Here is a 49,720-nt window from a genome sequence, read left to right on the forward strand (position 1 = left end):
CCGCTTTTCCCGGCGCTGATCCAGCTTGCGCATGGGCAGGCCGACAGCGAGGCGGTCGCGGAACTTCTGGCAGAGCCCGACGACGATCCCACCGACCTCGAGGCGCTCGATGCCGTCTGGGAAGAGGCCGAGGTCACCTTCGGCCCCGATCCGAATGCGGGCTGCCCGCAGGTGCGCGACATGCTCGCGCAGATGGACCCCAAACCCGCGACGCCCGGCACGAAGCGTGCCTCGCATGCCGCTGAATAGGAGCAGATGACATGTTCGGAAATTTCGATATCAACTACCTGATCTTCGGCATCCTGCCCTATGCGGTTCTGGCCGTCGCGCTGATCGGGACCATCGCGCGCTACGAGCGTGATCCCTTCACCTGGAAATCCTCCTCCAGCCAGCTTTTGCGGCGCAAGCAGCTGATGTGGGGCTCGATCCTGTTTCACGTGGGCATCATCGTGCTGTTCTTCGGTCACCTGATCGGGCTCTTCACGCCGATCTGGGTGCTCGATGCCCTCGGCATCAGCTACGGGTTCAAGCAGTGGGTGGCGGTGATCCTCGGCGGGACGGCCGGGCTCGCGGCCTTCGTGGGCGCCAGCATGCTGCTGCACCGGCGGCTGTTCGATCCCCGCATCCGCGTTAATTCCAGCTATGCCGATATCGGCATCCTCGCGATCCTGTGGCTGCAGATCGTCATCGGCATGGGCACGATCGTCCTGACGCTGGAGCATATGGATGGCGGCAAGATGGTGCTGTTCATGACATGGTCGCAAAGCGTGATGACCCTTCAGCTCAACGCATGGGCCGAGGTCGTGAACGTGCACTGGCTCTACAAGGTGCATATCGTGCTGGGCATGGTGATCGTGGCGCTGTTCCCGTTCACACGGCTGGTGCATATGCTGTCGATCCCGATCCGCTACGTCACCCTGCGCCCCGGCTACCAGATCGTGCGCTCGCGGCGCAACCGCCCGCTGGAGGACCGCCGCCGCGCCCATGACGCCGCCGAGGCGGCGAAGGGCCCCTCGATCACGACGACCCCGGCGGAGTGAGCCTGATGAACGCCCTTTTTCCCGACGTCGTCGTCAATGGTGAAACCATCGCCCCGGCCGCCATCGCGGCCGAGGCCCAGAACCATCCCGGCCCCGCGGGCAAGCCCGGCATCGCCTGGCGCAAGGCCGCCCAGGCGCTGACCATCCGCGCCCTGCTGCTGCAGGAAGCGGCCCGTCGGGGCCTGCAGGCCGAGGTGCAGGAACTGGCCCCCGGCCGGTTCGAGACCGAGGACGAGGCGACGATCCGGACATTGCTCGAAGAGGCGGTCGAGCCAGCGGAAGTGACCGAGGCGCAGATCCACGCGGAATGGGCGCGCGATCCCGAGCGCTTCCGCACGGCGCCGCTGTGGGACGTGTCGCATATCCTGTGTGCCTGCGATCCGCGCGACGAGGAGGGCAGCGCCGCCGCCCGGTCCCGCGCCGAGGCGCTGCTCGCGCGGCTCGACGGGGACGCCAAGGGGTTCGCGGCACTGGCCGCGCGCGAAAGCGAATGCGGGTCGAAATCCGCGGGTGGCGCGCTCGGCCAGCTTGGCCCCGGCGACACAGTGCCGGAATTCGAGGCCGCACTGCGCGGGTTGACGGCGGAAACCGTCACGCCGGAACCCGTCCAGACGCGCCACGGCTGGCACATCATCCGGCTGAACGCGGTCGCCCCCGGGGCGGTGCTGCCCTCCGAGACGGTCGCGCCGAAAATTGCGCAGGCGTTGGAAAAGGCCGCCTGGACCGCCGCCTCGCGCGCCTTCATCGCCGCCCTCGCCGACCAAAGCGACATCCAGGGCGCGACCCTCGACCCGATCTGAACCCCGCGAAAGGGCCGGTCATGGCAGCCACGACCCGAGATCCAAGTTCGCCTGGAAAACCTCTGGGCCCGACCGGCCCCGCCCACTGGGCCTGCCCGCTCGCAGTCATCTCCCGGGACCAGGCCCGCATGCGCGAGATCTGCGACGCTCTCGACAGCGTCGCGAGGGCCCGAACGCCGGACCCCGACCGGGCAGGGCAGGAGCTGCGCTTTCTCGACGCCGATCTCGCCGCGCATCTGCGCGACGAGACCGACGACCTCTTTCCGCTGCTGCGCCGCCGCTGCCCGCCCGAGGATGACATCGCGCGGGCATTGGACCGGATCGGGACCGACCTCGATGCGGTGCGCGACTGTTTGCCGAAGGTGCGCGAGATCCTCGGCGCATGCCTCGAGGCCGGGCGCGTGCCGACCGCGCCCGAGGCTGACTGCCTGGCCCGCTTCACGCGTCACACCCGCCGGCACGTGATCGCGGTCAAGGCCATTCTTCTGCCGCTGGCCCGCGCCCGGCTCACCCCCCGCGATCTGCAAAGCCTGTCCCTGCGCATGCAGGCGCGGCGCGGGATCACCCCGGAACCGGAGGATCCGTATGCTTTCTGACCTTCTGTCGCGCAACCGCGACTGGTCCGCGCAGCAAACATCGCAGGACCCCGCATATTTCATCCGCCTTGCCGCCCAGCAGGCCCCAGAATTCTTCTGGATCGGCTGTTCGGACAGCCGGGTGCCGGCGAACGTGGTCGCCGGGCTCGATCCCGGTGAGGTCTTCGTCCACCGCAACGTGGCCAACGTGGTGCATTCGTCGGATATGAACCTGCTTTCGGCGCTGGAATTCGCCGTCGAGGCGCTGGCCGTGCGCGAAATCATCGTCTGCGGCCATTACGGATGCGGTGGCGTCAAGGCCGCGACAGAGACCCTGCCGCACGGGTTGGCCGATCACTGGCTGGAACCGATCCGGCGGCTGGCGCGCGCCTATGCCGTCGACCTCGGCAGGGAAGCCGATATGGAGCATCGGCGCGACCGGCTGGCCGAATTCAACGTCGTCGAAGGCGTGCGCCGCGTGGCAGAGACCCCGATCCTGCAAAAGGCATGGGCCGGCGGTGCGGATCTCCGCGTGCATGGTTTGATCTACGGGTTGAAGGACGGCCGTCTTCGCGACCTCGATTGCAGTCTGGGGCCGGGGCATTTCGAAGGGAAGACATCACAATGACGATCCATCATGCCATCGCACCTTCGGGATGCGGCTGCGACGCCCGGGATGTGGCGAAGACGTTGATCACAATCGATCAGGCGCTGGCCGTCATCGCGGCCCATGTGCCTCCGGCTGACGGCACACAGGCGGTCGCCCTGGCCGAGGCGTCGGATCGTATCCTCGCCCAAACGGTGTATTCGCAATGCATGGCGCCGCCTTTCGACAACGCGGCGATGGATGGCTACGCGGTCATGACGTCTGCCCTGACGGGACGCGGTCCGTGGCTGCTGCCGGTCGTGCAGCGCATCCAGGCGGGTCAGGGCGCGCCGGACCCTCTCTGCGGCGTCGCGGCGGCCCGCATCCTCACCGGTGCCCCGATCCCCGACGGTGCCGATGCCGTGGTGATGCAGGAAGCCGTCACCCGCGACGGGGATCACATCCGCCTCGACGCGCGCCCCGCGGCAGGGTCGAATATCAGACGCGCCGGCAGCGACATGGGGGCCGGCACCCGCGTACTCGACGCCGGATGCCGCCTTGGCCCGCCAGAGATCGCCGCCTGCGCCGCCGCAGGTGCCGGGGTCGTGCGCGTTCGCCCGCGCCCGCGCGTCGCACTGCTGGTCACCGGCGACGAGGTCCGCAACGTGGGGGCGGCTCGGTCGGATGCGCAGATCTGGGACGTCAACACGCCGATGCTGGCCGCCGCCCTGACCCGGGCGGGGCTCGATCTGGTCGCGACAGGTCAGGGCGCCGACAATCCCGAGGGCCTCACCCGCCAACTGGCCGACATGGCCGCCCATGCCGATCTGGTCGTCACCACCGGCGGGATCTCGGTCGGCGACGCGGATCATGTGAAACCGGCGCTGGCGCGCCTCGGGGCGGAGCTCCTTTTCAGCGGTGTCGCGATCAAGCCCGGCAAGCCGGTGTCGTTCGGGCGCCTCGGGAATGCGGTATGGCTTGGCCTGCCGGGCAATCCGCTATCGGCCTTCGTCACCTGGCAGGTTTTCGGCACAGCTCTGGCCAGGGCACTGACAGGCGAAACGGCGGGCGGACCGGCCCGCCGCCATGCGGTCACCGCGCGGCGCCTCGGCCGCAAGCCGGGGCGGTGTGAGCTGCGTCTTGCGACACGCGTCGGGTTCGACGCCGCGGGCCGCGAGATCGTCACCTTCGACGATGCCATCCATTCGGGCCGCGTCGGTGGGCTGCCGCGCGCCGACGGCCTGATCTTCCTGCCCGCCGAGGTCGAGGATCTGCCAGCCGGCGCGCTCGTCGATTTCCAGCCCTTGCGGCAAATGTAAGGACCCTTGATATGACGCTTGCCTATACCATTGCACCGGGGCGCGGTAACACGGACCTGATCCTCGAAGGGCTCGCCGCGAACCTCTCCAACCGGGGTTTGCGGTGCTGCGGCACCGTCCAGATCAACACCGAGCCTGCGGATGAAGGCCCGTGCGACATGGATGTCCGCGTTCTGCCCGATGGCCCTGTCCTGCGCATCAGCCAGAGCCTCGGCCCGTCCGCACGCGGCTGCCGGCTCGATCCAGCGGCTCTCGAGGTCGCGGTCGGGCTGGTCGAGTCTCGTCTTGCCGCCGGTGCCGATCTGCTCATCATCAACAAGTTCGGAAAGCATGAAGCAGAGGGGCGGGGGTTCCGGGCCGTGATCGCCCAGGCCGTTGACATGGACCTGCCCGTTCTTGTCGGTGTCAATGCGCTGAACCGGAAGGCGTTCGAGGACTTCGCCGAGGGGCTCGCCATTCACCTGCCACCCAAGCGCGGCGCGCTTGCCGACTGGGTTTTGGACATGGTGCGCGCACGGCTCGCGGATGCCTGAGCATGTCCTCATGAATCGTGCGGTGTGAATCGGCATGCATGTTTTGGATGCCCCTTCGGCTCCCGGATTTTCTGAGCATGTGAGCGGGTGCGGTCATGTTGCAGGCATCTCGGGAGCGCTTGTAATGGACGGGCGCAGTCATTCATCATCCGGTCATTACTTTCGCGACGGTGCTCGGAACACCGTCTTCTGGTCGCGGGGCGTCGCGAAATTCGCAAGACAAGGCTCTTCAAGGGGTTCGGCATGCCGCTGCGCCGAACCGGCAACCGGACCGGATCGATGCAAGGATCAGGAACAAGGACGCGCCACATGACAAAATGTACCAGAAAGAGGACGTTCCGTCACATCATTCTCGCCTGTTTGGCGGTGGTCGCCGGTTCCCTGACCGGGCCGTTGGCGGAGGCACAGGAGACGCAACCGGTTTCTCCGAACCTCACGCCGAAACTTCAGGATCTGCTGCGCACGGAAATGCGCGCCGTCGAAGACGCCAGCCGGGAGATCTTGTCGGCACTGATTGCCGGCAATGACGCGCGTGTCGCAGAGCTTGCACAGAATATCCATGACAGTTTTATCCTTAAGCAGGAAATGACGCCACAGGACAAGCAGGCTCTGATGGCTGCGGTGCCGGACGATTTCGTGGCGCAAGATCGGGCCTTTCATAACCTTGCAGCAGGGCTTGCCAAAGCGGCACGCGATGGTGACAGCGATTTGCAGCTTGCGGAATTCGGTCGAATGATCGAGGCCTGCACCGCCTGTCATGCGCGCTATGCGACGGATCGCTTTCCCATGCTCGCGGAATAGAGACTTTGCGCTTGCGCAATGCATAGCCGATTCTCTACCTTTTGCAGATGAACTGCGGGCTACCTGCGGATCTGCCTCGGCATCTGCGTTGCTGATCTTGTTCTCCGGCGCACTCTAATACTGCCGACACCAGCGGGTCATTTTTCGTGGGCCAGATGGACGCAAATTTCCGCGACCAGTTTGATCTGCAACAAAGTCGTGTTGTCGTTCCGGCCGCAAGATAAAGTTATGGAACATATTCAGACCCTCAGAGAGCTTGGCCTCTTCGACGCGCGCGTGCCGCGCTACACGTCATATCCGACGGCGGCGGTCTTCACACCGCAGACCGGGGCAGAGTTTCAGCAGGAGGCACTCCACGGTCTCGATCCGGATGTGCCTGTGTCGGTCTACATCCACATCCCGTTTTGCGAACGCCTGTGCTGGTTCTGCGCCTGCCACACCCAGGGGACCCGGACGCTCGGCCCGGTCGAGGCCTATATCGCCACACTTGAGGCGGAGCTTGATCTGATGCGGCGCACGGTGCCTGCCGGGCTTCGCATGGGGCGGCTGCATTGGGGCGGCGGCACGCCGACGATCCTGCCGCCGCCGCTGATCCATCGCCTGGCGCGCGCGATCCGCGCGGTGTTTCCGCCGGAGGACGGGTTCGAATTCTCTGTCGAGATCGACCCGACGATGGTCGATCGCGCCAAGATCGAGGCGCTTGCCGCCGAGGGCATGACCCGCGCCTCCATCGGCATTCAGGATTTCGACCCCGAGGTGCAGGCCGCGATCGGCCGGATTCAACCGTTCGACGTCACGCAAGCCTGCGTCGATGACTTGCGCGCGGCCGGGATCACGTCGCTGAACACCGATCTCGTCTACGGGCTGCCGCATCAGACACCGGAGCGGATCACCGATACAATCGCCAAGGTGCGCAGCTTTGCACCGGATCGGGTGGCCCTCTTCGGCTATGCGCATGTGCCCTGGGTGTCCAGGCGACAAAAGCTGATCGACGAGGCTGCGCTGCCCGATGACATGGCGCGCTACCGGCTTGCGACCCTCGCCGCGGCGCAATTCGCCGAAGCCGGGCTGACGGCGATCGGCATAGATCACTTCGCCCGCCCGGGCGACGCGCTCGACACGGCCCTCAGAACCGGGCGGCTACGGCGCAATTTCCAAGGCTACACAGCGGATACCTGTCAGACACTGATCGGTCTCGGGGCCTCATCGATCTCGCGCTTTCCGGCGGGCTATGTGCAGAATGCCCCTGCGACGGCGGCCTATATCCAGCGGATCGAGGCGGGTGGGTTCGCCGGATCGCGGGGCTATGCCCTGACCGACGAGGACCGGCTGCGCGCACGCGCCATTGAACTCCTGATGTGTGACTTCATGATCGATCTTGACGCTCTTCAGGCGGAATGCGGACCGCGCGCCAAGACCCTTTCGGACACCCTCACCCGCATCGCCGCCAAGTATGACGGGGTCGTGCGACTGCAGAAGCATCAGCTCGAAATCACGCAGAAGGGCCGACCACTGACGCGCATGATCGCCGCCGAATTCGACCAACACGTTCCGGATCGTATGACGTATTCCCGTGCATCCTGAATCTTGACCGGGACTGAGATCGGTCCGCATGACCTTCAGGACAGTTTCGTTCATCGAAAATGTCAGGCGGCGTGGTTGCGGAAGTCACGCGTGATGCGTGACTGCCCTTATACCAACCTGCACGGATCAGAACTCTTGTGCCTATTGGCGGCATCCGATGGAGGCGATGCGGTCGGGCTGGCTGGTCAGTTTGTTCCACGCGGCACAGCAATGATCGAGGATCTCATCATAGGACTCGAAGATGCGGTTGGAGCGCCAATTATCGCGCATGAATTGCCAGATGTTTTCGACGGCGTCGAGTTCCGGAACATTTGGCCGTCAGCGGGAGGACGCAGATATTTTCGGGCATGACGAGCGCGCCGGTCATATGCCAACCGGCCCGATCCATGAGCACGACGGCATGGGCACCCGGCGCCACGGTTCGGGCGATTTCGGCAAGATGCAGGGTCATCGCGTCGGTATTGCAGACCGCCAGGACAAGCCCTTCGCCCTTGCCCAGGGCCGGGCAGATAGCCCCGAAGACATGGCTTGAGATGGTGCGCTGATCATGCGGCGCCGAGGGGCGTGTTCCGCGTGTCGCCCACCGGCGCGTGATCTTGCATTCCCGACCTACGCGCGCCTCGTCGTGGAACCAGACCTCTATTGCAGTGCCTTGCGGAAGGCCTGAGCCACCTTTTCCAGCCCGGTTGAAATCGGGCACTAAGCGCGCTGTCTCGCTATCGCTGTTGCATAGGTAGGGATCGATCGGGCTCTCTCCCCCGGAAAGCCCCTACCGCGTTTCTGGCGGATCCTCGAAAGCATGAGAAAATCGTCGGAGACGTTCTTGATCGGCCAGTACGTGCCGCGCCCACGCGTTCTGGTTTCATGTCTCCTGCGATCGGCGGCTTGGCCGGAGATCATCGAGGATGGCGTAGAAGGCGGGCAGGACCAGCAGGACCAGCACGGTTGCACTGAACAGACCGAAGACCACCGAGATCACCAACGGTTTTACCGTCTGCGCCTGCGTGCTGGTTTCCAGCAGCAAGGGCGCGAGGCCCATGAGCGTGGTCGAGACCGAGACCACGATGGGCCGAAAGCGATCGCGGCTGGCCAGTCCGGCGGCCTCGGTTGCAAGGGTTCCCTCGCCGATGCGGCGCTTGATCACCTGCACCAGAAGAATGGCGTTGTTGACCACGATCCCGGCCAGCGATGCCGCCCCCATGATCGACGGCATCGAGATGTTGTAGCCCATCAGCAGATGCCCCAGAACCACACCCACCAGAGCCAGCGGAATTGTCAGCATGACGATGACCGGCTCGACATAACTGCGGAACTGGAAGGACAGGACGACATAGATCCCCACCAGCCCGATCAGGAACCCGCGAAGGATGGACCCCATGGTTTCGGCGGAATTCGCGTTCTGGCCTTCGATGGCGACGGAGACATCCGGGAATTCGCGGGCAAGATCCGGCAAAAACCCGGTGGTCACATCGCTGACGATGGCATCGGCATTGCTGATGCGCCCGTCCACATCGGCGGCGATCGTCACGGTGCGCCTGCCATCGACATGGGCGATGCTGCCCCAGCCCCGGCCCTCGTCGATCCGCGCGATCGTGGCGAGCGGTGTGCGCGTGCCGTCGGGCAGGCGTATCTCGAAGGTGGTCAGATCTTCCAGCGTGCTGCGATCCGTCAGGGCCTGTTCGATCTCGATCTCATGGGCGATGTCGCCGTCCTGCACCGTCATGACGATCCGGCCGAGGAAGGCGGCCCCCACCTGGTCGGCAAGATCGCGCCCCGTCAGCCCCAGACCGGTGGCGCCATCGGCCAGTGTCAGGCGCAATTCGGGGCGCCCCGGGCGCAGATCGTGCATGGCATTGTAGACACCGTCATAGGTCTCGAGCTCGGCCACCAACCGGTTTCCGGCCTGTTCGAGAGCGCGCAGGTCCGATCCGGAAAGACGGATCTCGACGGCCCTGCCCTGCGGGCCGATGCCCGGCTCGGTCAGGGTGATTGCGATCGCGCCGGGTACCTTGCCGATTTCCGCGCGCCACGCGGCGATCAGTTCGTCGAGGGTGGTCGCGCGCCGCTCTGCGCCCAGCAGATCAGCCGATATCGTCGCGACATGCGGGCCGGCCTCTCCGGCGCTGGCGTTCCTGTTGAAGATGGTCTGAACCGTTTGGACCAGTGCCGCGCCTTCGGGCTGCATCGGCGACAGCCTCTGGTCGACCACGTCCAGGGCCGCCGTGACGCGGGCCGCGACCTCTTCGGTTCGTTGCAACGGCGTGCCCTGCGGCATGAGGATGCGCGCCTCCAGCACGTCCCCGTCGATATCGGGCAAGGCCTCGCGCTGCACGTGCCCGCCGCGCAGCAGGCCGACGGTCACGATCATCGCGGCCAGCGTCAGGCCGGTCACCAGATACCGCCATGTCACGGCCGCGTCGACGAGGCGGCCAAGCCCGCGGTCGCGTATCCGGTCGAAGCCCCGCTCGAACCCGGCGCGAAACCTCGATTGCGGGCGCTCTGCCGATTTCAGCCCGTGCGACAGATGATGCGGCAAGACCCAGAAAGCCTCGATCAGGCTCGCGGCGAGGGCAGCGATCAGGACCACGGGCAGCACCTCGAGCACCGCGCCCAGATCTCCCGACAGGAACGACAGCGGCGCGAAGATCGCCACGGTGGTCGCAAAAGAGGACAGCACCCCCGGCAAGACACGTCTCGTTCCCGCGATCGCGGCCTCGATCCGCGAAGCGCCGTTTCGGGCCTCATCCGCGATGGCATCCGAGATCACGATGGAATCGTCCATGACGATCCCGATGGCCATGAGCAGCGCGACCAGCGTGATCATGTTGAGCGACAGCCCGGTCACGGCCATCACGACGAAAGCCCCCAGGAAGGCGACCGGCAGCCCGAGCGCGGCCCAGATCGCATAGCCGGGACGAAAGAACAGGCTCATCACACCGACCACGAGGATCAGCCCGATCACCCCGTTCTGGACCAGCATCGTCAGACGGTCGCGCACGATGCTGGTCATGTCCTGGACAACCTCGATGCGGATTGCCGGCGGCAGGCGGTCGCGTTCCGCGGTGACCAGCGCCTGCACCGCGTCGAAGACCCGCAAGGCGTCCGACCCAAGGGACTTATCGACCTGCAGGAACGCGGCCCGCTGCCCGTCGAGATAGGCGCGCTCCTCCTCGGGGGTGTAGGTCTCCTCGATCGAGGCGATCTGCCCGAGGGTCAGTTCCGCCCCGTTGGGCCGCGACAGGACGACGATGCGGGCCAGTGCCTCGGGGCTGCGGCGCTCCTCGGCGAGGCGCAGGGATATGTCCCGGGCGCCGGTCTCGAGGCTGCCGAGGGGGCGGTCAAGGCTTTGCGCGCTGATCCGGGTGGCGAGATCCGAGACGGTCAGCCCGTGCTGCAGCAGCACGGCGCGGACCACCGTGATCCGGTATTGACGTTCGCCAAACCCGGTCATGCCGACCTCTGCAACATCCGGCAGCGCGGCGAGCCTGTCCTGCAGGTCCGCGGCATAGAGTTCGAGCTGCGCGGGCGGCATGTCACCGGCCACGGCCACCGAGGCCACGGCATCCGAGCGGTGCAATTGCCGCACGATGGCCGGGTCGGCCTCTTCGGGGAAATCGTCGACGGCCGAAATCTCGGTGCGCAGATCGGTGACAAAGCGGCCCGCATCCCCGCCCGGCGCCATGGTCGCCACGGCGCGGGCAACGTTTTCCTGTGCGGTGCAGGTCAGTTCCTGCAGGTGTTCGACGGCGTCCACCGCGTCCCAGATGCGGCGACAGATCGCGTCCTCCACCTCGGTGGCCGTGGCGCCGCGATAGATCACGGAAATCTCGGCCTCGGTGTCGCGGAAATCAGGAAAGGTCTCGCGCTTGAGGGTCGGGGCGGCCATGATGCCCGCCGCCACGATGAGAACCAGCAGAAGGTTGGCCGCGGTCGGGTGACGAACGAACCAGGCGATCATTCGGGTGGCTCCGCCACGACCACGCGCAACCCGGGCAATGCGGGCACGATGTCGTCGAGGATCACCTCGTCGCCAGCGGTGATGCCCGCGGCGATCACGCTCTCGCCCGACTGTGTCCAGGCCACGGTCACCTCGCGAAGTTCGAGGCGCCCGTCGGCGTTGCGCAGATAGACGGTATCACCGCCATGCACCGCCGCTGCGGGCAGCACGATGACCGGCTCGCCAGCCGGCCCCGTCAAGGTGACCTCGACATACATGTTCGGCACCAGCGGCAGGCGGGTTGGCGGGTTCGCCCCCTCGTAGGGCGCGTCCACCGCGATCACGGCCGGAACCGACCGGGCCTGCGGATCGAGACCGTTCTCGACACGGATGATCCGTCCGCGCCAGACCTGATCGGGATCCGACACCAGCCGCACTTCGGCGGTGATCCGGTCGAGTATCGCGTCGCGTCTGCTCGCGTCGAACCGCATGCCGTCGGGTGCGGCGGCGCCCATCAGACGCGGAAAGCTGTCGAGGGACATCTGCGCCACGATTTCCGCCCGCGCGATGCCATCGGCCTGGATCAGGGGCTGACCGCCGGTCACGTATTGATGCTGCTCCACATGCACATCCCCCACCCGCAAATCAAAAGGCGTATCGATCCGGGTCATGCGCAGATCCCGTTCGGCACGGGCCTTGGCCGCGTCGGCGCGCGCGATCTGCGCATCGAGACGCGCGCGGCGCACCGGGATCAGGGCCAGCGTGTTCTCAAGCTCCTGCACCGTACGGCGCAACGACAGGGTGGCGCGTGTCTGCTCGTCCAGCCGCGCCTGCGGGACCGTGCCCTGTTCGGCGAGCGTCCGCACACGGACCAGATCGGATTCGGCAAGGGCCAGCCGGTCCCGTTCTATTTCCAGGATCAGGCGGGTGTTCTCGGCCTCCTGTGCGATCTGCCGGCCTTCGGTCCGCAGGGCGGTCAGATCCGCCTCGGCCTCCTTGAGGGTCGTCTCGTAGCGGCCTCTATCGATTTCGAGCACATGTGTGCCCGCGGAAATCATGTTGCCGGTCTCAAGCTCGGGATGGCGAAAGGTCACCGCGCCTGCGACCTCGGCCACCGCCTGCCAGCTCTGCGCCGCCCGCACGGTACCGTAGCCGCGCAACACGGGGGCAATCGGTCGTGCCTCGGCTATGATGGTGCGCGCCGAGACCTCGCGCTCCTGTCGGTCGGTCTGCGCAGGCGGCGCGGCGGTCGAGACAAGCCAGATCGCACCGCCGATGCCAAGGACGACAGGTGGCAGAAGTCGCAACATGCGCCAGAGCTTCATGATCCATCACCTTTTCGTCGCGTGGCCACCGGCAAAAGGATAGATCCCACTCTTTGGACGAAAGCACAACACACCCTCAGCCGCTGTGCGCATGCATCCCGGGTCACGGGTGCGGTCCGGGCCGAGGCTGCAGGCGGCCGTCATGCGTCGGAGAATGCTCGGCTAAGCGGGTTATGGGAATCGCCGTCAGTCGTTTCGCTGCTGCCGTATCCTCTTCCAGGCCTTCGGGAACGTTGCGGACAAGCTGACCGAAAGCATGGGCGTCCAGCCAGAATCGAGCGCATCGCGGTGAGTTGCCACGAACTTTTCGAACCGTTCGGGATGGCGATGTTCGTGCACCGGCGCGGCGAGGATCAAGGTATCGATTCCATCGAGGCTGATTTCGATGGTTTCGTCCATACATCCACGACACGCGTATCGTGCCCGGCATTGCACAGTTCGACCTCGACAAAGCGCGCGATCCTGGCTGTCTGGCCTTCTTGGGTCGCATAGACGATTAGGACGGTCATTGTTGATCTCTTTGTCCGGGGCACATGTGTATAGAAAAGCCGATATCCAATCTGGAGGTCTCGAGACATGTCAAATCCGGATCCGGGCCGAGGATCGCCGCGATGCAAGCCCGGCGCAAAGGTTCGCTATCTTGGCAGTATCACAGGACAAACGCGTCGAGCCGCAAGCGCCCCACCCCACCGTAATGGCGTGGGACACTATCCTCGCCTGTGACATACGGCTTGGTAACCGGTGCGGGGCCAGATCTGCGCAACTGTGAGACCACGATTTTCGGTGGAGGTCACGGTTCCTGCTGCCACTTTTATACGGAAGCGTGGCCCGCGTGCTCACACCACGAGCATCCAGACAATAATCAGGCTGATCACCAGATAGACCAGCGTATTGACCATCCAGCGGATAAGACCTGCCTCTCCCTCGGGGTCTACACCCAGACGTTCGCACGCTTTCGTTCCGGGCCACAGAAATGCTTCGGACAGCTTAGTCATCGCGTTCACTCCTTGCTAATTGAATCTTCGATCAAGAGCATAGCCCTTTTATTAGGTATTGCAAATACCCATTAAGGTTGAATATCGTCGATGATGCCCAGATTTGATAAAGAGTAGGGTGTCAACCATGTGTTGATGCGCCCAATCTTGACCCAAGTAGACAAGAGCCCAAAAACTTGAAATAGAACCGAAATTTTTACCTTGGACGGGGTTGTGATCGACGCCGATCATGACCCCGAGGGCAGGCAAGCAGCACCATCGCCAGCGCAGCCCAGCCAGACCCGAACAGGAAGAAGGGCCGGACCCCGTAGCTGAAGAGCGCGGGTCCCTGCCAGGTGCGCATTTACTCTGCCGATGTCCGTGTGGTGGTCAGTCTCCGGCGGGATCGGTTCCCGCGTCAGCCGTATCCATGAGCGCCCGGATGTGCCGGGCGAAATACCATGTCGCCGGTGCCCCGATCAGGCAGCCAAGCCCGATCGACCATTCGGTCGAGGCGACTGGCCCGCCAACCCAGCTGAAGATCAGCGAGGCGAAGAACACGTTGACCGCCGCCGCCCCGGCCCCGAACGGGTAGAGCGCAAGGGCGATCTTTCGCGTGGACCAGCCCTGCCGGATCATCGGCGGGAGACCAGCCGCTGCACAGCGATCATGGCGACGACAAGGGCGAGGCAGGCCACGGCGTACCAGATTTCGGCGGTGGCGGATTGCGCCTGCGGAATCGGCCGGTCGAACTCTTCAGCCAGGACGGGCGATGCAAGCAGTGCGGGCAAGGGAAGCACAAGTCGGCGCATGTCAGGTCTCCTGTGTCAGGGTGCGATAGATATCGGGCAGCGCCCGGGTCAGGCGCTCCGGATCGGGCAGCAAGGTGAACCCGCCGCGCCCGAAGATCCGGGCGAACCAGTCCTGCCCGTCCTCGTCGATGACGATGCCGTGCAGGCTGTGGCCGGCGTTGCGGGCCTCGCGCACGGCCATGTGGCTGTCCTCGATACCGTGCTGACCCTCATAATGGTCAAGGTCGTTGGGCTTGCCGTCGGTCAGCACGACCAGCAGCTTGCGCGTGCTCGGCTCGTCGGCCAACCGGGAACTGACGTGGCGGATAGCGGCCCCGAGACGGGTGTAGTGGCCGGGTTTCAACGCGCCGACATTGGCGATGGTATCGGGCGACATGGGCTCCCTGAATGCCTTGCAGCGGGTCAGGAAAACCCGGTCGCGGCGCAGCGAGGAAAAGCCCCAGATGCCCAGCCGGTCGCCTGCCGTGTCGATGCCGCCCGCCAGCGCCGCCATCGCTTCGCGCGCCACCTCGATCACCGAGGTATCGCCGATGGCCGCCTCGGTCGACCGGGACGTGTCGATCAGGAACGCCACCGACAGGTCGCGCTCGGTCTGCCGCGCCGATTGCCAGATCCGGTCGGAGCCGCGACCGGTGGCCATGAGGTCGGCCCGCGCGGTCAGCAGCGCATCGAGGTCAAGCTCGGTGCCGTCGACCTGGCGCGGTTGCAGGATGCGGCGCGGTCGTAGCGCTTCGAACTGGCGGCGCACCTCGCGCATCCGGCGCTCATCCGGCACGAAGGGCGGGCCCTCGGGGCGAGCGGGCGCCTCCAGAACGCGGCAATGATCCGGCATGTAGCTGCGCGCGCGGTGGTTCCATTCCGGGTATGTATGTTCCCCGGCCAGCGCTTCATGGTCGGCGTCCGCGGGCGACAGGTCCAGATGCAGGCGCAGGCGCGTGGCCGCCTTGCGGTCCTGTTTTGACAGGGTGATCTCGTCCTGGTCCTCGGCGGCCTTCTGGGCGTTCTCGTCATCATCATCGTCGATACTGCGGTTGATATTCATCGACTCCACCCAGGACAGGATCGATTCGAAGCGGTGGAGGATGAAGCTGTCCTTGCGGGTATGCTGGTCCTGATCCTTGCGATTTCCCAACTTGCGCGTGGTGCGGGCGGCGCCGGGCGGCGGTGCGGCGAGATCGATCTGATCCTCGTCCGCGGACTGTCCCGAGGAGCTGTCGGCAAACCGCAGCCAGATCGGCACCGGCGCGAACGGCATGTGGTCGCGACCGGAGGGCACGGTGTCGAGCACGGAATCGCTGCCGCAGAGCTGATCGCGGATGGCCTGCTCGATGCGCGCCTCGGGCGACGGGCGCACGACAACGGGGCGGGCCGCGAGACAGTGCCGGGCCATCAGCGTGTAGGCCTCGCGCAATCCCGGGCAGGCCGCGCGGACCGCCTCGCAGGCCGCCATGTTGGCGCGGATCTGGGCCGCGTCCTGCGCCGGGCCTTCGGGCGGCAGCTCCATCGCACCGGGCGCGGATGTTGCGGCCATCGCGGCCAGCCAGAAATAGGCGGCGCGGTTGAGCGCGGGGTCGGGAAACGCGGCTATGAACGGCGGCAGGGCGAGCCGCTCGCCATCAAAACTTGCCACCCATTCGCGGTCCCGCTCCGCCCCCAGCTTGCGGCGCAGGGGGCGGCGGTGGCGAGCGAGCGTCGGCGCGACCTCGGCCAATTCGACACCCGGCGCGCCGCCCAGGGCGCGGAACAGGATGGCGAGGCTGGGCCGCACGGAGGCGAGCGCGATGGCGGCGTCCGGATAGCTCACCTCAGCGCCGATCCGGCTGGCCATGTCGTGCCAGATATTGCCGACGGTTTCCTCGGGCTCCATCAGGTCGAGCAGGTGCATCGCCGTCACCCGTAGATCGTCGACACCAGATCGTGCAGCGCCCGCCGCACGTCCGGCTCGTCACTGAGCGGTTCGATGATGGCGGCATCAAGCGCCTGTTCAACGCCCATGCCCCCCGCCATAAGCGTGGCCCCATAGATCAGCAGCCGGGTCGAGACGCCCTCTTCGAGGTCCATGCCCGACAGGTTGCGGATATGCCCGGCCAGCCGCACCAGCGGGGCGACGCGCCCGCGCTCGAGGCCACTTTCGCTGGCGACCACGGCGATCTCGGTCTCAGGGTTGGGAAAGTCGAAGGAAATCGACAGGAACCGCTGGCGCGTCGAAGGTTTGAGCCGTTTCAGTACGTTCTGGTAGCCGGGGTTGTAGCTGGCCACCAGCATGAAGCCCCCGGGCGCCACGAGTTCCTCGCCCGTGCGGTCGATCATCAGGGTCCGGCGGGTGTCGGTCAGCGGGTGAAGCACCACGGTGACATCCTTGCGCGCCTCCACCACCTCGTCGAGATAGCATATGCCGCCTTCGCGCACCGCGCGTGTCAGCGGCCCGTCGACCCAGACGGTCTCTCCGCCCTTGAGCAGGTAGCGCCCGATCAGGTCCGCCGCCGACAGGTCGTCATGGCAGGCCACGGTATAAAGCGGCTTGCCCATCTTCGCGGCCATGTGCTCGACAAAGCGCGTTTTCCCGCAACCGGTCGGCCCCTTCAGAAGAAGGGGTAAACCGTTTTTTTGGGCCGTCTCGAACAGGGCGCATTCGCGCCCCGTGGCCTCGTAGAACGGCAGGGTGGGTGTCGTTTGCATGTTCATGGCTCATTCTCCGGGAACGGGGTTTGCGGGGCCGGGGGCGATCACCTCGCGCTTGCGCACCACGAGGATCGAATAGATGAACAGCAGCGCGCCGATCACCACCACAAGGCCGGACCCCCAGCGCATTATGTAGAATATCGTGAGGCTGTCCTGCACCTCCATGTAGTAGTCACCCACCACGCGCTGCATGTGCGTCTGGATGGTGCCCGCGAAGGTCAGCACGAATGTCATGAACGCCATGCCACCCGTCATCAGCCAGAAGGACCCCATGTTGATCACCTGGTTGTAGGGCTCACGCTGGCGCAGCATCGGCATCGCGTAAGTGATGATCGCAAGGTTCAGCGCCACGTAGGCACCGTAGAAGGCAAGGTGGCCGTGGGCTGCGGTGATCTGCGTGCCGTGGCTGTAGAAGTTCACGCCGTGCAGGGTGTGCAGGAACCCCCAGACGCCGGCGCCAAAGAAGGCGACCGTGCTGGACCCCAGCGACCACAGCAGCGCGGCCTTGTTGGGGTGGTTCCTGCGGCCCTTCCAGACCATCACGAAGGCAAAGGTCATCATCAGGAAGAACGGGATCACCTCGAAGGTCGAGAAGATCGAGCCGACCCACTGCCAGTAGCCGGGCAGACCGATCCAGTAGAAATGGTGCCCGGTTCCGAGGATGCCCGAAAAGAGTGCCGTGGCGACGATGACGTAGAGCCATTTCTCGACCACTTCGCGGTCCACCCCGGTCAGCTTGAGCAGCAGGAAGGCCAGGATCGCGGCCATCACCAGCTCCCAAGTCGCCTCCACCCAGAGGTGCACGACGAACCACCAGTACATCTTGTCCAAGGAGAGGTTGTCGGGGTTGATGAAGGCAAACACCCAGAGCAGCGACAGCAGCCACAGCCCCATCAGAAGAACGCTCGTGATCGCCGTCTTCTTGCCCGCCAGAACGGTCATCGAAATGTTTAGCAGGAAGATCAGCGCGCCGACGAGGATGCCGAACTTGACCCAGAGCGGCTGTTCGAGGAATTCGCGCCCGCCGTGGATGCCGACCAGGTAACTGCCAACCGCACCCAGCGTGCCGACCACGAAGATGATCAATTGCAGGTAGGCCAGCTTCGGCGACCAGATCTCCCGCTCGGCCTCCTCGGGGACAAGGAAATAGGCGGCGCCGAAAAAGCCCAGCAACAGCCACACGATGAGGGCGTTGGTGTGGATCATGCGGATCACATTGAACGGCAGGATCTCTGACAGGAAATTGGGCGAGACATAGATCCAACCCGCCAGCAGCCCGCCCAGAACCTGAATACCGAACAACGCCATCGCGGCGAGGAAGTACCAGTAGGCGACACTTTGAGTTTCGTATTTCATGGGTGGAACCTCCTTATCCGGCGTCGTTGGGCGGCCAGCCTTGGGTGTCTGTCTGATCGGCCCAGCGCAGGAATTCCGCGAGGCCGCGCACGTCCTCGTCGGTCATGTCGTAGGCGGGCATCTGGCGGCGGCCCTCGACGCCGCTGGGCTGGGCATCGATCCAGCCCCGGAGGGCGCCGAACGCGGCCTCTGGGCTGTCGAGCACGCCCCAGCGCGTCATCACGTTGCCGAGCTCGGGCGCGAAATACGCCCCTTCGCCGTGCAGGGTGTGGCAGTTGATGCAGGAGTGTTGCTCCCACACGTGCTTGCCGTGGATGACATCCTCGCTGAGCGGCATGCCGGCGGTGGAGGCCGTCACGACGTAGTGATGCGAGTGCCAGGTCATCAGCACGAACACGACTACGAAGAACAGCGAGCCTCCGTAGAAGATGTTGCGCGCCCGGGATTTCGTGAGGAATTCAGCCATGTGCGGGCCTCCTTGAGTGCGGGGTGCCCGTTTTCTAGCGGCGCGTCCGGATGCGGAGTTTGTGCCAGCGCAACGTTTGGCGTCATTTCCCCGTTAGGTTGGTCGGTGAGAGGAGGCCGGCATGACGAAGCCGCCAATCGACGACCCCAAGCTGCCCCTAGCCGATCTCATGACGGCATGGCCTGAGACCATCCCGGTCTTCGTGCGGCACAGGATGCTCTGCGTCGGCTGTTTCGTCAGCTCGATCCACACGGTGACCGATGCCTGCATCGCCTATGAGCTCGACAAGGACCTGTTCCTGCGTGAGCTCATGCGCGCCGCCGGGATGGCCTGAGAGCGGTCAGCCCTGCGCGAGCACCACGAGGGCGTGGGGCTCGCGCACCGTGATGCGCTTGCGCTTGCTCTCGATCAGGCCCCGCCTCTCCCATGCGCTGAGCAGCCGGCTCACCGTGTGCAGCGTCGTCGCGGTCAGTTCCGCGAGGTCCTGGCGCGTGATCGGAAAGTCGATCTCGATCCCCGTCTCGACCTTGCGCCCGGTCTGGCTGATCAGGCGGAGCAGCGCGTTGGCGACCCGTTGCTCAACCTGTTGGGTGGCCATCTCGGTTACCCTTTCGTGCAACTCGTCAACCCGGCGACCCACGGTCTTGTGTGTTTCGGTAGCAAAGCCGTCATAGCCCCGAACGAACGCATCCCACAGGGCCATCGGCCAGCTCAGGGCGAGCGACTCCGAAGCGGCCACCGCAGTCGCGGGATAGCTGTCGCGCCCGATCGCCCTCGCGATACCCAGCAGTTCACCCGAGGGGATGTAAAGCGCCGTGACCTGCTCGCCGTTGGCCGTGATGCGGATGACTCGGACATAGCCGTCCAAGAGCATGTAGAAGCGGTCTGCAGGATGTCCCTCCTCGAAAATGGCCGTTCCCGCATCATAGCGCCGCGAAGATGCCAGATCGAGGATTGTTCTGATCTGACGCCCCTCGAGCCGCGAAAACGGCGTCAGATGCGTCAGCAGGCTCTCGTCGAGCCGCGGCAGGGTCTTGCGTACGGGACCGTCAGCCATCCAGACTTCCTGCCACAGTTTTCTTTTCGAGCCAACGCTGGTTTCGTTCCCGATCATGCAAAAGTTGGTAGTGCCCCGGGAAGTGGTGTAGGAACTGGTGTCCACCTGCTTCTTCATAGCCGGTGTCGCTCGTTCACTGTGCGGCAATCATCGGCGCCGCATCGGGATCGTCGCACATTGCGGTCAGCTTTTCCACCGGCATGTAGCGGCGCGAGACGGCCCACTCGTCATTCTGTTCCAGCATCAGCGCACCGACGAGGCGGATGACGGCCTCGCGGTTGGGGAAGATCCCAACGACGTTGGTGCGGCGCTTGATCTCCTTGTTGACGCGTTCCAGCGGGTTGGTGCTGTGCAACTTCGAGCGCAGGCTCGCGTCAAACGCCATGTAGGCCAGCACATCGTGCTCCGCCTCATCCATCAGCTCGGCGACGTCGCGGAACCGCTCGCGCAGGCTGTCGGCGACCTCGCGCCAGCGGACGTGGGCCTGGTCGCGGTCCTTCTCGGCGAAGACGGTCTTCACCACGGCGCTGACCACCGGCTTGTTGGTCTTGCCCACGCGGGCCAGCAGATTGCGCTGGAAATGCACGCGACAGCGCTGCCACCCTGCGCCGAGAACCTTGCGTGCGGCGGCCTTCAACCCCTCATGGGCGTCGCTGATCACCAGCTGCACGCCCCGCAGGCCGCGGCGGGTGAGAGACCGAAGGAAGTCGGCCCAGAACGTCTCAGCCTCGGACGGCATGACGGTGATGCCCAGGATCTCGCGCCGCCCGTCGGTGTTGACCGCCACGGCCACTATCACCGCCATCGAGACGATCCGCCCGCCTTCGCGCAGCTTCACGTAGGTGGCGTCGAGCCAGAGAAAGGGCCAGTCGCCCTCAAGGGGCCGGTTCAGGAACGCCTGCACCCGCTCGTCGATCTCCTCGCAGAGCCGCGAGACCTGGCTCTTCGAGGTGCCCGTCAGCCCCATCGCGCGCACCAGATCATCAACGGCGCGGGTGGAGACGCCGTGGATGTAAGCCTCCTGGACGACCGCCATCAGCGCTTTCTCGGCTGTCCGGCGCGGTTCCAGGAAGGTCGGAAAATAGCTGCCCTTGCGCAGCTTCGGGATGTTCAGCCCGATCGTGCCGGCCCGGGTATCCCACTGCCGCGGCCGGTAGCCGTTGCGCTGGTTCTCGCGGTCCGGGCTGCGTTCGCCGTGGCCCGCGCCGCACACGGCAGCCACCTCGATATCCATCAGCCTCTGTGCGGCATCCTGGATCAGCTCGCGCAGGAAATCCGCGTCGTCGCTCTTGGCGATCACCCCCGGAAGGTCGATCATGGTGTCGGTCATCGTGCTCTCCTTCGTTGTCTTCGGTCTTCAAGCAACCTCAAACTACGAAGAAGCGCGGTGGCCACCACCCCGGCTGCGCGCTGCGCTACGCCAGGGGCTCCGCGCGCGGCCTCCTACACCACCCGGTGGGGCACTACCCAAAAGTTTGTGCCAGCGCAAAATTCGCAATCCATTGGACCGGTAATATTCCCCTCAATCGCAACGACGATCTGAAAGGAAGAAACCGATGATCCGCACACTCGCAACCAGCCTCGCCCTCTCCGCCCTGATGGGCGGGAGCGCTTTTGCCGAAACCTTCGACGTCAAGATGCTAAACAAGGGCGGGGACGGAGAGCGCATGGTCTTCGAGCCTGCGTTCATCCAGGCGGCGCCCGGCGACACGATCAGGTTTCTCGCCACCGACAAGGGCCACAATGCCGAAACCAATGACGGGATGCTCCCCGAAGGTGCCGAAGGATTCACAGGCCGCATCAACGAGGAAATCGAGGTCACGCTGACCGAAGAAGGCGTCTACGGCATCATCTGCAAACCGCATTTCGCTTTGGGTATGGTAATGACCATCGCCGTTGGCGATGCGGAAATCCCCGCGGACTTCTTTGAAGGCCGCGTGCCGCCTAAAGCCAAGCAACGCTTCGAGGCGCAACTCGAGAACTTCTGATCCGCCCCTGGCGCGCGGACCGATCGGCCAACCGCCACAGCCAACCCCAAGGAGGGAACCATGACCAATTTCACCAAATCAGGCCCGATGACGACCACCCGCCGCAACGTGTTGCGCGGATCGGCGCTTGCCGGTGCCGCCGCGATGACCGGCGCCGGTGTTGCGGCCACGCCGCGGACGCCGACATACGACAAGGTCAACGAGACCTCTGCACGGCTCCACAAGGCCGCCGCCGAACAGAGCGCCGACAGCACGGCGAAACCCGCGGACCTTTCGGGCTATACCCGCGTCAGGCAGGAGCTTGTAAAGCCGCCCTTCGCGCCCGAGCACGAGCAGGTCGCGACGGGCGGACCCAGGATCGTCGAGATCACCATGGAAACCCCCGAGCGGCTGATGACGGTCGACGAGGATACCGGCGCCGAGGTTTGGGCGCTGACCTATAACGGCTCGGTCCCCGGCCCGCTGATCATCGTGCACGAGGGCGACATGGTCGAGCTGACCCTGCGCAACCCGGCCGACAGCATGATGGAGCACAATATCGACTTTCACGCCTCGACCGGTGCGCTGGGCGGCGGCGGGCTGACCCATGTCTATCCGGGCGAGGAATGCGTGCTGCGCTGGAAGGCTACCAAGGCCGGCTGCTTTACCTATCACTGCGCGCCGGGCGGCGCGATGATCCCCTATCACGTCTGCCACGGCATGAACGGCGCCGTCATGGTGCTGCCGCGCGACGGGCTCAAGGACAAGGACGGCAATCCGCTGCGCTATGACAGCATCGCCTATATCGGCGAGCAGGACTACTACCTGCCGATGGACGAGACCGGTGACTACAAGACCTATGCCGCCGCCGGCGACGACTACGAGGACAGCCTCGCGGCGATGCGCACGCTGGTGCCGACGCACCAGGTGTTCAACGGTGCCGTCGGGGCCCTGACGGGCGACGGCGCGCTCAAGGCCAAGGTGGGCGAGACGGTTCTGATGGTGCACAATTCATGCAACGTGGACAGCCGCCCGCACCTGATAGGGGGGCATGGCGATTACGTGTGGGAAAGCTCCTTCACCGACCCGCCGCTCACGGGCATGGAGACGTGGTTCGTCCGCGGCGGCAGCGCGGCGGCGGCGATGTATACCTTCGAGCAGCCGGGCGTCTACGCCTATGTGAACCACAACCTGATCATCGGGGCGATGCTCGGCGGCACGGCGCATTTCGTTGTCGAGGGCGACTGGAACAACGACCTGATGGAACAGGTCGTCGCGCCGCGCCCGATCTCGATCTGAGCTGACGGGAGCCCGCGCATGACCACCACCGGTAAATCGACCCGCACTGTCACGCGGCGCCGTCTGCCGGTGGTGGTCGCCTCGGTGGCGCTTCTTCTCGGAGCCGCGCTGGTCTGGCGCGGCGCCGGTGACGACCCCTCGCTGGTGCCGCAGATGGCGCCCGAACCCGTCACCCTCTCGACCGGCGCGCGTCTCCACGTCCAGAAATACGAGGTGACCGTGGCCGAGTGGAACACCTGCCACGACCGGGGCGGTTGCGCCCTGCGCCTCCAGGTGCGGCCCGGGCAGGATGCACGCCTCACGCCGGCCACGGGGCTGAGCCATGCCGACGCGATGGAATTCGTCCGCTGGATCAACGACGAGACCGGCGCACTTTTTCGACTGCCAACGGCCAGCGAGTGGCGCGAGATCGCGCAACCGGTCCTGCCGGAAAAGGCCGACCCGACCTTCACGAATCCGTCCCTCGGCTGGGCCTCCGCCTACCTGACGGAGGGCAACGCGCCGCGCGGCCTGAAGCCTCAGGGCAGCTTCTCGACCTCTCCCGAAGGCATCTCCGACCTCGACGGCAGCGTCTGGGAATGGACGCGGGACTGCTATGCCGGCACGGCGGACCCCGGCCCCGCCGGGCGCTGCCCGGCCTACTTCCTCGGCGGCGAACACGTCGCGGCGATGTCGTTCCTCATCCGCGACCCGGCCCGCGGCGGCTGCGCCGTCGGAACACCTCCTGCGCACCTGGGGCTGCGTCTCGTGAGCGACCAGACGGTCCAGCGGCCCTGAGTGGCATTGGGATAGGCCACCTTTCCGGCTAGGGAAGCGTTCCTGTTAATTCTCCCCGCCCTGCTTGCCCAGTGTCGAGAGGTCGAGACGTCGATCGTATTCGTTCAGGACGATTTCCTGATCAGCGGTATGCGCCGGAACTCGTTTGACATCACCTACAGGATCGACAGCGCACCGGCCCAGTCGACCCGGTGGAATGAGCTGACCACGAACAAGGGCGCTGGCCTTTTCGGGTCGGGCTCAGAGGCGTTCCTTCGCGATCTCTACGACGCGGACGACTTTTTCATCCGCCTGACCGATGGAGACGGCCAGCGCCATGATGCCGAATTCGACCTCGCTGGGGTTCAGACCGCTGTTGAGGCTGTTGCCGGGGCTTGCGGTTGGTCAACGATTGACATGTCGCGAGACGACTACCGCGCCATACAGACCCTGCTGAACGCAGGCGGGTTCGATGCTGGCACACCAGACGGCGTCTGGGGCTCGGGATCGCGCAGCGCCATGCGCGCTTTTCAGGAGGACAACGACCTGCCCCCTACGGGCGCCCCTGATCGCGCGACACTCGAGGCGCTGGGCGTCCAACCCGGCAACTGACAGCCATTCTCGCGAAAGGACGCAAGCACGCACGGGGGCAATTCCCCGTGTCACCATTCGAGAGGGACCCGGTATGGAATTCATCATTGCAGGCGCAATCGTCTTCGGCATCATCGGATTTTTCATCGATGGCGGCAAAGGGGCGCTCTGGGGGGCTATCCTCGGTCCGTTCGGGTTGATCATCGCCGCCATCCTGAAGGGGAAATAGCTATCGACTTCGCTCGAGCATACAACGGAGACGCGCGCGGACGCCGCGAGGCAAGGCAATCGCGGTCAAAGGTCCAGTGCGCCGCGCTCGTTTACGAAGGTGGCGATTGCACTCAGCTCATGTGGTTGGCCTGCACCGTTGGCGCGCAGCTCGTCGAGTGCCGCATGCGCCTTGGTGAGGGTCATCCATTCCGTCTCCGCGACATCCGGCGCTGACCAGCGCTCTCGCAGCCAGGCTTGATACTGCGCGCGTTCGTCAGCCGAGAGCAGTTCGGGCGAATGAAACGCCACCAAGCGTCGGCCGAGTTGACGTAATCGCGGGTCTGAAATGCTGGCAACGATCTCCTGGCGCCGGGGCCAGTCCGCGCGCTGGAACTCTTTGAGCAGCGCCTTTTCGGCGTGACTGTAAAAGCCGCCATAGATCTGTTTTTCGACGGGAGGGGTGGGTGCCGCCGGATCCTCGGGGAAGCGCGCGGCCAGAGCCTGCGCAACCCGCGCCCGGAACGCGGGCGCATTGGCTATCACATCCGCCCGCTGCGCCTGGAGCGCGCTGGGCGCCGGCATGGAAAGCAGGGCGGGCGACTTGTTGATCGAGAATGACCGGATGAGTTTGGGGGTGGCGTCGACGGCGGTGCAGAGGGTTGCGTCATCGACAGCAAGAAGCTCAGCCGGATCGGCGGCATCCAGATCGAAGAACGCCGCCTGGTTCGGGTTGCTGGCCGAGGTGCCGCAGAAGCAGCCGACCGTTGCGCGCGGCAGGCCTCCACCGTAGCGCTCGACAAGCGCCATGGGCTGAAAGGTCTCGAGGCTGGCTCGGACATGGGTCTTGTCGCGGTTGGCCAGCAACTCTGTCCAGATTGCCGGGGCGCGCTGGGCGATCTGGCGGGCGATGTGGATGGTCGCCTCGACATCGCCAAGCGCGTCATGCGCATTGTGCGCGGCAAAGCCATTCAGCGGCGCGATGCGGTCCAGCTTGAAACGCACCCGGCCATCAGCGTCGACCGGCCAGTCGAACAGATCGGGCTGGCGATACCAGACGGCATAGAGCGCCGTCAGCATATCGAAGCGCGTGTTGCCGTTGAACTGCGTGGCAAAGACGTCGGGTTGCAGGTTCTGGTAGAAAGCCTGGCGCAGCATTTCCTCATCGAAGCGGATGCTGTTGAACCCGGTCCAGATTGCTGGCGACCATCGCTCAATCAGCGCGCCGACCTCCTGCGTGAACTCGAAGAGCGTGGGCAGAGTCGGATCCAGCAATTGCGCTGGGCGTACACCGGTGACGACCAGCGCCCAGGGCGATGGAATAATGTGCGGCGCGATGCGGCAGCGCAGATTGACCCGCTCGATCTCCCTGAAATCATCATCCGTCAGAATGGCGGCGAATTGCAGAGGCTGATCAAACGCGGGCGATATTCCGGTCGTTTCGAGATCGTAGAAGGCGAAGGTCATGCAGCACCGTAGCTTTTCGCCCGCGCCACGTCAGTAGCGGAGTGCCCCCGAGCGAGGCCGATCATTTTAGGGTGCACAATAAGCAGCCTCGCGCAGTCCACTCACCCCTCGGCCTTGTGACGCAGATTGATTAGCTTTAACCGAAATGAGGGCCCAACCGAAGGCAAGAACAAGGGGAGTGTGCAGATTGGTTGATGAGAGGATCGAGACGGCGGTTACGAAGCTCACCCGTCTGAGGGATGACATCGATGCATGTCGTGACATCCTCGAGCGGACAAGCCATGCCATGCTGCAGCGGCCGGCCCTGGGTGGACAGCTGATCGCGCTGATCTGTGCAGTGGATGAAGATGACCCGTCACTGGAGGCGCTCTCGGATCTGCTCGGCGCGACGCTGGACACGGCACGGATGGCTCAAGAGAACAGCAATGCACGCGGTGACGCCTTGCTCTCCGCTCTCACTGAGGCGGTAGAAATGGCCAGCGGGCAAGAGCGTCTGGTCGCATTCCACCGGATGATACTGGCAAGCGCCTGGGCGCGGAGCCGCTTGCCTGCCCCCTCGGCGCTGGAGCTGACAGGCGAGGACATCGATGCTGCCGGTCTGAATGCGCCTGCGCCCGACGGGGCTGACGCCGACGACATGCTCGACAAACTGTTCGGCGACCTGATCTCGCAGACCAATGGCGATGCGCATGAGATATACAATGCGTTGCGCGAAACCTTCCCGGCAATGCCTGCTGAGGTGCGCGCGAATGTCATTGCTTGGTCAGCCACCCGCCGCGAAGCGGTCCACGCTCAACTGTCTTGCCTATGGCTGCTGGACCCGGAGCCCGACGCCCGGCGGGTCGCGGCGCAGGCGCTGGCGCATGAGGCGGACGCACGAAGACTGTCACCCGAGCTTACAGGCAGGATGGCGATGCTGCGCAGCTGGATGCCTGATGACGACGCCCGAGCATTTCTGGACCAGGCCTTGAAAAACGCCATGAGAAACGGGATCACTCAGGGAGACCCGGCCCGTCCCTGGACCATCCACTCCATCCTGGCGACCCTGCCGGATGGCGGCGGCGCGCAAAGCGTCATGATCGCGCTGCAATCGGGGCAAAGCCGTAAGGTGGGGATGCTGTTGTTCAAGCAGGGCCACGGGGTTAAGGACGCCTACGCGCTGCCTTGCGGCTCGGCCACGGAGCAGAGGGCCCTGCGCGACCGACTTGTCGAGGAAACTGACGCCCTCGCGGTGCCGTTCTCTTGGCTGGAGTCCGCTCTTGGCATGGCGCTGGCCGATGGCCTGGCGGTCGGACGCCCCCCTGCCCCGGGATTGATCGACGTGGCCGAACTCTGTGGCCTCACGGCGCAGCGCCCGGAACCGGTGACGATCGACGAACTGATCGCGACGCTGCCAATGACGGAATCGATTGAAGGGATGTCGCCGCAGGCGCGGGGCAAGCTCATCAATGCCAGCGACGGCTGGTCGGAGCGCCATGAAGTCCTGCAAAGCTGGTTCGAGGAAAGCGATGCTGCGCATGCCGCAATGGCAGGTAAGCGCAGCGAGCGAGCACTGGAAACAGCGCTGTGGAAGTATCTAGAGACGCGACGAGACTTCTGGGCGCGACTGACCGGGCGGGCGGCGCAGGTTCTTTCGGCCGCCGATCACCCGGACGCCAAAAGCTTCACCGCGACCGCGATGGCGCTGAAGGGCGGGCGAAGCCTGCGCAAGGTCCCGATCATGGAGGACGTCCATGACCAAACCATCGGAATCTGGCTCGCTCAGGATGCCGAGGCAGATGATGACACGGGTCCGATCGAACTCGAGATGCGCGCCGCCGACCCAAGGCCGGAGCGCGAGGGCGAACTGGCACGCTTTCTGAAGGGATCTGGTATCAGCCCGGACTGGGTCGACGGGTTTCTCATGTCGGTCTCCTTGGCCCCAAAGCCCATCTCGCCAAGCCAATGGCTGCAAGATCTCATGGGCGCTGTGATTTCAAATCTGAACGACGACACGTTCCAACGTTTCGTTGATTTGATCATGATGCGAACCAATGCATCCCTGGACCAGGCCGACACGGAGGACGGCGTCGCCGTGGCGCTCTCTGCGCGCAGCGAGGTGGCGAGGCAAGACTGGGCCGCAGGGTTCAGCCATGCCTGCGGAGAGTTCAAATCATCCTGGCCTGCGAAGCTGACAGCGCCGGATGATCGTACGATGATCAAGAGGGTTTCGACCGCTGCGCAGACCGGCTTCAGTCCGGTCGAACTGAAGATCGTCAGCCAGTGGATCGCCGCCCGGCATAATCAGAATGCGAGCGGTTGAGACAGGTGCCACCGCTTCAGATGCAGTCCAATGCACGCCGATGCGCGTGAACGCCTGCCAGTGCAGTTTTTCTGGTCCGGTGTTGATGTGGCGTTGATGTAAACGCGCAAAGTGGATGTGGTATCAGAATACCATCAGACATGCGTTTGATTTGCTTGGGAAATTTGGTTGCGGGAGTAGGATTTGAACCTACGACCTTCAGGTTATGAGTCGTGTCGAACAGAGCATGAACGATTGCGCTCGGTTGCGTTTTTCTTCGACATTTCCGACACTTGGTGGCACCTGCCCTGCGCCCACCATGCGCGGGATTGCGCAGAACTTGGCAGCACTTTGTTCCCTCTTGCTTCCACAATGCTTCCATGTGGGCTCGGGGTGATGGTCGAGGTAGCAGGGCAATCGACGAGAACTCGTTGGGCAATCTGTTCAAGCCCCGTCCACCGTGGATATACCAAAACAGGGTTCCTGTGCTCAACGCACTCGGGGTGAAACTAACATTGTCTTCTCAAGTAGAGCTTTGCATCCAAACTATTTGGCGCAACACCCGGGCCTTGGGAGTCCTCAGTTTTCTCTTTCGTCACTCTGGCGCCGTCCAAGGTTGACTTCGTTGCATTGATCGGAAGCGGCGGTGCCGTAGAGGGCGCCTTTGCCAACAAGCTGCAACATGAACGCTTCGGAAAAATCTCTACTAGAATGCTGATAATGCTTCGCTGCCATTCGAAACCAAACACCGTCATCGTCAGGGTCAGGCAGCAAGGTCATGCTCGCAGAACCGGGTCCGGAATTGAAACCCCCACTTTTCCCTTCACTCCAGCCTTGGAAACTAGACCGCCGGAAAGTACCAGTGACGCCGTTGGCGAGATCTTCCTCGGCAAGGAACCAGATTTCTTCGAATTGTCCATCGCATTCCATCATTCCGTACCACTCGCCCAGTAGTTGGTCGAAACTTTCCAGTTCACCGGCCGAGAACGTCAGGCCACCGTTCCCTGGGGCGGCGGCCGTGCGCGACGGCGTGGAGCCTGCCGCTCCGCGGGTCGGCATCATCGTGCACCCACCGGTGGCAGGCCGCTGCATGAGCTCTTCGAATGTCGAGGTGCGCGGGATGTTGACGGCAGCGGCAGAGTAGACCTGCGCGCTCTCTGTATCGATAAGGCGAGCATTGACGCGAAGGTCTTCGCCAAAGTTACTCAGCGTTCCGACGAGCAACGTGTCGACGCCGTGCACACGACCGAGTTCCTTTGTTGTGTTCGCATCCACCGCACCGGAAAGAGACAATTCAAGTTCAGAAAAAATGCGGTCGAGCTGCGAGCGCTCGATAATCGACAGCTCATTGGCGGGCAGACTGAAGAGGCTCAAGACGAGTTCGTCCACCAGGAAATTGCTGAGCTCACTGCAGGTGTCGTCTACATGCGGAAAGGAGGCAATGGCGATTGTGGTTCGGTCGGCAGCTGCCGAGCGCGCAACGATCTGTTCGGCAAGTGAGTCGATACCTTCAGAGACGCCTGCCACAGCGCGCTCTGGCGAAACGGCGGTCACGCCCAAGATCGTTGCAACGAAAATTCCAACTGTCTGACAGGACTGCCCTGCGATTCTCAAGATATTTTTCACAATACCACACATTCTTACATCTCTCCGTTGATCCAAAGGCGGGTGCACGGACGCTGCGATTGTAAATCTCGGGCTCGCGTGAACGCGAAAAGGAAAATCGCCATCCGTTCAGTTCCATTCGCAATATCAATCATCGTATTTCCCAAGATACAGGGAACATCGTTCATCCCTGCCATCATCATGGAATTCACCGTAGAGGACATCCTTTGCGATCAATTGGAGTGGAACGCCGCGCTCGCTAATATTCAAGATGAAATTGTTTCCGATGCTGCCGCCAGACATGTCGTAAGAGAGCGTAGTATAACTACTTGACCCGCTTGTATGAGAGGAATGATAATACCTTACTTGAACGCTCACTCGCGACGGATCGCTTAGCCACATAGCACGATCCTCGACGACACTCTCGCAATTGAGTTGCCCTGACCAACTCCCGGCGAGCGAGGCTATGGCAAAATCTTCATCAATATCTGGAAGCGAAATTTCAAAATCTGGCGCGGGGCGGCTCTGCGTGGTCGACCGCCCACTAGTGCCTGCACTGCCTTCGGATGCTGCCATCGTACAGCCACCAGAGGCAGGCCGCTGCATCAGTTCTTCGAATGTTGACGTGCGGGGGATGTTGATCGCAGCGGCCGAGTAAACCTGCGCGGTTTCTGTGTCGATCAGCCGCGCGTTGACGCGCAAATCGTCGCCCAGATTCGTCAGCGTGCCGACCAGCAAGGTTTCGACGCCGTGCACGCGACCGAGTTCCTTTGTTGTGTTCGCATCGACCACACCGGAAAGAGACAATTCGAGTTCAGAAAAAATGCGGTCGAGCTGCGAGCGCTCGATAATCGACAGCTCATTGTCTGGCAGACTGAAGAGGCTCAAGACGAGTTCGTCCACCAGGAAATTGCTGAGCTCACTGCAGGTGTCGTCTACATGCGGAAAGGAGGCAATGGCGATTGTGGTTCGGTCGGCAGCTGCCGAGCGCGACACGATTTGGGCGGCGAGTGAGTCGATACCTTCGGCGACATCCGTAGACGCTTGGCCGGGCACGATCACAGCCGCTGCCAGTGCGGCAGCAGCGATGAGGTTTAGCCGCGAAGAGCCGGAGCGAACGTCTTTCGTGTCTTTATCCTGATAGTGTTTCATGCATTCATCCGTCTCGTACATTACATGGAGCGGCTGCTCTCAGAGCCTGTTAGACTGTTGCTTAAGCGTCAATCATCTTCGCGAATAGTCGAGTGCGCCGGATTCCAGATCATCAACCAAGGGCGCGCTTGCAATAGAGACCGCCTCGTCCAGCAACTCGGCGATGGCCTTTGTGGGCGACGCATCGAGCGGGACGCGTCGCAGTCGTTCGATTGTTTCCGAGATCGTTCGACGATCGACGAAACGCACGGCGCTAAGAGTGATAGTCACACTGACCAATTGGAAACGCAACGCCCCATCATCAATCATTTGTGGATTTTGAAACCTGCCCAAGATTGCCGCGTTCTCGGAATTGTCTACGTTCCGCACCTCCACAGTGTGGTCGAGTTCGATACGAATGTCGTGGTAGGTGTCAATTGGCGCATCGCGAACGACAGCAAGCGCATCGCTTTCTTCGAACCGCTCAGCCAGACGCGCGCGAAGGGCGGTCGAAAGATCAACCGATATATCGTCGGGTTCGGCGACCGCGACCACGAGCGGTTGCGGCTCGTCAACGGATGGGCAAACCTCTACACGAAGACTTAAAACGATGTTCGTGCCATCCATGTCCCCGATAGTGCGCTCCGCCTCGTCGATGACCTCCCAGCCCAGCACCCGACCACCACTGCGTATAACCAGATGGTCCCTTGTTTCCCGCTCAACACTGTTCAGAGAGCTGGTTGTTGCAGTTTGGGAACCACGTGCGATTTCCGCACCAGCCGCGCGTTGCAGTGCATCAACGACTCCGTCCCTGATAGCCGCCTCACGGGCCGTTTCCCTATCGGACGGAACAGAAAAAAAAGCCTCGCTGCGGAGCTCGACAACCTCGGGCGTATCACAGGCAGCGGCCGGCACCGGCGCAACCGCCGCTCCGATTGCAAGAAAAATTGGCACAATACAGGATGTCGAAGCACCGTGGCGACATGACTTGGAGCGCTTCGAAGCGTCAGTACGCATCCGGGTCTACCGCTTCGCTCTCGAACGTTCTGCCTGTCACATCTTCATCATCCGGGTCTGCCGCACTTTGCCCGGCTCCGCTGCCCATTGATCTGGCCGAGTCGATAGCGCCACCCATGCGCTCACCCATAGCCTGACTGGACGGTGACCAGGCCACAGCTACGATTGCAACATCCTGCTCCGTCTCTGGATGTTGAACCACTTGCCGCCAAATGGGCTGCGCGCCCGTGATCTGCACACGCCCGCTCGCGGACCGGATTGTCTGGACCTGTTCAGTCTCAATCTCCACACCGCGCTGGACGAGTTCAGCGTAGACTTGTGTGAGCTGAGTTGAGGCGGTCTCGCTCTCGAGTGTGACGTTTTCGCCGACGAAAGTGGCGATCTGTCCGAGAGCCAGATCTTCGGCCGTCGAAAGCGCGGCCCGGCGCGCCATATCAAGGTCGTTCGGGTTTACCTGAGCCGGCTCGGCTTGTGCGTATGAAATGATCGCGCGATCTCCATTTTCATCGATGAATACTCGCGTGCCCATGGCGGTAACAGCATCTCCAACCGTTGCGGGCATCATTTCCTCAGGGCTCATACGCGCACCTTCAACGGGCATGGACGTTCTGCCCTCGGCGATCGCGGCGGCAAGTGCGGACAACCGCGGCGACCAGACCATTCCCACAATAATTTGGTGGTTCGCGCCATCTGCGCTCGGACCTTCGATAACCCGGAAAGTTGTTGCACCAGCAATGACCCTCGAGGCGATGCGGTAGGTTGCCTGCTCGAATAGGTTTTCCAAGGCAACTTGCCGCTCTGGCATCGACATTTGCTCATAGCGTTGCGCATCATACTCAGGGTCTATATCCCGCAGTGCTTCGTCCAGCGTCCTTTCGGTCAACTCGGAGGCCTTGTCGAGAATCCGGGCCGTCTGTTCGACTTCCTCAAGCCTCTGAACCTGTCCCTGACCGAAACTTGCGTTCGACACGAAGCGGGTATTTCCTGTCTGCTGCACCCGCTGGCCCATTGCCGCCACCAGATCGGCCTTTGCGCGTGCGAAGGCAACATCATGCGCCACTCGCCGAGACTCGATCCAGCCAGGAGCGCCCTTGTTGATTGCGACTGTCGCAAGGCCGGAGGCGATAAACACGTTGCGGGGATTTTCACCCTCTCTCAGCCCTGCGTCATCCAGCACTCCCCGCCAGCGTTGCTCGACTTCCGAGCCGTATTCTCCATCGAGCGGCTGAAGGGCACGCTGCTCAACTTCATCCAAGGCGTCTTCTTCTGAGACGGCTGTGCCAGCATCCTCTTCGAGTGGTGTCTCCGCTGCGTTGGTCGCGTCCGACTGGTCCTGCGCATACACCAACCCAGGCTGCCCATTTAGGAAAAAAAATGATGCTGCGAACAGTGGCATCATGATGCTCAGTTTATCTTGATAGTATCTTGGCATGCTTTGCCTCCGAAAACTCTACTTTTGACGCGCGGCAGTTGCCTTCAAAAAGGAGAACGCGTCGACTGATTCTGACAGATGCCGAACGATTCATCATCGTAACTGACCGTGCCCCAAATTGCCTCGTCGATCAACACTCGGGTCCGTCACTACAGTTCGGCATACATGAAGATGGCGCATCCCCCAGTGGATGTCAGATGTGATGACCTTGACCGAGGCCACTAAGCGCTTCGCTGAGCTATGCCCGGATGAGTGACACCGTTTTAGCTTATACCATCCACCCCCCACCCCGAACAGACGCGCAGCACCACCCACGCAGAACCGCGCAACTTTTCCTTTTTCTGCGCAATATCAATGTGTTCGTTGACTATCTCGGCGCCTTCCGCACTGTAGAGCGGAAAGAACCGGAAGGCCTCCCACCATGCCCAAGATCACCAAACGCCTCGTCGACGCCCTCGAGCCCCACTCCGCCGAATACTTCACCTGGGACAGCGAGATCCCAGGCTTCGGGCTCAGGGTGCTGCCGAGCGGACGCAAGGGCTACGTGGCCCAGTACCGTGCCGGACGCCGGTCCCGGCGGATCAGCCTCGGGCCCAGCACGGTGCTGACCTGCGAGCAGGCGCGCACCCGCGCCATCGCCATCGTGTCCGCCGCGCGCAATGGTGATGATCCTGCCGCCGAGCGGGACGCGGGGCGCAAGGCGATCACGGTCAAGGAACTGGCGGAGCGGTTCGACAAGGAGCATATCGCGATCCGCGTGAAGGCGAGCACGGCCAAGGAATATCGTCGGAACCTCGAACGCTTCATCCTCCCCGCCCTCGGCAGACTGACCGTCAGCGGGATTACCCGGGCCGATGTGGCGAAGTTCCATCACGACCTACGTCACATCCCCTATCAGGCGAACCGCTGTCTCGAGGTGGTGTCCAAGATGTTTGTGCTGGCCGAAATGTGGGGGCTGCGACCGGATGGGTCGAACCCCCGCAAGCACATCCGGAAATACCCCGAGGAGAAGCGCGAACGCTTCCTCAGCGCGGCCGAACTGCGCCGGATCGGTGAGGTCCTGCGTGAGATGGAGGCCGAAGGGATCGAACTGCCCTCTGCCATTCTTGCCGCCCGCCTGCTGATCCTGACCGGCTGTCGACTGAACGAGATCATGACGCTGAAATGGGCCCACGTCGATCTGGCCGAGCGCGTTCTGCGCCTGCCCTTCACGGTGACCAACTGCTCGGCGGTCAGCTGCTTGAGCCATTCACCATCGGCCCATGTCGGCAGATGCACCGTTCCAGCCGGGAACGCGGCCCCGGCCGTGATCTCCTCTGGTGTCGGCCGCTCCTGCCGCAGGAAGCGATAGGTCTCGGCCTTGAAGGTGGATGTTGCCACAGACCACAGCCGCGCGCCGCGCCGCAGACGTTTCCCGCCGATCGTTGCATCGACATAGGTTGGACCCGTCACCGGGCTCGCGCGATTGAACCCCTCGAGACCCTTGACCGGAGCCACCTGCGCGAACCCAACCTGCCGCGCCCAGCCATAGACGGCGCTGGTCTCAAACCCCGTGTCGATGGCCAGCTTCGCGATGGTCAGGTGCTGGCCGGAGGCATGCGCCCATGTGCGCCCCAGCAGATCGGTCAGCTTCTGCCAGCAGGCCGGATCGCCCGGGCCGCCCTCGATGACGATGTGATCGACGAGCCAACTTTCCAGCCCGCGGCCCCAGGCCCAGACATCGATCTCGATCCGGTCCTTCTGGACATCGGCGCCCGCGGTCAGGAACAGCCCGCCAGCCGGCACGGTGCCCGCTTTCCACTCTTCGCGCCGCTCGACCAGCCGCTGCCAGTCCGGCGCTTCGCCGGTCTCGAACCAGGTCTCGCCGAGGATCGTGTTGCGAAACGCGCGCATGGCCTCGTCATTGCCCTGTGCCGCTTCCCACGCGCGCGCGATCCGCGCCCATGAGAGCCAGCCGATCGGCGAATAGAGCGCCGAGAGGTGATAGCCCACAGTGTGCGGATCCTCCGACTCCGCCGTCGCGCGCCAGTCGCCCTCCGCCAGCATCGCCGTCTTGTGATGCTCGGCAATGGGCGCGTCGCAGCCCTCGCAGTAGTATTCTGCGGTGTCCGGCTGGCCTTTGTCCCATCGCAGCCGCTCGAAGCGCAGCCATTGCACATGCCCGCAATGCGGGCATGGCACGTGATAGCGGCGCTGGTCGCTGGCCTCGAACTCGCGCTCGATGCGGCTCAACCCCCGTATCGTGGGCGTCGAGATCAACAGCGCCTTGCGCCGATGCGCGAAGGTCAGCGAGCGGGCTTCCGCGAGGCTGACCGGATCGCCTTCCTCATCGGCCGAGGCCGGATAGGCGTCGACCTCGTCGAGAAACAGGTACCGCGCCGGGGTCGAGCGCAGCCCCACCGCCGAATTGGCCCCGGTCATGATCAGGATGCCGCCCGCGAATTCCTTCGAGAGCATCGTGTTGCCCGCGTCGCGCGAGCGCGCCGGCTTGATCCGATCGCGCAGCTCCGGGCTTTCCTCGATCAGCGGATCGATCCGCTGGCGCGAGTTGCGCTTGGCCAGCTCCACCGTCGGCTGCACAGCCAGCATCGGTCCCGGCGCGTGATGCATCACGAAGCCGATGAAGCAGTTGCCGGCTTCTGTCGCGCCCACCTGCGCGGCTTTCATGAACACCACCCGCTGCACCGGACTGACCGGCGAGAGCGCATCCATGATCTCGCGCATGTACGGAGTGCGCGCGGTCTTGTAGCGCCCGGGCTCAGCGCTCGCGCGCGACGACAGCCAGCGGTGCCGGTCGGCCCATTGCGACACCGTCAGGTCCGGGTCGGGCCGCAGGCCCCGCGACCAGGCGCGTAACAGGTCGTTGGCGCCATCGAACCCCGCGACATCGTCATCCAAGGCCGCTGCGGATCTCGGCGAGGCTGTCGAGCTGGGCGCGGACATGGGCTTCCAGAACCTTCTGCATCACCGCCGCCTCCACCGTGATCCCCTCGCCGAGGGTGGCCGCCAGTTCCGAGGCCATGAGCGCGGCCACCCGCGCGGGCCAGGTCACCCAGGCATCGCGTTCCTCGCGCGCCAGCCGGAAGATCAGCGTCTCCGCGCGCGCCTTGTCGACAAGGTCGCCTTTCAGCTTCTGCAGCCGGATGCGGCGCTCCTGCGCCTTGAGCACCTCGTTCGCGGTCTTGGCCTGCAGGAAGGTCGTGCTGCCGCCGACGGCCGGCGCGGCCATTCCCTGCTCCTTGAGCGTATCCCCCACCGCAGAGACCGCGGCCTCGGGCACCGGCTTCAGCTTGGGCTTTGCGGCTGTGGTTCCCTTTGGCGCGGCGCGGGATTTCGACGGGTCCGTCGTCTCGGCACGCCGCATGTCGGAGGCCTCGACGTCGATGCTGCCATCGGAGTGCAGCACCAACCGCCCGGCATCCTTGGCCTTCTGGATCGCTCCGCGCGACAGGCCAACGCGGGCGGCATACTGGCGTTCGCTCAGGCCCTGCATGGCTCACCCCGCGCCTGATAAAGCAATGGAATTGCTGCGATTTCCGTTGATTGTGTTCCGCCCCGGAGCGAACGTCGATCCACAAGCACGATGCAACTCACCACACGGAGCCACCGAAATGACCAGCCTCAACCCGATCACCACCCCGCGCCACCAGCTCCGCGCCGAGAAAGCGCGGAAGAACAAGGAAGCCGCGCTCGCCGCCTTCATCGGCAAGAAAGCCGAGATCGACGAGATGCTCGCCCGCCTGCAGACGCTCAGCGACGACCATTTCGACTGCCACCCCGACGAGATCAGCTGGGGCGACGTCGGCACCCTCGGTCATTACGCCAGCCTGCTGAAGCGCATCACCGACAGCGCCTTTGGCGAGGGCGAACACGCGGAATAACCCTCCCGGCCCAGCCTTCTGAGCGGCCCGCCAGCATGGCGGGCTTCACCCGGTAGAAGCTCCTGCATGTCGCACGGGCCGAAACCGGAGACCATCCATGACCCAGATCCAGCTATCCGACGCCCAGTCCGTCATCCTGTCCACCGCCTGCGCGCGCGACGACGGCGCCGTGTTTCCCGTCACCACCACCCTCAAGGGCGGCGCGGTCGGCAATGTCTGCAAGAGCCTGCTAAAACGCGCGCTCATCGAGGAAATCGAAGCGACCGACCTCAACACTGTCTGGCGGCATGACGAAGAGCGCGGGCCCATCACCCTGCGCGCGACGCCGCTGGCCTACATGGCGCTCGGGATCGCGGACGACACAAGCGAGGCGGTTCCCGCAGAAACCGCGACTGCGCTCGCGCCCAAGACCGTCCGCCACCGGAGCGGCACCAAGCAGGAGGCAGTGATCGCCATGCTGCGCGCCGAGGGTGGCGCGACCATCGAAGAGATCGCTGCTGCCACAAACTGGGCGAGCCACACCGCGAGGGGCTTCCTGTCTGGTGCGCTGAAGAAGAAGCTCGGCATGACCATCACCTCCGAGAAAGTCGACGGACGGGGTCGCGTCTATAAATTACCCGCAGACTGATCCGGCGCACACTCCAGCGTTGACGATGCCGTCGCCCCAAGTGGGCGGCGGCTCTCGTCTCAACGGTCCGTCTTCCTGAACACGCTGTACTGGAAGCTCTGCCGATTGCCCTTTGGCGTGATGTGCATATGCCGTGTGGCGTCGATCTTCTCGAACTGGCCCGGACACAATCGGTCGAGTTCCTGCGCCAGATCGTCAGGCGCGTAGCGAACCACCGGTAGCCCCGAGCACATCTCGGGCCCGTCATCGGCGAAGGTGGCGATGATCGCGATGCCGCCGGTGGGGAGCGCATCGGACATGGCGCGCGCGTATGCGGCACGATCTTCGGACCCGGTCAGAAAATGAAACACCGCGCGGTCATGCCAGACCGCGTAGTCCCGGTCGGGGTTCCACGTCGTGATGTCAGCCTCGACCCATGTCACGTGATCGCTCTGCGGACCGAGGCGCTGCTTGCTCACGGTCAGGGAGGCCCCGGAAAGATCCAGCACGGTGAGTGAGCCCAGACCCGCCTCAAGCAGCGCGTCCACCAGACGCGATGCTCCCCCGCCGATGTCGATGAAGGCATTGCCCGGTTTCAGATAGGTTCGCACGAGATCCACCGAGACCTCGGGCGTCGCCTCGAACCACGTCAGTTCGTCTTCTGCACGCGTCTCATAGACACCGTCCCAGTGTTCCTGTCCATCCGTCATCATCGCTGAAACCTCCGTTGCATGCAGAGTGTAGCGGAACACGGTGACGCAGAACACCGGACGTGATCGGCCGGTAACGTCAACAGGCCCGTAATCTGACCATCTCTGACCACCGCGGGCACAGCCCGCCACGCTGCAGCGGCACCACGGCAGGATCAGCGATCTTCAATGTCGAGCCGGTCGGCGATTTCCGAAACGATCATGCTCGGGTGTGTGGCCAGCACGATGCACACTCATCAGCCCATTCGCCCAACGCCGGGCGTGGCGCGCCGCGCGCTCGGGTCAAAAGGCACTTGTTTCATCGTCGCGGCATGGCGATCTTGCCAGCAACGTGCGCCCTAACCTCGAATGCCGTTTAACATGACAGGATCTTTATGAGCACGCCACTTGCCGATCTGCCCCGCGAGACGCGCGCGGCGTTGAACATCCGCGCGACTGCGCCGGGGTTGCTGCATCTGGCCGGTCATCTGGGCGCGATCATGGCGACCGGCACGCTGATCGTGCTGCAACCGCCGCTGTGGTGGCTGGCGCTGCCTGTGCATGGCGTGCTGATCGTGTTCCTGTTCACGCTTCAGCACGAATGCACCCACCGCACCCCCTTTGCCAGTGACCGCCTGTGCGATCTTGTGGGGCATGTGATCGGTCTTGTGGTGCTGAACCCCTTTTTATGGTTCCGCCCTTTCCACTTCGCCCATCATCGGCACACCAACCGCCCAGGCGATCCTGAACTGGACGGGCCGCTCTTGGAGACCCGCGCGCAACGGCTATGGCATGTCAGCGGCATCCCCTACTGGCGCGCTCAGCTCGCCCTCTTGATCCGACTTGCATGCGGTCGCGAGACCCCGGCCTGGTTGCCCGCTGCAATGCGCAGCCGCGCAGAACGTGAGGTCCGGATCCTGTTGGCGATCTATGCCCTGGCCTTGCTGACGCTGGTGTGGTCGCCCTTGGTGCTTTGGCTCTGGATCGTGCCTTGCCTGCTGGGCCAGCCGGCCCTGCGGCTTTATCTGCTGGCCGAACATGGCGACTGTCCGCAGGTGGCCGACATGCTGGAAAACACCCGCACCACCTTCACCACGCGAGCGGTTCGGGCCTTGGCCTGGAACATGCCCTACCATGCCGAGCATCACCTGGCCCCGCAGGTCCCATTCCACCGCCTCCCCGCGCTTCATGCTCTGATCCGGGACCGGTTGCGCGTCACCGCACCGGGCTACGCTGCATTCACACGAGACTACCTTGCACGCCGATGATGGGCTGCGGGGCCAATGTCGTGGACGAAGAACGTATCGGGCGGGATTTCCATTTGCGGCGTACATGAATCACGGATCGCATCGAAGCCGTCCTCCCTCAGCGGCGCGTCAGAAGCGCCGCCATGTTTCAAACACCCGCCGCAGCAGGTAGCCACGCGCCAGCGAGACGCCAACGAATACCAGCCCGATGGTCATGTGCTCCGCGAGCCCCGTCTCGATCCCGAACCATGGGAACACCATGATCTGGGTGGCGATGGCCAGCACGTAGCCGACGACGACATTCGTTGCGGCCTCAATCATCGACATCATGCGACTCTGCGTCATCGCGCTCCCTCCGACAGACTTTCCAGAAACGCCGTCACGAATTCCGCCGCGAGCGGCGGCACGATCGCATTGCCGTAGCCCCGCAGCAGCCCCATGCGGCCGGGTATCCCATCAGCCAGCGGGAATGTTCCGGACTCAACGGGGCGCCAGCGGCCATCGCGGCAGAGCAGCCAGTCCGGATCTCGCCAGACGCCGTCCGTCGCGCCGGTCCCGGCGGGGTCGGCGCCTTCGACCAGTCCAGCAGGTTCACCGTCCTGCGGCTCGCATCGGTGTTCCCGGCCGCGTTGTAGTTGTGCGTGGCCGGCGATCCGGCCATCGCCGTCGGCCAGCCCGCCAGCCAGACCTGCCGGCCGAGCAGCGCGTTGATCGGCACCGCCCGGCATTCCGATCCGTCCTTGTGATCCCGCGCCGAGGCTGTCGCCCAGCCCGCCCGTCTCAAGGGCGATGGCGCCGAAGAACAGGCGCTGGCGGATATGCGGTGCGCTGATGCCCGCAGCCGGCAGATCGGCCGCCGCGACGGCGTAAGATGCCGCTTCCAGCGCATCCGCCAGAGCGTCGAACCACGCCCAGTCAGCCGGATCCTCAATTGCCGCGCAAGTCGCTCCGCCAACGCGTCCGAGTACTGTCGCGCTCGCGACCTGCTCGCCGAACACGAAGTCCGGTCGGCAAGCGGCGACGAGGCGCAGGAAGGCTGGCGCGAGATGGCGGTCATCGTTCTGTCCCTTGCGCTGCCCGGCCTGGCTGAACGGCTGGCAGGGTGGCGAGCCGGTCCAGACGGGCAGATCCTCGGCCACGCCCGCGAGGCGCAGCGCATGAGGCCAGCCGCCAATTCCGGCGAAAAAATGACATTGCGTGAAGTCGCGCAGGTCCTGCGGCGCGACCTCGAGAATGGAGCGCGCGTCCACCTCGCCCGCGGGCAGCAGACCGGCCGCGATCAGCTCCCGCAGCCAGGCGCAGGCGGCAGGATCGGCATCGTTGTAGTAGACGGCCATCAGGCGGCGGCATCGGCCTTGTCGCCCAGCCGCTCGGCCTTCAACCGAGCGAACGTCCGACCGTCGCCATCTAGGATCGCGTCTTTCCCGGTCTCGGCCTGCCAGCGCTCCACCGCCACATCGACATAGGCGGGGCTGATCTCCATCGCGAAGACGCGGCGACCGTTGGCCTCGCCCGCCATTATTTGCGAGCCGGAGCCGCAGAAGGGCTCGTAGCAGAGCCCGCCTCGGGCGACGTGCTGGCGCATGGGGATGCCGAAGGCGTCGAGCGGTTTCGGCGTCGGATGGTCGGGACGCTCGTCCTTTGTGAAGCTGGGCATCTCCCAGGTCGAGGGAAGCGTCTGCTCGGCGACCTTCGGCGGGCGGTTCGGACGGCGCCAGCCCATGAAGCAGGGCTCGTGCTTCCAGAGGTAATGCGACCGGGTCAGAACCCCACGGTCCTTCACCCAGATGATCTGCTGGTGCACGAAAGCACCCGCCTTCTCCCAGCAGGCTTCCAGCATCGCCTGGCGGCGGGAGGCGTGCCAGCAATACCAGGCAGCATCTTCGGTGATCGCTTCGGCCACAGCGGCGGCGATGAAGCCGTCGTAGAGTTCCGCGCCCTGCGAACTGTCGTCCCAGGTCGTGCCGTAGGACGCGGACCAATCCTTGCTCCGCGTCGGGTGGTTCGATCCGTCGTAATCGACGAGATACGGCGGGTCGGTGGCGAACAGCACCGCGCGTTCGCCATTCATCAGGCGGCGCACGTCGTCATGGCTGGTCGAGTCCCCGCAGAGCAGCCGGTGGTCGCCGAGGATCCACAGATCGCCCGTCCGCGAGGCCGGGTTGCGCGGCGGCTCCGGGATGGTCACCGGCGGCACGGAGCCCCCGGCGCCACCTTCTTCTTCACCGCCCCCGTCCGGATCGAAGGCCAGCAGCTTGTCGAGTTCGCCGTCGGAGAAGCCGACCAGCGAGAGGTCGAAGTCGTCGGCCAACAGATCCTGCAGCTCGGCCGACAGCAGCTCTTCATTCCATGGCGATTCAGCAAGCCGGTTATCCGCGATCCGGTAGGCCCGCCGCTGCGCCTCGGTCAGGTGCCTGAGCACGATCACCGGCGCCTCGGTCAGCCCGAGCTGTTCGGCCGCCAGCACCCGCCCGTGCCCGGCGATCAACTCGCCGTCCTCGCCGACGAGGCACGGCACGGTCCAGCCGAACTCGGCCATGCTGGCGGCGATCTTCGCGACCTGTTCCGCCCCGTGCTGCTTGGCGTTCTTCGCGTATGGCTGGAGCCTGGCCAGCGGCCACTGCTCGATCCGCTCGGGGGCGAAGGCGAGGGTCATTGTCCCAGCCCTCCGCCGTGCACGCAGCCGCTCACCGTGGCGAAGCGGCCTCCCGCAGGACGATGATGATGCCGCTCATAACGATGATCAGGGCGCCCACGATGGTCCAGAAGGCCAGCAGGTCGCCCCAGATCAGCCAACCCAGCAGCGTGGCCCAGATCAGCGCCGTATAGTCGAAAGGCGCGACCACCGCGGCAGGCGCCAGTCGGAACGCCTGTCCGATCAGCGTTATCCCGAGGCTCCCCAGAATCGCGATGGCGACGAACAGCCACAGGTCGCCAGCCTGTATCGGCGACCAGACCCACAGCGCGAAGGGCGCGGCGTAGATCATCGGGAACAGCACGACGAACAGCATCATCGTCCAGAGACCCTCGCCCGGACCGATCCATCGAGCGGACATCATGAACAGCGCATAGAGGACCGCCGCCCCCACCGGCAGCAGCGACGCCGCCTGGAACCCGGCCGCGCCCGGCTGCACCACGATCAGCACGCCGACGAAGCCCAGCAGGACCGCCCCCCAGCGCCGCCAGCCCACCGCTTCGCCCAGAAGCGGCACCGAAAGCGCTGTGATGAAAATCGGGGCCGAGAAGATCAGCGTCGTCGCCTCGGCCAGCGGCATGAAGCTCAGACTGATGAAATAGAGATAGGCGCCGAGCAACATCAGCAGCCCGCGTGCCGCGTGCAGCCCCAGGTGCCTCGTGCGCAGGGCATGCGGTCCCCGCAGGATCAGCGCTGCCGCGGCGACCATCGGCATCGCGATCAGGTTGCGCAGGAAGAGGATCTGCACCGGGTCGTAGCGGTCCGTGAGCACCTTGACGATGGCGTCGTTCGCCACCAGAAACGCCACGCCCGCGCAGATCGTGAGGATCCCGCGGGAAATCTGATTGGGCTCGGTCTGCGGCTCCACGCGCATGCACGATCTCTCTGGCGATCCCTGCCGGTCCGGCTACCAGATGTGCCGCAGGGTTGCGAGTGACGGCAGATACCATCGGATTGCTCTCCTGGTTGTCGATGAGTGCAGTTCGGGCGGCGTTGGCGACGCGACCGGCGTCACCGCGGTCGGCGGCAAGCGCCGGGGTGGACCCCGCTGATGCGGAATCCAGTGGACCCCAAGGTGGACTCCCAAGCGCTAGGTATCCACCCCGGAGTCCACCTGCCAAGCGACTGTTATTGCGTGGTTATTTCAGGTTTCGAGGGTGGACTCCGACCGGGGTGGACTCCCAAAAAAACGGCCCTGACGCTGGCGAAATTGCGCGCTGCGCCCCCCAGCATACGAAGTGCACGAAAAGGAACCGTAAAATCAACGGCTTACGGGTCGGCGGAGTCAGTTGTGGCGGTCAAGCGATGGGCGTTTGCCCGGCTTCGAACTGTCTCCCCTTTGGGCCCCGTCTGGACCCCGAACTGGACTCCCGTTGGACCCCGGAATCCAGCGGTGCAAGCCATCAGCCCTTTGCTCATGTCTCGTGCGATCATATCCCGGTTGTAGGCCTCAGAGCCGGTTCGTGAAACCCGTCCGAATGTCTCACCGATAATTCCGTCACAGGAGGATTTTCCTTGACAGCCGATCGGCGTTCTCGATCACGAACCGCCGTGATCGCTTGGCGGACGGCACACGACCGTTGAGCCGCCAGGTGATCAGCGCGACGCCGTATTGCCAGTGCCGGTTGGCCGCCGGGCGGCTGAGCCCGATCTCCCATGTGATCTTCTTCCACGGCTTGCGGTTGGCGCGCAGCCAGACGATGCGGGCGTCGTCCCGCTCCAGCCAGCGCAGCCAGAGCATCGCCTCCTCGGCCTCGGTGATCATGCGCGGCGTGGGGCGCGGGCGGCGCGTCTCCGGCTCTTGCCCCACGTGATCGGCGAAGCTGTGGAAATACTCGGGCCACGCGTTGAAGTAGCCGGTGGGCTTCACCGCGGGCAGTTGCGCAAAGACATCAGCGGCGAGCTCCAGCCGGTCCTGTACGCGGCCTGTGGTCCAGTCAGTCATTGCGCACCTCCCGGAGGGCGGGGAGTTTGCCGTACAGACGCTCGCCGAGTTGTCGCACCAGTTCCCGCTCTGGCCAGGTGAGGCGATGGTCGTCCAGCGACACCGCCAGCATGTGCAACTCGTGCCAGCCGTCGCGCCTGACCTGCTCGGGATCACGGCGGTGACCGCCATAGCCTTTCGGTGTGAACTGCATCCCGGTCATGCCAGCCCTCCCTGCGTCTCGATGGCCCAGAGCAGGATGGCGATGGCGTCGGCCTCGTTGTCATCTGCGGGCGAGAACCCGCGGTCGCGGACCGCATCGATCATCGCCTGCTTTTTTGCATTGCCCTTGCCGGTGGCGTGACGCTTGATGGTGCCAACCGGCACGCCGGCATAGGGAATGCCACGCAGTTCGGCCCACGATGTCAGCGTGGCCATCAGACCCCCATAGACGTGGCTCGCGTCGACACCCTTGTGATTTCTAACCTCTTCGAACCAGATCGCCTCGATCTGGCCGGACAGCCGGTCGAATTCCGTCAGCCAGTTGGTGAACCGCAGATACCGCATGCCGCCGCCATCGTAGCGGCCGGGGCGAAAGCTGGCCGTGCCGCTGGTGATCAGGCCATCATGGCCACGGATGGCCCAACCGGTTGTAGTGCCGAGGTCGAGGGCGAAGATCGATTTCGCGCCGCAGTGAGTCTCAGGGCGCGCGTCGGAAAGGATCTGGTCTTGTACGTTCATGTTGAAGGCTCACGAATTCGAGTGGGCCTTCGGCTTTGGTCACCCAAAATTTAGCAGCCGAAAGCCGCGTCCCCAAGCAAAATCGACCAGGAGAACATCCCTGGCCTACGAACGGCCTTCACGGCGCCCCTGTCCCAACCTCAAAGCGCGCTGTCCCAACCTTCACAGGGGGTTGGGACAGGCTTTTATCATTCTATTACAATGCTTTGTCAGAATGTGGTCCCAACCTCGGTGTCCCCAACGGGGTCTCTTCTCTTTTCGTATAGAAAAGCATGTTCCCGACCTTATTTGGTATTCCCACATGAATGTGTAGCAAAAGGTTGGGACCACAGGGTGAGGTTGGGGACACAGTTGTTTTTGAACGACTTTTCGTGTCCCCAACCCCCCTCGGGAGGTTGGGACAGGGTTGGGACCAGGGGGAGGTTGGGACAACAAGCTGTCCGTCGAACTGGGCAGTTTCAACCCGGAAGGATAGCCACCGTTCGCCGCGTCATGCATCAAAGGCCGCGGTGCGCAGAAAGTACCATCTGCAAAGTCGAAGCGCGTGGCAGTATCCAACGGGCCCGACCGGCCAGACGATCTATTCGCGACCAATGCGGCGAACGACCGCCGTCAGCCTATAGCGGAAGCGCTGGTCCATGCTTGAACCGGCGAAAGCTGACCTTCGTCGAGGGTCGACAAACTCGCATGCGGACGTCCTGCCGCTCGCTGCAAACCCAGAAGAAGCTACTCTGGGCTGCGGTTATGCATACTAACCGCCATATGAAAATTCATTGAAGACTCCTGACGGCAGACTTTCAAACTGCACACTTTGGCGCACGGTTTTCTGAAAAAGTTATAGCGCTATTTTCGGTCGAATAAGAACAAGACATGGACGACAAGAAAAGCTCGACATCTGATGCAACGTCATGACGGTTCCACCAATTGGCTAAAAGCGCGCAGATCATTCGCGTCACAAACATTTATCGGCTATACTGTGTTTGGCTTGTGCTAGGCGCTATGGGCCCTCAGGCGCACGCACACATTTGACCTGAAGGAAAGACCTTATTCAGATTCACTGAGAGGCTTGCAAAATGAATAACGTTGATACGATCAAAGATATTGCGTTAGCAGCTATCAACGCCGCAACGCATCCAGACCAATGGACACCCTTGTGTGACGTGATTGCCGAAAGCCTTGATGCGAAGGCATTCATGGTATTTGCCTATGATCTTGAGAAACACGGCACATCGGTGTCCCATGTTTCGGCACGCTTGAGGTCAGCTGAAGCCGTTGCACTGCTTAACGAGGTGCAAGACGGCACTGCAACCGAGGACGCCCCTGGATATGAAGCAATCAGCAAGACTGCTACTGGTCATGTTATCGGCGAGCGGGACGCTTTTGCAGAGGCCCCCGATGGGCCATTGCCGACCAACGGGTTTCGCGAGCGGGCGCTTGCCATAACAGGCGCGCGCAGCCGGAGCGCGGTAAAGTTGAACATGCTTGGGCCATTCCTCGATTGCGCAATTTCCCACGATGTTGAACCCGGAGGGCAGCCATCCAAAAGCATGCAGCAAGCTGCGCCGTTTTTGGTGCCGATTCTAAGCCGAACGCTCGAGTCCACGCGTGTTGTAACCGCTCTGACTAGGAGTTATGCAGGGCTATTGTCGCTCTTTGACCGGCTCGATTTTGGCGCGGTCTTCTGTCACCCTTCAGGGCTGGTTATGAACGCGAACCGAACCTTCTCGGAGATGGTCGCCGAAAAAGATGGCCTGTCATATGGGGGGGGCCGCATCCAAAGCATTCTGCCAAGCAACAATCCTTCGCTAGACGCGGCCCTCAAGTCTGCGATGCGTCCAACGGCGGGGCCCGATCCTCTGACGTTCACCCTGTCGCGTCGCAGTGGCAGCCTGCCGTTCGTCTGCCATGTAATGCCCGTCAACGAGACCGATGTAGCACACGATACCCTGCTACTCCTACTGGTCATCGACCCGGAGAGCTCCGCGCGAATTTCGGCTCAGGGGCTCGCAGCTTTCGGGGCGCTTTCTCCGGCCGAGCTCGACGTCTGCCACTTTCTTGTCCGCGGATTTTCAACGGATAGGATCGCGGAACTCCGAGACACGTCGCCAGAAACAGCAAGAGGTCAGATCAAGGCCGCAGCGGCAAAGCTTGCGTGCCGCGGGAGGATGGATCTGCTACGGCTGGCTATGGTGAGTTCGTTTCCGCTTCGTGATGATTGCGTTTATCCCCCATCTGGGGGATGACAACGCCCTTGAAAGATCTGAGGCTTTCGGGGAATTCGTCAGCATCCGGAGGCCTTACAATGAAATGCGAACCAACCTCGGTACATTGGTCGCCATCGATAGCAGTGGTGGCCACTTGGACTGCTAGCGCGCTCCTAGCGCTTACCCCTGTCGCGGCGCCCGCCGCGACGGTCCTCTCCGCTGAAGCTTTCGTATCCCCATTGAACGAGGATGCGGTGCAAGACGCAGAAACGTCAAGCGATGCCACGGCGGACAGCGTCGTAGATGCGTCTGCATCGGGGAATGGCACCTTCTTCGGCACAACCGTGGAAACACATGATGCCTCGGCGTCTATAGATTACCGCTCGGGTGCCCTAAAGGCCCGGGGCGAAGCGACAAGCCTGTCGGATGCTGTGGGCGGCGGTGGCACCTCTGTCGGGATCGCCCGGCTTTTCGACGAGATCACCTTTTCCGTGTCTCCCACGGCCACTTCCAGAGACATTACTTTTCTCTGGCAAATCGACCGGACGATCGTTGGACCTGACGGTGCCTCTGTTTCCGGGTTCTTTCAAGTGCGCGACTTCGTAAGCTCCTTCGGTAACACGCTCATCAACGACCAGTTCGTTGGTATTCGAGCGTTTACCGACAGCGGCACCTATAGAAACGAGGCTACAATCACTTTGCCCGACGTCCCAACTTCAGAGTTGCCGGTCCTACGACTGGAATACCTGTTGACGGCACAGGCGCGCATTTTCAGTGTCCTCGTCGATGGCGGCACCTCAACTGACACGCGAAGTGCCCTGGCGGATGCTGGCAACACCGCATACCTAAATATTATCACTCCAGAGGGCGTCTCTTTCGTTGGCAGCGGCGAAGGATTTCTCTCAGAGGCACCCGATCTTCGAGTACCTGCGCCGATCCCATTACCTGCAAGTGGCTTTCTCCTATTTGCGGCGATCGCATTCTGCGGACTTATTAAAAACTGGAGATTGTAACCGATTCCTCGACCCCAGTATTTCGATGCAATCGATGGAACAAGGCAAGGGCTGCAATGCCGAACGCCATAAGAGGAAGGGGAGATGGTAAGGGTACGACCGCAGAATTTCGGCTGTGCGGCTCTACGCCTTGCAGATAATCGAAGCCGGAATCAGAGCGCACCGAGGTGGTCACCTGATTGCCGTTCGTATCAAAAACCGTCCCGCCAAGAACGCGCAGGCTATTGCCGAAAGATGTCTCGGCGGAACACGTGGCGCTGAGTCCCAGAGGGACACTGTTTGTTCTCGCTGTGCAGTTCGCGAACACGTCGACCGAGAAAGCGATTGTCGCAAATCCACGGTCGATCGGAATGACGACGTCCCGGATCGTGTCAACGGAGGTGTTATCCCGGGCATTGTTGACCCCGGTTGATTCATCACGGAGGAATCCGATCACACTAAAGTCTACCGCGTTCAGCGTGTTTCTGACTGTGAAGGCTCCACTAAGATCATATCCGGTCAGATTACCGCTCGCTGAACCAGAGACAGAGCCACGTATGTCCACAGGGACGACGAATGACCCTTTCTCAATCCCGAATGTGAGCAGGTCATTAAAGAAAGCCCCTGCCTCCGACGTCGGAGTGGTTACTGTGCCTGACGTGGCGCTGCCGTCGAATGCTTGTCCCCCGGTGACGCCCGCCACTGCGCGCAATGATCCAAAGGTGGCTTCCGCGAATGCCACTTGCGGCCCATAGAGACCCTGACCAGAGCAATCCGACGAGACTGACGTGATTGTCGCCGCTACTTCGCCAGTCCCGATGTTTCTTTCGGCATTTACATCATTGCAGTCAGCGCCACCCGAACCTCTGACACTCAGAGTAGTCACTAAGGTCGCAGACTGCGCTGCGCTGGCCAGCCCTAATGTGCTAGCAAAGGCCATGGCGAAAAGCTTGTTTTTTTCGGAAGTTGGGAACACGGCTTCACTCCAAGTGTTTAGATGGATCTTACAGACCTGTATAGATTAGACGTTCCGGAGGAATTGTTTGTGACCTGCCCCCCGGAAGTTCCCTCGCTCTGATGTAGAGTCTGCCCAACCTGAAGGAGCAGACGACATGAGGAAAAGCCGGTTCACCGAGGCGC

48 protein-coding genes and 3 pseudogenes are annotated in these 49,720 nt (G+C 63.6%); 22 read left to right on the top strand and 29 right to left on the bottom strand.

Annotated elements, in window-relative coordinates; translation table 11 throughout:
- The 9 genes and pseudogenes from V8324_RS13570 to hemN form a co-directional block, all read left to right on the top strand.
- A pseudogene (locus tag V8324_RS13570) lies at nucleotides 1-249 on the top strand (nitrate reductase molybdenum cofactor assembly chaperone); the annotation flags it as partial.
- Between the two features lie 11 nt (nucleotides 250-260).
- Nucleotides 261-1,040: a respiratory nitrate reductase subunit gamma gene (narI, locus tag V8324_RS13575; protein WP_336420467.1), complete on the top strand. Its 780-nt coding sequence runs from the start codon at nucleotides 261-263 to the stop codon at nucleotides 1,038-1,040.
- 5 nt (nucleotides 1,041-1,045) lie between these two features.
- Entirely contained in the window at nucleotides 1,046-1,840 is a 795-nt protein-coding gene (locus tag V8324_RS13580; RefSeq protein ID WP_336420468.1) for a peptidylprolyl isomerase, read from the top strand.
- A gap of 20 nt (nucleotides 1,841-1,860) precedes the next feature.
- Nucleotides 1,861-2,436, top strand: a complete 576-nt coding sequence (locus V8324_RS13585; protein ID WP_336420469.1) for a hemerythrin domain-containing protein — start codon at nucleotides 1,861-1,863, stop codon at nucleotides 2,434-2,436.
- A complete protein-coding gene (locus tag V8324_RS13590; protein ID WP_336420470.1) occupies nucleotides 2,426-3,043 on the top strand; it encodes a carbonic anhydrase in 618 nt (205 codons plus the stop codon). The genes V8324_RS13585 and V8324_RS13590 overlap by 11 nt, the downstream gene beginning before the upstream one ends.
- Complete coding sequence (locus tag V8324_RS13595; protein WP_336420471.1) at nucleotides 3,040-4,320, top strand: molybdopterin molybdotransferase MoeA; 1,281 nt, start codon at nucleotides 3,040-3,042, stop codon at nucleotides 4,318-4,320. The genes V8324_RS13590 and V8324_RS13595 overlap by 4 nt, the downstream gene beginning before the upstream one ends.
- Before the next feature lie 11 nt (nucleotides 4,321-4,331).
- On the top strand, nucleotides 4,332-4,853 hold the full coding sequence (locus V8324_RS13600) for a DUF2478 domain-containing protein (RefSeq protein WP_336420472.1): 522 nt from the start codon (nucleotides 4,332-4,334) through the stop codon (nucleotides 4,851-4,853).
- A 309-nt stretch (nucleotides 4,854-5,162) separates the two neighbouring features.
- A complete protein-coding gene (locus V8324_RS13605) occupies nucleotides 5,163-5,654 on the top strand; it encodes a cytochrome c (RefSeq protein WP_336420473.1) in 492 nt (163 codons plus the stop codon).
- A 228-nt stretch (nucleotides 5,655-5,882) separates the two neighbouring features.
- Nucleotides 5,883-7,238, top strand: coding sequence for an oxygen-independent coproporphyrinogen III oxidase (gene hemN / locus V8324_RS13610; protein ID WP_336420474.1), 1,356 nt, complete (start codon nucleotides 5,883-5,885; stop codon nucleotides 7,236-7,238).
- Nucleotides 7,239-7,379: 141 nt separating this feature from the next.
- Here hemN and V8324_RS13615 read toward each other — a convergent pair.
- From V8324_RS13615 to V8324_RS13665, 11 genes and pseudogenes are all read right to left on the bottom strand, one after another.
- Nucleotides 7,380-7,890: pseudogene (locus V8324_RS13615) on the bottom strand (IS630 family transposase); the annotation flags it as partial.
- A gap of 210 nt (nucleotides 7,891-8,100) precedes the next feature.
- Complete coding sequence (locus V8324_RS13620) at nucleotides 8,101-11,196, bottom strand: efflux RND transporter permease subunit (RefSeq protein ID WP_336420475.1); 3,096 nt, start codon at nucleotides 11,194-11,196, stop codon at nucleotides 8,101-8,103.
- Nucleotides 11,193-12,500 carry an efflux RND transporter periplasmic adaptor subunit gene (locus V8324_RS13625; protein WP_336420476.1) on the bottom strand — a complete coding sequence of 436 codons (1,308 nt, stop codon included), beginning with the start codon at nucleotides 12,498-12,500 and terminating at the stop codon, nucleotides 11,193-11,195. The genes V8324_RS13620 and V8324_RS13625 overlap by 4 nt, the downstream gene beginning before the upstream one ends.
- 186 nt (nucleotides 12,501-12,686) lie before the next feature.
- The gene (locus tag V8324_RS13630) at nucleotides 12,687-12,899 is read right to left on the bottom strand and encodes a flavodoxin domain-containing protein (RefSeq protein WP_336420477.1); all 213 of its coding nucleotides are present in this window, start codon (nucleotides 12,897-12,899) and stop codon (nucleotides 12,687-12,689) included.
- Nucleotides 12,900-13,336: 437 nt separating this feature from the next.
- A complete protein-coding gene (locus V8324_RS13635; RefSeq protein WP_336420478.1) occupies nucleotides 13,337-13,495 on the bottom strand; it encodes a hypothetical protein in 159 nt (52 codons plus the stop codon).
- A 369-nt stretch (nucleotides 13,496-13,864) separates the two neighbouring features.
- Nucleotides 13,865-14,113 (bottom strand): NnrT protein, encoded by a 249-nt coding sequence (locus V8324_RS13640; RefSeq protein WP_336420479.1) that lies wholly within the window; start codon nucleotides 14,111-14,113, stop codon nucleotides 13,865-13,867.
- Nucleotides 14,110-14,286, bottom strand: a complete 177-nt coding sequence (locus tag V8324_RS13645) for a protein NnrT (protein WP_336420480.1) — start codon at nucleotides 14,284-14,286, stop codon at nucleotides 14,110-14,112. Before V8324_RS13645 ends, V8324_RS13640 begins: the two co-directional genes overlap by 4 nt.
- 1 nt (nucleotide 14,287) lies before the next feature.
- A complete protein-coding gene (locus tag V8324_RS13650; protein WP_336420481.1) occupies nucleotides 14,288-16,171 on the bottom strand; it encodes a nitric oxide reductase activation protein NorD in 1,884 nt (627 codons plus the stop codon).
- A 5-nt stretch (nucleotides 16,172-16,176) separates the two neighbouring features.
- The gene (locus tag V8324_RS13655; RefSeq protein WP_336420482.1) at nucleotides 16,177-16,971 is read right to left on the bottom strand and encodes a CbbQ/NirQ/NorQ/GpvN family protein; all 795 of its coding nucleotides are present in this window, start codon (nucleotides 16,969-16,971) and stop codon (nucleotides 16,177-16,179) included.
- A 3-nt stretch (nucleotides 16,972-16,974) separates the two neighbouring features.
- Nucleotides 16,975-18,324, bottom strand: coding sequence for a cbb3-type cytochrome c oxidase subunit I (locus tag V8324_RS13660; protein WP_336420483.1), 1,350 nt, complete (start codon nucleotides 18,322-18,324; stop codon nucleotides 16,975-16,977).
- 13 nt (nucleotides 18,325-18,337) lie between these two features.
- Nucleotides 18,338-18,790, bottom strand: coding sequence for a c-type cytochrome (locus V8324_RS13665; protein WP_336420484.1), 453 nt, complete (start codon nucleotides 18,788-18,790; stop codon nucleotides 18,338-18,340).
- 121 nt (nucleotides 18,791-18,911) lie between these two features.
- Between V8324_RS13665 and V8324_RS13670 the strand changes: the two genes are divergently transcribed.
- Nucleotides 18,912-19,124 carry a DUF1858 domain-containing protein gene (locus V8324_RS13670; protein WP_336420485.1) on the top strand — a complete coding sequence of 71 codons (213 nt, stop codon included), beginning with the start codon at nucleotides 18,912-18,914 and terminating at the stop codon, nucleotides 19,122-19,124.
- A 6-nt stretch (nucleotides 19,125-19,130) separates the two neighbouring features.
- Here the strand turns inward: V8324_RS13670 and V8324_RS13675 are convergent, their stop codons facing one another.
- Together V8324_RS13675 and V8324_RS13680 are read right to left on the bottom strand one after the other, a co-directional pair.
- Nucleotides 19,131-19,847 carry a Crp/Fnr family transcriptional regulator gene (locus V8324_RS13675; protein ID WP_336420486.1) on the bottom strand — a complete coding sequence of 239 codons (717 nt, stop codon included), beginning with the start codon at nucleotides 19,845-19,847 and terminating at the stop codon, nucleotides 19,131-19,133.
- Between the two features lie 133 nt (nucleotides 19,848-19,980).
- A complete protein-coding gene (locus V8324_RS13680; protein ID WP_336420487.1) occupies nucleotides 19,981-21,177 on the bottom strand; it encodes an IS256 family transposase in 1,197 nt (398 codons plus the stop codon).
- A 226-nt stretch (nucleotides 21,178-21,403) separates the two neighbouring features.
- Between V8324_RS13680 and V8324_RS13685 the strand changes: the two genes are divergently transcribed.
- From V8324_RS13685 to V8324_RS13705, 5 genes are all read left to right on the top strand, one after another.
- A complete protein-coding gene (locus tag V8324_RS13685) occupies nucleotides 21,404-21,835 on the top strand; it encodes a pseudoazurin (protein ID WP_336420488.1) in 432 nt (143 codons plus the stop codon).
- 60 nt (nucleotides 21,836-21,895) lie between these two features.
- On the top strand, nucleotides 21,896-23,113 hold the full coding sequence (gene nirK, locus V8324_RS13690) for a copper-containing nitrite reductase (protein WP_336420489.1): 1,218 nt from the start codon (nucleotides 21,896-21,898) through the stop codon (nucleotides 23,111-23,113).
- 18 nt (nucleotides 23,114-23,131) lie between these two features.
- On the top strand, nucleotides 23,132-23,890 hold the full coding sequence (locus tag V8324_RS13695; protein WP_336420490.1) for a formylglycine-generating enzyme family protein: 759 nt from the start codon (nucleotides 23,132-23,134) through the stop codon (nucleotides 23,888-23,890).
- A gap of 129 nt (nucleotides 23,891-24,019) precedes the next feature.
- Nucleotides 24,020-24,481, top strand: a complete 462-nt coding sequence (locus tag V8324_RS13700; RefSeq protein WP_336420491.1) for a peptidoglycan-binding domain-containing protein — start codon at nucleotides 24,020-24,022, stop codon at nucleotides 24,479-24,481.
- Between the two features lie 73 nt (nucleotides 24,482-24,554).
- Nucleotides 24,555-24,689 carry a hypothetical protein gene (locus tag V8324_RS13705; RefSeq protein WP_336420492.1) on the top strand — a complete coding sequence of 45 codons (135 nt, stop codon included), beginning with the start codon at nucleotides 24,555-24,557 and terminating at the stop codon, nucleotides 24,687-24,689.
- 65 nt (nucleotides 24,690-24,754) lie between these two features.
- Here V8324_RS13705 and V8324_RS13710 read toward each other — a convergent pair whose 3' ends face one another.
- Nucleotides 24,755-26,134, bottom strand: a complete 1,380-nt coding sequence (locus V8324_RS13710; protein ID WP_336420493.1) for an exonuclease domain-containing protein — start codon at nucleotides 26,132-26,134, stop codon at nucleotides 24,755-24,757.
- 187 nt (nucleotides 26,135-26,321) lie between these two features.
- On the opposite strand from V8324_RS13710, the gene V8324_RS13715 reads away from it, so the two are divergent.
- On the top strand, nucleotides 26,322-28,436 hold the full coding sequence (locus tag V8324_RS13715) for a UPF0149 family protein (RefSeq protein ID WP_336420494.1): 2,115 nt from the start codon (nucleotides 26,322-26,324) through the stop codon (nucleotides 28,434-28,436).
- A 558-nt stretch (nucleotides 28,437-28,994) separates the two neighbouring features.
- Here V8324_RS13715 and V8324_RS13720 read toward each other — a convergent pair.
- The 4 genes from V8324_RS13720 to V8324_RS13735 all read right to left on the bottom strand — a co-directional run bounded on the left by V8324_RS13720 (nucleotide 28,995) and on the right by V8324_RS13735 (nucleotide 33,600).
- Nucleotides 28,995-30,053, bottom strand: a complete 1,059-nt coding sequence (locus V8324_RS13720) for a FlgO family outer membrane protein (RefSeq protein ID WP_336420495.1) — start codon at nucleotides 30,051-30,053, stop codon at nucleotides 28,995-28,997.
- A gap of 114 nt (nucleotides 30,054-30,167) precedes the next feature.
- On the bottom strand, nucleotides 30,168-31,172 hold the full coding sequence (locus tag V8324_RS13725) for a FlgO family outer membrane protein (protein WP_336420496.1): 1,005 nt from the start codon (nucleotides 31,170-31,172) through the stop codon (nucleotides 30,168-30,170).
- Between the two features lie 72 nt (nucleotides 31,173-31,244).
- Complete coding sequence (locus V8324_RS13730) at nucleotides 31,245-32,168, bottom strand: hypothetical protein (RefSeq protein ID WP_336420497.1); 924 nt, start codon at nucleotides 32,166-32,168, stop codon at nucleotides 31,245-31,247.
- Nucleotides 32,158-33,600, bottom strand: a complete 1,443-nt coding sequence (locus V8324_RS13735) for a hypothetical protein (protein ID WP_336420498.1) — start codon at nucleotides 33,598-33,600, stop codon at nucleotides 32,158-32,160. The genes V8324_RS13730 and V8324_RS13735 overlap by 11 nt, the downstream gene beginning before the upstream one ends.
- A 421-nt stretch (nucleotides 33,601-34,021) precedes the next feature.
- Here V8324_RS13735 and V8324_RS13740 point away from each other — a divergent pair.
- A pseudogene (locus V8324_RS13740) lies at nucleotides 34,022-34,420 on the top strand (Arm DNA-binding domain-containing protein); the annotation flags it as partial.
- Nucleotides 34,421-34,494: 74 nt separating this feature from the next.
- On the opposite strand, the gene V8324_RS13745 reads toward V8324_RS13740, so the two are convergent.
- Complete coding sequence (locus V8324_RS13745) at nucleotides 34,495-36,543, bottom strand: phage terminase large subunit family protein (protein WP_336420499.1); 2,049 nt, start codon at nucleotides 36,541-36,543, stop codon at nucleotides 34,495-34,497.
- Nucleotides 36,491-37,093 (bottom strand): hypothetical protein, encoded by a 603-nt coding sequence (locus V8324_RS13750; RefSeq protein WP_336420500.1) that lies wholly within the window; start codon nucleotides 37,091-37,093, stop codon nucleotides 36,491-36,493. The genes V8324_RS13745 and V8324_RS13750 overlap by 53 nt, the downstream gene beginning before the upstream one ends.
- Before the next feature lie 118 nt (nucleotides 37,094-37,211).
- On the opposite strand from V8324_RS13750, the gene V8324_RS13755 reads away from it, so the two are divergent.
- On the top strand, nucleotides 37,212-37,481 hold the full coding sequence (locus V8324_RS13755; protein ID WP_336420501.1) for a hypothetical protein: 270 nt from the start codon (nucleotides 37,212-37,214) through the stop codon (nucleotides 37,479-37,481).
- A 97-nt stretch (nucleotides 37,482-37,578) separates the two neighbouring features.
- Nucleotides 37,579-38,109: a DUF3489 domain-containing protein gene (locus V8324_RS13760; RefSeq protein WP_336420502.1), complete on the top strand. Its 531-nt coding sequence runs from the start codon at nucleotides 37,579-37,581 to the stop codon at nucleotides 38,107-38,109.
- Nucleotides 38,110-38,168: 59 nt separating this feature from the next.
- On the opposite strand, the gene V8324_RS13765 is transcribed toward V8324_RS13760, so the two are convergent.
- The gene (locus V8324_RS13765; RefSeq protein WP_336420503.1) at nucleotides 38,169-38,801 is read right to left on the bottom strand and encodes a class I SAM-dependent methyltransferase; all 633 of its coding nucleotides are present in this window, start codon (nucleotides 38,799-38,801) and stop codon (nucleotides 38,169-38,171) included.
- Between the two features lie 371 nt (nucleotides 38,802-39,172).
- Here V8324_RS13765 and V8324_RS13770 point away from each other — a divergent pair, with 371 nt between their 5' ends.
- On the top strand, nucleotides 39,173-40,045 hold the full coding sequence (locus tag V8324_RS13770) for a fatty acid desaturase (RefSeq protein ID WP_336420504.1): 873 nt from the start codon (nucleotides 39,173-39,175) through the stop codon (nucleotides 40,043-40,045).
- 108 nt (nucleotides 40,046-40,153) lie between these two features.
- Here the strand turns inward: V8324_RS13770 and V8324_RS13775 are convergent, their stop codons facing one another.
- The 7 genes from V8324_RS13775 to V8324_RS13805 form a co-directional block, all read right to left on the bottom strand.
- Complete coding sequence (locus V8324_RS13775; RefSeq protein ID WP_336420505.1) at nucleotides 40,154-40,369, bottom strand: DUF7220 family protein; 216 nt, start codon at nucleotides 40,367-40,369, stop codon at nucleotides 40,154-40,156.
- Nucleotides 40,366-41,361: a DNA cytosine methyltransferase gene (locus V8324_RS13780; protein ID WP_336420506.1), complete on the bottom strand. Its 996-nt coding sequence runs from the start codon at nucleotides 41,359-41,361 to the stop codon at nucleotides 40,366-40,368. Before V8324_RS13780 ends, V8324_RS13775 begins: the two co-directional genes overlap by 4 nt.
- Nucleotides 41,361-42,680, bottom strand: a complete 1,320-nt coding sequence (locus V8324_RS13785) for a site-specific DNA-methyltransferase (RefSeq protein ID WP_336420507.1) — start codon at nucleotides 42,678-42,680, stop codon at nucleotides 41,361-41,363. Before V8324_RS13785 ends, V8324_RS13780 begins: the two co-directional genes overlap by 1 nt.
- A 31-nt stretch (nucleotides 42,681-42,711) precedes the next feature.
- Nucleotides 42,712-43,593: a DMT family transporter gene (locus V8324_RS13790; RefSeq protein WP_336420508.1), complete on the bottom strand. Its 882-nt coding sequence runs from the start codon at nucleotides 43,591-43,593 to the stop codon at nucleotides 42,712-42,714.
- A gap of 624 nt (nucleotides 43,594-44,217) precedes the next feature.
- Nucleotides 44,218-44,664, bottom strand: a complete 447-nt coding sequence (locus V8324_RS13795; RefSeq protein ID WP_336420509.1) for a DUF6362 family protein — start codon at nucleotides 44,662-44,664, stop codon at nucleotides 44,218-44,220.
- The gene (locus tag V8324_RS13800) at nucleotides 44,657-44,866 is read right to left on the bottom strand and encodes a hypothetical protein (protein ID WP_442970540.1); all 210 of its coding nucleotides are present in this window, start codon (nucleotides 44,864-44,866) and stop codon (nucleotides 44,657-44,659) included. The genes V8324_RS13795 and V8324_RS13800 overlap by 8 nt, the downstream gene beginning before the upstream one ends.
- Nucleotides 44,863-45,384, bottom strand: a complete 522-nt coding sequence (locus tag V8324_RS13805; protein WP_336420510.1) for a crossover junction endodeoxyribonuclease RuvC — start codon at nucleotides 45,382-45,384, stop codon at nucleotides 44,863-44,865. Before V8324_RS13805 ends, V8324_RS13800 begins: the two co-directional genes overlap by 4 nt.
- A gap of 1,073 nt (nucleotides 45,385-46,457) precedes the next feature.
- On the opposite strand from V8324_RS13805, the gene V8324_RS13810 reads away from it, so the two are divergent.
- Nucleotides 46,458-47,627 carry a helix-turn-helix transcriptional regulator gene (locus V8324_RS13810; RefSeq protein WP_336420511.1) on the top strand — a complete coding sequence of 390 codons (1,170 nt, stop codon included), beginning with the start codon at nucleotides 46,458-46,460 and terminating at the stop codon, nucleotides 47,625-47,627.
- A gap of 215 nt (nucleotides 47,628-47,842) precedes the next feature.
- Complete coding sequence (locus tag V8324_RS13815) at nucleotides 47,843-48,601, top strand: hypothetical protein (protein WP_336420512.1); 759 nt, start codon at nucleotides 47,843-47,845, stop codon at nucleotides 48,599-48,601.
- Here the strand turns inward: V8324_RS13815 and V8324_RS13820 are convergent.
- Nucleotides 48,582-49,556, bottom strand: a complete 975-nt coding sequence (locus tag V8324_RS13820) for a hypothetical protein (protein WP_336420513.1) — start codon at nucleotides 49,554-49,556, stop codon at nucleotides 48,582-48,584. The two genes, V8324_RS13815 and V8324_RS13820, sit on opposite strands and share 20 nt — an antisense overlap.
- Nucleotides 49,557-49,720: the final 164 nt, after the last annotated feature.

Source organism: Roseovarius sp. D22-M7 (genome assembly GCF_037083785.1).
GTDB lineage: Bacteria > Pseudomonadota > Alphaproteobacteria > Rhodobacterales > Rhodobacteraceae > Roseovarius.

Coding starts and splice junctions, on each gene's coding strand:
- V8324_RS13700 (WP_336420491.1), top strand. CDS start 24,020: ATGCGCCGGAACTCGTTTGACATCACCTACAGGATCGACAGCGCACCG.
- V8324_RS13670 (WP_336420485.1), top strand. CDS start 18,912: ATGACGAAGCCGCCAATCGACGACCCCAAGCTGCCCCTAGCCGATCTC.
- V8324_RS13590 (WP_336420470.1), top strand. CDS start 2,426: ATGCTTTCTGACCTTCTGTCGCGCAACCGCGACTGGTCCGCGCAGCAA.
- V8324_RS13580 (WP_336420468.1), top strand. CDS start 1,046: ATGAACGCCCTTTTTCCCGACGTCGTCGTCAATGGTGAAACCATCGCC.
- V8324_RS13805 (WP_336420510.1), bottom strand. CDS start 45,384: ATGAACGTACAAGACCAGATCCTTTCCGACGCGCGCCCTGAGACTCAC.
- V8324_RS13620 (WP_336420475.1), bottom strand. CDS start 11,196: ATGATCGCCTGGTTCGTTCGTCACCCGACCGCGGCCAACCTTCTGCTG.
- V8324_RS13745 (WP_336420499.1), bottom strand. CDS start 36,543: ATGTCCGCGCCCAGCTCGACAGCCTCGCCGAGATCCGCAGCGGCCTTG.
- hemN (WP_336420474.1), top strand. CDS start 5,883: ATGGAACATATTCAGACCCTCAGAGAGCTTGGCCTCTTCGACGCGCGC.
- V8324_RS13695 (WP_336420490.1), top strand. CDS start 23,132: ATGACCACCACCGGTAAATCGACCCGCACTGTCACGCGGCGCCGTCTG.
- V8324_RS13760 (WP_336420502.1), top strand. CDS start 37,579: ATGACCCAGATCCAGCTATCCGACGCCCAGTCCGTCATCCTGTCCACC.
- V8324_RS13665 (WP_336420484.1), bottom strand. CDS start 18,790: ATGGCTGAATTCCTCACGAAATCCCGGGCGCGCAACATCTTCTACGGA.
- V8324_RS13655 (WP_336420482.1), bottom strand. CDS start 16,971: ATGAACATGCAAACGACACCCACCCTGCCGTTCTACGAGGCCACGGGG.
- V8324_RS13780 (WP_336420506.1), bottom strand. CDS start 41,361: ATGGCCGTCTACTACAACGATGCCGATCCTGCCGCCTGCGCCTGGCTG.
- V8324_RS13790 (WP_336420508.1), bottom strand. CDS start 43,593: ATGCGCGTGGAGCCGCAGACCGAGCCCAATCAGATTTCCCGCGGGATC.
- V8324_RS13595 (WP_336420471.1), top strand. CDS start 3,040: ATGACGATCCATCATGCCATCGCACCTTCGGGATGCGGCTGCGACGCC.
- V8324_RS13640 (WP_336420479.1), bottom strand. CDS start 14,113: ATGATCCGGCAGGGCTGGTCCACGCGAAAGATCGCCCTTGCGCTCTAC.
- V8324_RS13660 (WP_336420483.1), bottom strand. CDS start 18,324: ATGAAATACGAAACTCAAAGTGTCGCCTACTGGTACTTCCTCGCCGCG.
- V8324_RS13785 (WP_336420507.1), bottom strand. CDS start 42,680: ATGACCCTCGCCTTCGCCCCCGAGCGGATCGAGCAGTGGCCGCTGGCC.
- V8324_RS13755 (WP_336420501.1), top strand. CDS start 37,212: ATGACCAGCCTCAACCCGATCACCACCCCGCGCCACCAGCTCCGCGCC.
- nirK (WP_336420489.1), top strand. CDS start 21,896: ATGACCAATTTCACCAAATCAGGCCCGATGACGACCACCCGCCGCAAC.
- V8324_RS13765 (WP_336420503.1), bottom strand. CDS start 38,801: ATGATGACGGATGGACAGGAACACTGGGACGGTGTCTATGAGACGCGT.
- V8324_RS13625 (WP_336420476.1), bottom strand. CDS start 12,500: ATGAAGCTCTGGCGCATGTTGCGACTTCTGCCACCTGTCGTCCTTGGC.
- V8324_RS13750 (WP_336420500.1), bottom strand. CDS start 37,093: ATGCAGGGCCTGAGCGAACGCCAGTATGCCGCCCGCGTTGGCCTGTCG.
- V8324_RS13810 (WP_336420511.1), top strand. CDS start 46,458: ATGAATAACGTTGATACGATCAAAGATATTGCGTTAGCAGCTATCAAC.
- V8324_RS13650 (WP_336420481.1), bottom strand. CDS start 16,171: ATGCACCTGCTCGACCTGATGGAGCCCGAGGAAACCGTCGGCAATATC.
- V8324_RS13600 (WP_336420472.1), top strand. CDS start 4,332: ATGACGCTTGCCTATACCATTGCACCGGGGCGCGGTAACACGGACCTG.
- V8324_RS13685 (WP_336420488.1), top strand. CDS start 21,404: ATGATCCGCACACTCGCAACCAGCCTCGCCCTCTCCGCCCTGATGGGC.
- V8324_RS13680 (WP_336420487.1), bottom strand. CDS start 21,177: ATGACCGACACCATGATCGACCTTCCGGGGGTGATCGCCAAGAGCGAC.
- V8324_RS13605 (WP_336420473.1), top strand. CDS start 5,163: ATGACAAAATGTACCAGAAAGAGGACGTTCCGTCACATCATTCTCGCC.
- V8324_RS13795 (WP_336420509.1), bottom strand. CDS start 44,664: ATGACTGACTGGACCACAGGCCGCGTACAGGACCGGCTGGAGCTCGCC.
- V8324_RS13710 (WP_336420493.1), bottom strand. CDS start 26,134: ATGACCTTCGCCTTCTACGATCTCGAAACGACCGGAATATCGCCCGCG.
- V8324_RS13645 (WP_336420480.1), bottom strand. CDS start 14,286: ATGCGCCGACTTGTGCTTCCCTTGCCCGCACTGCTTGCATCGCCCGTC.
- V8324_RS13675 (WP_336420486.1), bottom strand. CDS start 19,847: ATGGCTGACGGTCCCGTACGCAAGACCCTGCCGCGGCTCGACGAGAGC.
- V8324_RS13735 (WP_336420498.1), bottom strand. CDS start 33,600: ATGCCAAGATACTATCAAGATAAACTGAGCATCATGATGCCACTGTTC.
- V8324_RS13705 (WP_336420492.1), top strand. CDS start 24,555: ATGGAATTCATCATTGCAGGCGCAATCGTCTTCGGCATCATCGGATTT.
- V8324_RS13630 (WP_336420477.1), bottom strand. CDS start 12,899: ATGGACGAAACCATCGAAATCAGCCTCGATGGAATCGATACCTTGATC.
- V8324_RS13720 (WP_336420495.1), bottom strand. CDS start 30,053: ATGTGTGGTATTGTGAAAAATATCTTGAGAATCGCAGGGCAGTCCTGT.
- V8324_RS13585 (WP_336420469.1), top strand. CDS start 1,861: ATGGCAGCCACGACCCGAGATCCAAGTTCGCCTGGAAAACCTCTGGGC.
- V8324_RS13730 (WP_336420497.1), bottom strand. CDS start 32,168: ATGCGTACTGACGCTTCGAAGCGCTCCAAGTCATGTCGCCACGGTGCT.
- V8324_RS13770 (WP_336420504.1), top strand. CDS start 39,173: ATGAGCACGCCACTTGCCGATCTGCCCCGCGAGACGCGCGCGGCGTTG.
- V8324_RS13725 (WP_336420496.1), bottom strand. CDS start 31,172: ATGAAACACTATCAGGATAAAGACACGAAAGACGTTCGCTCCGGCTCT.
- V8324_RS13635 (WP_336420478.1), bottom strand. CDS start 13,495: ATGACTAAGCTGTCCGAAGCATTTCTGTGGCCCGGAACGAAAGCGTGC.
- narI (WP_336420467.1), top strand. CDS start 261: ATGTTCGGAAATTTCGATATCAACTACCTGATCTTCGGCATCCTGCCC.
- V8324_RS13800 (WP_442970540.1), bottom strand. CDS start 44,866: ATGACCGGGATGCAGTTCACACCGAAAGGCTATGGCGGTCACCGCCGT.
- V8324_RS13775 (WP_336420505.1), bottom strand. CDS start 40,369: ATGACGCAGAGTCGCATGATGTCGATGATTGAGGCCGCAACGAATGTC.